The sequence below is a fragment of the Acinetobacter pengchengensis genome, from assembly GCF_982235305.1.
Genome location: NZ_CEVATJ010000001.1, coordinates 2,710,565 through 2,767,731 on the forward strand (window position 1 = coordinate 2,710,565; position 57,167 = coordinate 2,767,731).

The window sequence follows — 57,167 nt, forward strand, 5'->3', positions numbered from 1 at the left end:
TCAATCACGGCAGTGACTTCTTTACCATTGCGCGCGGCTTCTGCCAGTACCTGCACAATTTCAGAATCTGGGCCACTGCGATACAGCGTTTGCTTAATCGCCAACACATTTGGGTCTTTCGCCGCTTCTTTGAGTAAATTAATCACGGGCTGAAAAGAGTCAAATGGATGATGCAGTAACACATCCTGCTTTTTCAAAATCTCAAACATCGGCTTTTGCTTGCGAAATATTTTAGGAATCACAGGTGCAAAAGGGGCATATTTCAATTCAGGTCGGTCAAAACTACTGGTCAGACGCGACAGATTAATCGGCCCGCTAATCCGATATAGCTGCTGTTCATCTAAATCAAACTCGCTGAGCAAATAATCAATAATATCTTGCGGGCAATCATCTTCAATTTCTAAACGTACTGCACGCCCAAAACGACGTGAGGATAGTTCATCTTTTAAGGCGACTGCCAAATCATCAACATCTTCGGCCAAAATCAGGTCGGCATTGCGGGTCACCCGAAACGCATAGCAACCTGTGGCTTTCATGCCTGGGAATAGATCATTGATATGTTGTTGAATAATCGCAGTCAGGAAAATGTGTTCTGTTGCACTGCCTGCCACTTCTTTTGGCAAATTGATTAAACGTGGCAAGGAGCGTGGCGCAGGCACAATCGCCATTTCAATTTCACGGCCAAAGGCATCTTTGCCTTGTAAGCTGACAATAAAATTCAGACTTTTATTGACCAAACGTGGAAATGGATGCGATGGGTCAAGGCTGATTGGCGTTAAAACAGGCTGTACCTGACGGGCAAAATAATCGGCAATCCACGCTTTATGTTTATCCAAAATGTCATGATATTGAATAAAGTGAATTCCTAAACTTTGCAGCTGCGGCAAAATGGCATAGTTTAAGGTGTCGTATTGCTGCTTCACCGCCTGATGCACTTTATCAGACAGTTCTGCCAAGACCTGTTCGGTCGGAATGGCATCTGGGGTACGGGTAATGGCATTCAAATCGAGCTGCTTCATTAGCCCAGCGACTCGAATCTCAAAAAACTCATCTAAATTACGTGAAAAAATAATTAAAAAGTTCAACCGTTCTAAAATAGGTAAATCAGGGTCTAATGCTTGCGCCAAAACCCGACGGTTAAACTCAATTAAGGAAAGTTCACGATTAAAATAAGTATCAGATGAATGCTGAATGTGTTCCATATCTTCTCTATGCTGCTTTGGGACAGTCTGCTTATTTCGCCTCTGTGCAGGCATGGTAGGTAGAGATTATGACAATCATGTTACAACCACAGTTAGTTGCAGAATATTTCGTTAGGATAAGGTCAATCTAAAAATTTGATTTTGTATGTTTTATCTTACATTCAATACATTTTTATAGCAAAACAGCACTTTTAGTGACTTCTTTTATCTTAAACCATGTATCTGACATTAATTTAAAATATCTGCACTTTGAATCCGCTGCACACCATGTGCCAGCATTTGTTGCCATGCTTGTTCTAAAGAGCCATTTAAATCAATCGCTTTGGTGGCATCTTCAATCACGTAGGTACTAAAACCCAACTCACAGGCATCTATCGCTGTCCAAGCCACACAAAAGTCGGTAGCTATGCCCACAATATAAACTGTATCAATTTCACGGGCTTTTAAATAGGCCGCCAAACCTGTGGTGGTTTTGCGGTCTGCTTCCATAAAGGCAGAATAACTGTCTATTTGCTCATGGAAACCTTTGCGAATAATCAATTGTGCTTTAGACAAATCTAGGTCTGGGTGTAATTCGGCATCGAGTGTGCCCTGTACACAATGTACAGGCCACAACACTTGCTCGCCATAACTGAGTTGAATTTGCTCATAGTCCTGTTTGCCTGCATGATTGGCAGCAAAGGACACATGCGTTGCAGGATGCCAGTCTTGGGTGATCACAATGTTCTGAAACACACGCCCCAGCGCATTAATGCAGGGAATAATTTGATCAGCATCAGCAACCGCCAAATTACCTCCAGGACAAAAACCATTTTGCACATCGACCACAATTAAGGCACTATTCAGCTGCTGCATGCTGTTTCCTTTCCCATCCTAAATGCTGCTCTCAGCATAGCTGAAATTTAAGTCTGAGTGGTTTCACTTTGATAAAAATAAAAAGAACCATTTTCAGCACAATGTTGATAGCTCTGTAGCTGCAACAATAAATGCCTTACAAAACGTGGATAGATTTTGGCTTTGCGTGCAGTGGCAGCATGAAAATAAAAATAAGGCAGTGGATGCCGAGTTAAATAAGTGACCAAATGCTGTCGGGTTAAACGCATCACCTGAAAGGCATCAATACCTGCGTTGACATCTTCATAAGTGGCTTGATCGGCAAATGCCAACCATGCGTTTTGTTTTGGAGAAGTTCTTGCTGCACGAAAACGGCGTTTCAATTCTAAAACAAATTCATATTCAATCAGATACAGCGAAAATTGTTGTTGATTCAACTGAAATTCTGCAATTAATTTTTTCTGCTTCAAATAATGCTCTTATCTTTACTGTTTTTTAGGTCTTATTATACCCTGCTTGCGTCATTGCCACCCAATAAATTAAGCAGCTTTGCGACAGTACTTGTCACACTTCATTCAAGTATTTTTGCTAAAAAATCAGCGATCAACATACAAAAAAAATAGCCTGCAGATGCAGGCTATTTGGTCTTTCAACTGTTCTCATCTTTTAAACAGTTGGAATACGACGTAGCAATAACCCACATCATCAAGGGAATCACAATAAATGGCAATAAACCACCCAAATAAATTGCGCAGCAAAATAGACTTCTTGCGTTAGTCAAATTTTAAGCAGTCAAAAGCTATATTTTATAAGGTTTTAGCCAATTCAAAAATTAGATAAAACTATACTTTCGCAAGAGGTCTAATATAGCGAAAAAAATAATTCAGCTGCGTTTCTATCATTTTTTAAAAACACTACTATTTAGCTAGAAATTCTCACTATTTAAGAAGCCTGCATGATGTAGAGTAGACTTAAAAAGATATTAATCCTGGAAAGAAAAAATAAAAATATTCCAATTAAAACAATTAGATATAATCAACACAAGCTCTGAATTGAGCGTTTTTTATATAAACATTCCGTATTCAGCATTGTATTTCAAACTTAAGGCTAATAAAGCGCTGATGACCGCTGCGCTATACGGGTGAAATTTTGGGCATCAAGGATGATGGTTATTATTTTAAAGAACAAGCATCTAATCCTAAAATATTAAATTAGACAAAGTTTATGATTGCTTTGACGAAAGCATATTGTTCTGACACACTGAATCAGTCATAATTTAGCTAAGCATTATTTAATCAATTTGATTGAATTTTGACCCAAATCAAAATACTGCAACCATCCACATCTACTTTTCTACACCTCTGTGGATGGAAAAATAGGATCTTTTAAAAAAATGACTCAGCAAGCACAGACCATTCAAGGCTCAATTGTCGCAATTGTCACCCCAATGTTAGAAGATGGCAGCGTAGATTGGAAAGGTCTCGAGAAGCTGGTTGAGTGGCACATAGAACAAGGCACCAACAGTATTGTTGCTGTGGGTACAACAGGTGAAGCATCGACCTTAAGTATGGAAGAGCACACCAAAGTGATCGCAGAAATTATTCGCGTCGCAAATAAGCGTATTCCTGTCATTGCTGGTACTGGTGCAAACTCAACGCATGAAGCCATCGAACTGACCAAAGAAGCACAACAATTGGGCGCAGATGCAGCCTTATTAGTGACGCCTTATTATAATAAGCCAACGCAGGAAGGTTTATACCAGCACTATAAAGCAATTGCAGAAGCAGTTGATTTACCTATCATTTTATATAATGTACCAGGTCGTACTGGTGTAGATATGTCAAATGAAACGGTCATCCGTCTCGCTGACATCCCCAATATTGTAGGCGTAAAAGACGCAACGGGCGATGTGCCACGTGGTCAGCAATTATTGGCTGGCTTGGCAGGCAAAAACATGGTGGTGTACTCAGGCGATGACGCTACGGCATATCAATTGATGCTGCACGGTGCAAAAGGCAATATTTCTGTAACTGCCAATGTTGCACCAAAAGCCATGAGCCAAGTTTGCGCGGCTGCAATCGCAGGTGATGCTGCAGGTGCAGAGCAACAAAACAGTGCGATTGCAAATTTACACAATATTCTATTTTGTGAATCGAACCCAATTCCTGTGAAATGGGCACTTCATGAAATGGGATTAATTGGTACAGGAATTCGCCTGCCATTAACTCCGCTTGCAGAACAATATCGTGCACCGTTACGCGAAGCCCTTCAGGCTGCGGGTGTCATTCAATAAAAGAGCTTAGTATGATGCAATTACGTTTTGGTTTTATCGCCGCACTTTCAGTATTGAGTTTGGCTGGTTGTAGTTCTCTTGCCATCAATAATGGTTCATTGGACTATAAAGACGCCGCTACTTTAGCACCACTTCAATATCCGGAAGGTTCTGTGGTTCGACCTGCAACACCGTTGTATCCTGCACCAAGCGTTGACCCTTTAGCAACAGCAAATGCACCTAAGCTTGAAAATGCACGTGGCAACCGTTTTGCGATGCCACGTCCTGAAGCCATGCAAGCCAGCAACAACACAGTTCAAGACAGTACGCAAATTGGACGTCCTCAACCTGTAGTTGACGGAAACCAAAATCCGTTGCTCAAAATTGATGGAAATTCTGCTACAATTTGGCAATACACACTTGCCACCCTCAGCAGTCTGAATTACAGCATTGTTGGTCAAAGTAAGAACCGTTACGAGGCAACCATTAAGGTCGATCAACAGATTTATGTCTTAAGATTGACCTCTGTCGGTTCGAGCAACAACCTAGCCGTGTTCAATGCCGATAACAGCTTTGCAGATCAAGAAAAAGCTGCAGATCTGTTGGCCCAGATTTACCAAAATTGGCCAGCCTAGCCGTACTAGGCATTTTTTTTGAAAAAGGTTCCCTCATGTTAAAACAAACCTTGCTCTATACTGGTAAAGCAAAATCTGTTTATACCACAGACAGTGCAGACCACCTGATTTTAGTCTTTCGTGATGATGCCTCTGCGTTCAATGGCGAAAAAATCGAACAACTAGATCGTAAAGGTAAGGTGAACAACCGTTTTAACGCCTTTATCATGGAAAAATTGGCTGAAGCGGGTATCGAAACTCACTTTGAAAAACTACTTACACCAAACGAAGTATTGGTGAAGAAGTTAGATATGATTCCTGTAGAGTGCGTCATTCGTAACTACGCTGCAGGTTCACTCTGCCGTCGTTTAGGTGTAGAAGAAGGTAAAGAACTAACTCCACCTACCTTTGAATTGTTCTTTAAAGACGATGCGCTTGGCGACCCAATGGTAAACGAATCTCAAGCGATTGCTTTAGGTTGGGCCAATGCTGAACAATTGGCAAAAATGAAAGAATTAACTTACCAAGTCAACGATGTATTAAAAGCATTGTTTGACGCAGGTAACATGATTTTGGTCGACTTCAAACTTGAGTTTGGTGTATTCCACGACCGTATTGTATTGGGTGATGAGTTCTCTCCAGACGGTTGCCGTTTATGGGACAAAGACACCAAGAAAAAACTCGACAAAGACCGTTTCCGTCAAGGTTTAGGCGGTGTGGTTGAAGCTTATGAAGAAGTTGCTGCACGTTTGGGCATCGACTTAGACAATATCTAATTCAAGCTTTTCAATTTTGAAAGCTGAATTGCAAAAACCGAGCAATCTTGCTCGGTTTTTTGTATTTTGCTGTAGACCAAGCAAGGTTTATACACTGAATCTTTGCAAAAAACCAAATCTTTGCCCCATCCACAATACCCAGTCTGTCCGCCTATTTTTAAATTTATCTGAATTTAAATTGTGTATTCTGCAATTCCGTGTATGCTTGTTGTCATACTAGAAAAATATGAAGTTCGTTTTAATCGTCTAAGTCCGTAGTTTTATTTTGTAATCCTTCGTTTGTTCAGATTTTAAGTCGCATCTTTTTCCCAGTAATTCCAAATCTTTTTTAGATTGCAACATATTAAAATTCAGCAGGATATTTCCCTATGTCAAATCCGACAATGAAAGGCACGGTAAAGTGGTTTAACGAAACTAAAGGCTTTGGTTTTATTCAACCAGAATCTGGTCCAGATGTGTTTGCGCATTTCAGCGAAATCGCACACTCAGGCTTCAAAACTTTACACGAAGGTCAGCAAGTTGAATTCAGCATTGCACAAGGTCAAAAAGGCCCGAATGCTGTAAACATCAAACCGCTCTAAGCTTTTGAATGCAGCACTCAAGGCTGCAAACAAATGTAAAAAAAGCTCAAGTTGATTCTTGAGCTTTTTTTATGCCAATATTTTGGGTAAATATCTTTGCATATATACCAAACGACTTAAGATTGAGTCTGCTGCCAACGGCGTTGTTGTAAACGCTCACCTTCTACTTCACGCTTATTGCGTGCCGACTCATACAATTTTGTGTCTTTCAGTTCAGGCGGTAAATAGTCTTGTAACACAAAATGTTCGGGGTAATTGTGTGGATACAAATAATCTACCCCATAACCTTGTTCTTTCATCAGTTTGGTCGGCGCATTACGCAAATGCAGTGGCACAGGCAAGTTGGCGGTTTTTTCAGCCAAATCCATGGCTTTATTAATTGCCAAATAAGTACTGTTACTTTTGGCACTGGTCGCCAAATATACTGCACATTGTCCTAAAATAATCCGCGCTTCAGGCATACCCAACACTTGTACCGAGCGGAAACATTCGCCTGCCAACAACAAGGCATTCGGGTTGGAGTTGCCAATATCTTCCGAAGCAGCAATCAGCATGCGACGCGCAATAAAAGTGGGATCTTCACCGCCTTTAAGCATACGCGCCATCCAGTACAATGCAGCATCGGGGTCACTGCCACGAATTGACTTAATAAAAGCTGACACCAAATCATAATGTTGCTCGCCCGACTTGTCATAACGGGCAATATTTTGTTGCGCAACCTTGACCACTATCGCGTTGGTGATGATACTTTCTACATCCGGTTCAAAGGTGCTCGCCACCAAATCTAGTAGGTTTAAAGCCTTGCGTGCATCGCCTGCAGCAAACTGAATCAGGGCATCAAATTCTTCAATCTGAATATAACGGTCTTTTAAGAACTGATCTTGCTGAATGGCTTGTATTAGCAAGGTCTGAATTGCATCGGCATCTAAAGCCTTTAAAGTATAGACCTGACAACGTGAGAGCAGTGCGCTATTGACTTCAAAAGATGGATTTTCAGTGGTCGCACCAATTAAGGTGATTTTGCCCTTTTCTACCGCATTTAATAAAGCATCTTGCTGTGACTTATTAAAACGATGAATTTCGTCAATAAACACCACTGGCGTGAGCAAATCGCCGCCTTCGCTAATAATTTCCCGCAGCTCTTTGACGCCAGTATTCAATGCAGAAAGGCTGATAAAGGGGCGATCTACCGCCTGCGCCAACAGCAAAGCAATGGTGGTTTTCCCCACCCCAGGTGGTCCCCAGAAAATAATCGAAGGCAAATGCCCCTGATCAATCATTTGGCGTAACGGCGCTTGCTCACCTAAAAGATGATCTTGACCAATAATTTGCGCTAAATCGCGTGGACGCAAACGCTCAGGCAGTGGAATATGACTCTCTGACATCTTGTTATTTCTATACTTGACTTCAACCTAGTCTACTATGATCTCAAGCTTTGGAGTATTTCTAATCGTACCGATTTATCACTAAAACACGATTCACGGTTTGTTCTACAATATGAATTAACGCACCCAACGCACCACATAATCTTCTATGTCTTCTTCTGCAACATCCAATTCTGAAATACAACGTCCTGCTGCAGATTTTTTGGCTTTAATCACACTTTGGCGTGAACCCGTATTCAAATAATGCCAAGATGGCAAATTTTTGCCCTGTTTTAAACGGCGATAGGCACAGCTTGGCGGCAACCAGTGAATTTTTTCGAGTTTTTCGGGGGTGAGTTGAATGCAATCGGGTACAAAGTCAAAGCGATTGGCATAATCTGAACAACGTGCTGTGTTACAATCCAGTAACTTGCATGCCACTTTGGTATAGGCCACTTCCTGCGTGTCTTCATCTTCTAGTTTGATCAAACAGCATAAACCGCAACCATCGCACAAGGCTTCCCATTCCGCAGCATTTAAGGCATTCAGCAGATAGTTTTTCCAAAATTCAGGTCGTAATTGATCAGACATAGCGCACAGAAAATAACAAAACTGCGTCATTATATCAGCCTTATTTCACCTTGTTGCTTTTGTTTGGTCTTTAAATGAATCAAACACTTAACTCAAACAACTGAACATTTAATACACAAAAACAAAACACTCTACTGTGTTCAGCTCCCTATACTCAATTCAGAAGCAATAAAAACACATGGAGAACAATTATGTTTCGTTGGGCTATAATCTTCGCAGTGATTGCGTTAATCGCGAGTTTACTTGGTTTTGGTGGTGTCGCTGGTTTATCCAAAGACTTTGCCATTATTTTATTGGTGATCGCTGTGATTTTGGCAATTGTTGGTTTCCTCTCTCGCGGAAAAATCTAGTGATCTCGTCTATAAATTTCTAAAAGCAGACATAAAAAAAGAAGGATTTATTCCTTCTTTTTTTATGTCTGCTATTAATGCAGTAAATGCCAATTTGCCCATTTTAAAAATATTTTCTCACATTTATAGGCAGGTTTTGCCCTGTTTTTAAAAATGCGTGCCATATTATTATGCTTTAATCATGGCATTGAAAACGATAAGGAATAAGACATGGCTTTAGCAATTAAAACTCGCGAAATTGAATATACAGCTGCAGACGGCAGCAAATTGATCGGTTATTTTGCTGCACCAGAAGCAGCTCAAGCTGTCGCGGGGGTGATTGTCGCACCTGAATGGTGGGGACGTAACGAATACACCGAACAACGCGCACGTGAATTGGCTGAACATGGTTTTGCAGCCTTAGCAATTGATATGTATGGCGATAAAAAAGTCACCACCACCGCAGCCCAAGCCAATGAGTGGATGATGCAAACTTTTGCAGATGCCGACACAATTGTGACTCGTGCGTCTGCAGCTTTGGACACTTTAGCAGCCCAACCTGAAGTAAATCGCGATAAACTTGCTGCAATTGGTTTCTGTTATGGCGGCAAAGTCGTACTGGATTTGGCTCGTTCTGGTGCAGCATTAAAAGCAGTGGTTACCTTCCACGCCAACCTCAGCCCGAAAGCCCCTGCACAACAAGGTCAGGTACAAGCCGAGATTTTGGTGTTGCATGGTGAGCTAGACAGCATGGTGACTTTAGACGACGTCGCAAGTTTCCGTGAAGAAATGCACGCGGCTCAAGTTGAGCATGAAGTGATTATTTTTGAAGATGCCAAACACGGTTTTAGTAACCCTCAAGCCGATGAACGTGCAAAAGCCAATGGAGTCGATTTAGGCTACAACGCATCGGCAGAGCAGCAAGGTTTAGCGGCAATGTACGAAGTGTTGAATCGTCGTTTAACAGATTAATCTGCTGTTCCCATTACGCAACATATACTCAACGCAAGCCAAGAAAATTTTAAAGAAGAGGATATAACAATGACTGAGCAATGCCCTTATTGCAATTTTGATGATTATGATGTTTTGGCAAAAAATGAATTTGGGGTAATTTTGCCTGAACCGAATGCCCTATCTAAAGGACATTGCGTAATTATTCCAATACGTCATGTGGGTTCTTTTTTTGAAGTCACCGACAAAGAGCGTAAAAGCCTGATGTCTTTATTAGAGTTGGCGCGCAATGAGTTGCAATTGCGTCATCAACCTGCAGGTTTCCATGTTGGTTTTAATGATGGCGATGTATTTGATGCAAAATCTGAGCATTTACACATCCACATTATTCCACGCTATGCAGGTCAGACCTTAAAGCTAGATAACCGTTGGGGCATGAGCGGTCAAATTTAAACCACCACTCGTTTTATCCCAAACTAAGTGAAACCAAACCGAAAGAAGAAGATGCAAGCTCATCTTCTTTTTTTTATGCACCTCATTCCCGTGCCAGTTTGGCTATACTGAGCAGCTATTTTACATATTGGGTTCGCATGACTGCTTTTTCTTTTTCCGATGCTCTCCTCACGTGGTTTGATCAACACGGACGCCATGACCTACCGTGGCAAGTCGCCGATGATCCCTATGCAGTGTGGGTGTCTGAAATTATGCTGCAACAAACTCAGGTCAAAACCGTATTGCAATATTTTGAGCGTTTTTTGCAGCGCTTTCCGACAGTGCAAGATTTAGGACGCGCCACTTGGGATGAAGTTGCACCGTATTGGGCAGGTTTAGGCTATTACGCCCGCGCCCGTAACTTGCATAAAGCAGCCGCAATTGTGGCACAGCAAGGGCATTTCCCAAGCACCTTGGAACAATGGATGGCCTTGCCTGGCATTGGTCGCTCTACAGGCGGTGCTATGATGTCACTGGGTTTACGTCAATACGGCGTCATTATGGATGGCAATGTAAAGCGCGTATTGGCACGCTTTTTTGCTATTGAAGATGATTTATCCAAACCTGTGCATGAACGTGCCATGTGGCAACTGGCAGAGCAGCTTTGCCCTGTCACACGTAACCATGACTACACCCAAGCCATAATGGATTTAGGCGCCACCATTTGTACCCCGAAAAAACCCTTGTGCCTTTATTGTCCTATGCAGCAACACTGCAAAGCCCATCAACAAGGTTTAGAACAAGAGCTGCCGTTTAAAAAACCGAAAAAAGCCGTGCCTGTAAAATCTGCACAGGTGTTGGTGTTGCAATGTGCTGAACAATGGCTCTGGCAACAGCGTCCCAATACCGGACTGTGGGGCGGGCTATGGTGTTTGCCTGTAATTGAAGATAGATTGGCTTTTGAGCAGTTGTGTCAAAGTTTAGGTCTTAAACACGTGCAGCAACGTGCACAAATTTCTCACAGTTTTACCCATTTCACCTGGCAGCTCGAAGCCATTTGTTTTCAGGTCGATGCCGATCTGCAAGAACACCTCGCAATTGAACTGAATGCAGAGTGGTATAGTCCAGAACAAGCCAGTGATTTAGGAATTCCCACTGCCATGAAAAAATTGATCTCGGCAATCAATCTGTGACATAGTCAAGCATCGTGATGAATGAAATTTTTGCTTTCACTGCCATTACAAGGATGTCTTATGTTTCGATGGATTGCTGTCTTAAGCCTGTCACTCTTCACCTTATTGATAGCAGCCTGTAGTTCTGCACCAAAACGTCCCAGTACCCCACTCCCGCCTGCCTTGGTGCAAAAACTCAATCAAATGAGTTTAAAAACCCGCCTGCCCATTCCTGTGCAGGGCATTAAAGCACATCAGTTGAATAACACTTGGGGTGCATCTCGCAGTAGCGGACGTTTGCATGAAGGCATCGACATCATTGCCCCGAAAGGCAGCAAAGTGTATAGCGCCACAGAAGGTTTAATTGCCGACTTACGCGATAATCGCTTAGGTGGTAAAGTAATTTGGATATTAGGGCCTGCAGGCACTTGGCATTATTATGCACACTTAGATGGGCACAAACGCGGTTTAAACGTGGGCGATTATGTCAAAGCTGGAACGCATATTGGCTATGTCGGTAATACAGGCAACGCCCGGCACACTGCTGCACATTTGCATTACGGACTTTATTTAAATGGTAAAGGACGCGGCGCGGTCAATCCTTATCCTTATTTACGTTAATTTTGTTAGGAACATTTCATGTCTGAAGCCTTGATAAATCGATTGGTGGAATTTGCAGAATCTGGCAATCAACAAAAAATTGTGTTGACAGGACAAGTCCACCAAGGCTGGGTCATGGAAATTACTGAAGATGCCCTGCTCATCAGCACAGGTTATTCAGATAAAGTCGGTAAAGACAACTGGATTTCCTTTCACGATCTGCAACAGGCAGAACTATATTACTGGGATAACCAAAACAACCAATGGGCAGCTTTTCAGCTTTAAGTCCTTCCCATTTATATCTATTCAGCTATCTATTCAACAAGGAGCATGACCCATGACGATACAACGCTGTGGTTGGTGTTCCGATGATCCACTCTATATGGCCTATCATGATTTAGAGTGGGGACAAGCTGTATTTACCGAAGCGCATTTATTTGAAATGCTTTGCCTAGAAGGACAACAAGCAGGTTTGTCTTGGATTACTGTTCTGAAAAAACGTGAAGCGTATCGTCAGCATTTTTTCCAATACAGCATTACTGAAATTGCAGCCCTCAGTGATGACGATATCGCACTTAAATTACAAGATGCTGGATTGATTCGACATCGAGGTAAATTACAAGCGATTCGTGACAACGCACGTGCATGGCAAAAATTAAAAGATGCCGATATAAACGTCGTAACATGGCTTTGGGATTTTGTTGCACAGCAGCCTATTAGGAATGATGTACCTGACTATCGTATTGCACCTTCACAAACCGACGCTAGTGTTGCCATGTCCAAAGCCCTAAAGAAAAATGGTTTTAAATTTGTGGGGCCGACCACCTGCTATGCTTTTATGCAAGCTGTAGGCATGGTCGATGATCATGAAAATCACTGTGACTTTAAAAAAACATCTCAACTTTAGTATTCAATCACTCAACCAATCAATGCAACATCACCAATCAATACAGTCAGCCAATGACAAGGACGGTGCAATATGAGTAATACCATTCGAGCGTATGCCGCAATGCAGGCAGGTGAAGCCCTGCAAGCCTATCAATTTGATGCGGGTGAATTACAGGCGCATCAGGTAGAGGTCAAAGTCGAATATTGTGGCTTATGCCATTCAGATCTTTCAGTCATTCAAAATGACTGGCATTCCTCTGTGTATCCTGTGGTGGCAGGGCATGAAATTATTGGCACGATTACTCAATTAGGCAGTGAAGCCAAAGGCTTAACCGTAGGACAACGGGTAGGCATTGGCTGGACTGCAGACAGTTGCCAACACTGCGATGCCTGTATTGCAGGCGAACAAGTGCTGTGCAGCAATGGCACAACTGCAACTATTGTGGGACATGCAGGTGGTTTTGCCGATAAAGTCCGTGCAGGTTGGCAATGGGTAATTCCATTACCCGATGAGGTCGATCCTGTCAGTGCAGGGCCTTTACTCTGTGGTGGAATTACCGTATTTGATCCGATCTTGAAACATCAAATTCAGGCAGTACATCATGTTGCTGTGATTGGTATTGGCGGTTTGGGGCATATCGCCATCAAATTATTAAAAGCATGGGGCTGTGAAATTACAGCGTTGAGCTCCAATCCAGACAAAACTGCAGAATTACTGGCTATGGGTGCAGACCATGTCGTGAACAGCCGTGATGCTGCTGCCCTAAAAACCCAGCGTGGCAAGTTTGACCTGATTTTAAGTACGGTAAACGTAAGCTTGGACTGGAATGCTTATTTAAGTACGCTTGCTCCGCATGGCACTATTCACATGCTGGGTGTGACGCTCGAACCTATGCAAATTAAGGCGGGCAGCTTAATTGGCGGTGCAAAATCGGTTACAGGCTCATCGACAGGTTCACCTGCAGCGCTGCGTCAATTATTACAATTTGCTGCACGCAAACAGATCGCCCCACAGGTAGAAGTTTTTCCGATGTCACAGATCAATCAGGCGATTGAACATTTGCATCAGGGCAAGGCACGCTATCGGGTGGTGTTAAAGGCCGACTTTGACTGATTTTTAAGTTAAATCTTGCCCAACTGAACGGTCTTACTCATCTCAGCTGGGCAAAATTTATGTATGAAAAATGTTTTAGATATTCAGTCTGTTATAGAATAAACTGCGCAAGCAGCATATATTAAAAAATTGAATCGACACAGGTTAAAAAGCCACGTGTCAAACTAGAAAAGTCTTTGAAAAAGTCTGCTAAGATGAATGCTGCTTTTTTAACTATAAAATGAATTTGAGAAAACCTATGAGTAAAGCCTTACCCATCGCTGTTGCTGTAATTTTAGGCGGTGCTGCTCTTGTTCCTGTTTATTATGCCTCTCAAAACCCAGCAGTGGCGACTTCTAAAGCATCGGCAAATGCTTCTGCGGTTGAAAAAATCAGCTATGCTTTGGGTTATGAAGTGGCACATCAAACCCCACCAGAGCTAGACATCAACAGCTTTGTAACAGGTGTTCGTGAAGGTCATGCGCGTAAACAACCTGCCTACACCGAAGAAGAATTACAAAAAGCCTATGAGCAATTCCAGCAAGAGTTACAACAAAAACAAGCTACTCAAGCGCAAGCTACACAAACAGCCAGTGATTCATTCCTAACTGAAAATGGCAAAAAAGCAGGCGTACAAACCACAGCTTCTGGCTTGCAATATCAAGTGATTAAAGAAGGCACAGGTAAACAGGCAACAGCAAGCTCTGTGGTCAAAGTGCACTACACGGGTAAACTGGTCGATGGCAAAGTATTTGACAGCTCAGTACAACGTGGTGAGCCAATTGAATTCCCTCTGAATCAAGTCATTCCGGGCTGGACTGAAGGTTTACAGCTGATGAAAGAAGGTGGTAAAGCCACGCTGTATATTCCATCGAAACTAGGCTACGGCGAACAAGGTGTACCAGGCATGATTCCTGCCAATAGCACCTTAATTTTTGATGTTGAACTGATTGAAGTGAAATAACAACATCACCCTTTCAGGAGAGCTTGGCTCTCCTGTATGGTCTTAGGACGGAAAGAATGAAAAAACACCTTACCCTTGTGTGTATCGCACTGCTCAGCAGTGGCAGTTTTGCCAAAACAGTAACCAATAAAAGTCCTGTTGCAGATCAGGTCGGTTATAGCTTTGGTTATTTAATGGGGCGCAGCAATGCAGAAACCTTAAAAGATGTTGATATTGAAGCCTTCATTGCTGGCTTAAAAATGGCAACACGAAACCAAGCTGCTAGTTTAAGTGATGAAGAAATGTCACGGGTACTGACACAATTCAAAAAGCAAGCCGAAGCCAAACAACTGATTGAGCTTAAAAAAGTAGCCGATAGCAATGCCAAAATTGGGCAAGCCTTTTTAAACACAAATGCCAAAAAGGCAGGTGTCCAAGTCACCAAATCTGGCCTGCAATATCAAGTCTTACAAGCAGGTTCGGGCAAATCCCCCAAAGCCACCTCTACCGTTAAAGTCCATTATGAAGGTCGTTTAATTGATGGTACAGTATTTGACAGTTCTATCGCTCGCGATCAAGCGGCAGAATTTCAGGTCAGTCAAGTCATTCAAGGTTGGACTGAAGGTTTACAACTCATGAAAGTTGGTGCCAAATATCGCTTCTTTATTCCTGCTGCCTTGGCCTATGGTCAAATTGGTTCAGGCGATGCGATTGAACCGAACAGCACGCTTATTTTTGATGTAGAACTTTTAGAGATTGTAAAATAATCCAAAGCCGTATCACCAAACAAAAAAATACCGCAATTTAAATTGCGGTATTTTTTCTGATCAAGTCTTATGGTTTTAAATGATGTGGTCTAAAACCCGTTGCCAACAATCCAACCCCATAGGCCACTACACCCACCACACACAGCGCAGTGACTTCTGCCACACGCATCCATTGTGATACATCACCGTTATACCAAGTTAAGGCATACCACAACGCAGCAATCATCACAGCATTCGCCACTGCAAACTGCAAGATGAGTTTTTTCCAGTGCGCACCAAAACGGAAAATCTTGCGTTGATGCAAATAGAAATACAACATGCCTGCATTCACCAAAGCCGAACCTGATGATGCCAATGCCAATGCCATATGTTCAGCTTGCCAGTCAATCAGTTTAAAGAAGCCAATAAAGACCACGTTTAAAATCGCATTGGCTGCCACGGCCATTAAACCCACACGTACTGGTGTTTTGGTGTCTTGCTGTGCATAAAAACCTGGTGCAAAGACTTTAATCAGCATGAATGAAATGACCCCTGCACTCATACATTGCAAGGCTAAAGCGGTCATTTGCGTATCTTGAAAGCTAAACTGGCCACGCTCAAACAGTGCCTGAATAATAGGGGTTGACAACATAAACAGTGCAATACTGGCAGGGACACCCACCAAAATAATCACCCGTGCTGCCCAATCCATCATGCCACGGAATTTATCCATATTCTGTTCTGCATGACGCGCAGACAATGACGGTAAAATAACTGTACCTATCGCGACACCAATTAAGCCCAAAGGTAGCTCGGTCATACGTTCTGCACTATACAACCACGACACCGAACCATCCTGCATAAAAGAAGCCCAAATGGTGTTGAGTAACAGGTTAATTTGCGTGACCGATACCCCAAACAAAGCAGGCAGCATCAGCTTCATAATCCGATCCACCCCTTCATGCTTGAAATCAACTTTAGGGGGAATCAGCAGTTTTTTACGCCATAATTCTGGAATTTGAATCGCAAGTTGTAAAGCACCCGCAATAATCACCGCCCACCCCAGTGCCATAATCGGCTCTGCCATGTATGGTGTGAGCCATAATGCGCCTGCAATCATCACCACATTCAGCAATACAGGCGCAAAGGCTGGCGTGGTAAATGAGCCATAGCTGTTTAAAATACTACTGGCAAATGCCGTCAGCGACATAAACAATAAATAAGGAATGGTCAGTCGGAACATATCGGTGGCTAAAGCAAACTTTTCAGGGTCGCTATGGAAACCCGGTGCATAGATATACATCACCGCAGGCGCAGCCACCATGGCTGCAAAGGTTAACCCTGTCATTACCGTCATTAAACAGCCAAAAACCCGACTAATTAAAATTTGCACTTCGGCATGGGTGCGGCTGGTTTTATATTCGGTCAATACAGGAATAAAAGCCTGCGAAAAAGCCCCTTCGGCAAACAATCGCCTGAAAAAGTTGGGGATGCGAAACGCTACCACAAAGGTATCGAAATCTTTACCTGCACCAAACACATTCAGCAATACCACATCACGGACTAATCCTAGTACCCGTGACAGCATGGTCATTGCACTGACAATAAAGGTCGATCGCCAAAGCGCCATCGTTACCACCCAATCAAAAATTTAGTCGCTATTGTAATCAAAGCATCAACAAAGTTTTGTTATTGATTGATCAATTTTTCCTGTGATGTCGAAGCTTTAAGTTGAGATAACTGTTCACGAAAATACTGCCAGTCAAAATACGGTCCCGGATCAGTTTTACGTCCTGGTGCAATATCAGAATGTCCTGCAATATGCTGTTGAATACTCGGATAGGTCTGTTGCAAACAGTGTACCACCCTCACCAAACTCTGATATTGCGCTGTTTCAAAAGGCAAGTCATCACTGCCTTCTAACTCTATCCCAATCGAATAGTCATTACATTCAGGCTGTGCCAAATAACTAGAACGCCCCGCATGCCAAGCCCGATCTGCAAAATTGACAAATTGCAGCACCTCACCAGTTCTTAAAATCAGCAAATGTGCCGAAACCTGCATGCCCTGAATGGTCTGAAAATAAGGATGCTGTGACCAATCCAATTGGTTCTGAAAAAATTGCTCAATATAACCGCCACCAAATTGTGACGGCGGCAAACTAATATTGTGAATGACCAGCAGTTGAATCTCTTGGTCTGTCGGACGGGCGTTGAAATTTGGAGATGGGACTTGTCTTGCCCCTTGTAATTGACCATCAACCACCTGAAACGACGGCATATGTTGCATAAGGCAATCCCCAAACCATTAGAATAGAAAAATAGAACATAAATTTCAGTTTAATGCCAACACGTGACAATGAACATCTTAAATTAAACCCGAATGTGGCTAAAAAACACATCCTGACGCAGAACAGTGTTAATATAACGCGCAATTTTCATGGGTAAGATCGACACGGAAAATCTTATGAGCATCTCTCCAGCTTTGCTTGAACAATCCATCCAAATCAATATTCAGCAAGCCTTGCAAGAAGATATTGGCGATGGTGATATTACCGCACTATTGACCCCTGAAGATGAGCAAGCCACTGCTACGATTATTAGCCGTGAAGACATGATTTTGGCAGGTCAACCGTGGGTCAATGCCTTGATCCAAGCATACGATGCCAATGTGCAAGTCAACTGGTTAAAAAATGATGGCGACCGTGTTGCTGCCAATGAAGCCTTTTTGAAATTGTCAGGTTCTGCACGCAGCCTGTTAACGGTAGAACGCCCTGCGCTGAATTTTGTGCAAACCCTGTCTGCGGTTGCCACCAAAACAGCGGCTTATGTGCAACAACTCGAAGGCTTAAACACCAAACTGCTAGATACCCGTAAAACCTTACCGGGTTTACGCATTGCACAAAAATATGCTGTCGCGGTGGGTGGTGGACAAAACCATCGTTTAGGTTTGTTTGATGCCTTTTTGATTAAAGAAAATCACATTATGGCAGCAGGTGGTATTACTCAGGCGATTGTTAAAGCACATGCCATTGCTCCGGGCAAACCTGTAGAAGTGGAAGTGGAAACTTGGGATGAACTGAATCAAGCCCTTGAAGCCAAAGCTGATATTGTGATGTTAGATAACTTTAGCCAGCAACAGATGATTGAGGCGGTCAAGCATGTAGCAGGACGTTGCAAACTTGAAGCGTCAGGCAACATCACCATCGAAAATTTACGTGAAGTGGCCAGCACAGGCGTAGATTACATTTCGATGGGTGTTTTAACCAAAGACGTCAAAGCTGTGGATTTATCAATGCGCTTTAATGCGTAAACGATTGCTTTTAAATTAAAGGGTGTAATCTACGCCCTTAATTTTTTCCAAAAATTGATTTTGAGGAGGCAGATGAGCCTCCTTTTTTATGCCTCAATTTTGAATTTAATCATCGTCCTTGTTGTCGTTGTCGTTGTCGTTGTCGTTGTCGTTGTCGTTGTCGTTGTCGTTGTCGTTGTCGTTGTCGTTGTCGTTGTCGTTGTCGTTGTCGTTGTCGTTGTCGTTGTCAGAAGCTTGACCGAGTACACTACGATTGTCTTCATTTTCACGCTCAGTACGTGAATCACATGCAGTTAAAAACAACATCATGGCAGACATTAAAATAATCAATAGTTTCATGCTTTCCTCCTCTTTTCATTCAGGCTCTTTTCATAGAGTTTTCCATCTTAAAAGAACGCATCCTACAATATTGTAGCTTTTTGCTTCACACCTCCCATTGCTTCACACCTCCTATCGCAATCCACGCATTATCCATAAAAAAACGCATCCGAAGATGCGTTTTGAACAGTGCTGCAATCTTAGAAAACTTGGCTTACCAGCCCAAAGCCTGCTGCTGTTTTTTCACCAATTCCTGAATACCTTTTTCTGCCATTTCTAACATGGCATTGCACTGCACGCGAGTAAACGGTTTGTCTTCTGCAGTGCCTTGAATTTCAATAAATTCACCTGCTTGGGTCATGACTACGTTTAAATCGGTCTGGCAGTTTGAATCTTCTTCATAGCATAAATCCAGTAATACCTCATCTTGGTACATGCCTACAGAAATTGCAGCCACCAAACCTTTTAATGGGTCATGCTTAATTTTTTTCTTTTCTAGCAACACATTCATGGCATCAATCAACGCCACTGCTGCACCTGTAATGGCTGCCGTACGGGTACCACCATCGGCCTGAATCACATCGCAGTCAATAGTAATGGTGTTTTCACCCAGTTTTTTCAAATCAACCATAGCACGTAAGCTACGACCAATTAAGCGCTGAATTTCCTGTGTACGCCCGCTTTGTTTACCACGTGCCGCCTCACGGTCACTACGGGTATGGGTTGAACGTGGCAACATGCCATATTCTGCAGTTACCCAGCCTTGTCCCTGCCCTTTTAAAAAACGCGGTACAGAGTTATCAATACTTGCGGTACACAAAACTTTGGTATGACCAAACTCTACCAACACTGAACCTTCAGCATAGCGAGTATAGTTACGGGTAATTTTTACCTCACGTAATTGATCTAAAGCTCGTTGGTCAATACGCATAATGTGTCCTTATTTTTGGCTCAAATAAATTGCCCGCAAGTATAACAGATGCCACAGCGCAGGTCGCTTATCTAAAGCTTGTCGTGTTCTGTTTCGGTAAATTTTAGCTGTATTTTTACAAGCTGGCTTCATTCATCTTTTAGTATTATCCTGAAACACAGGTTTTTGTTAGACTGCGCGGCACTGGCAGAATCAGGAAATACAATGTCGATTCGGGAAGAACGAAAACAACAAAGTCGTCAGGCAATTATGGATGCAGTGCTTCAACTCAGCAGCGCAGGGCGTGCATTTAGCAGCATCAGCTTAAGAGAAATTTCACGACAGATTGGACTCGTGCCCACCGCGTTTTATCGGCATTTTCAAGATATGGATGCTTTAGCACTCGATTTGGTCGATCAAGTTGCCCTACACATTAAAGGGATTTTACATCAATTGGGGCAAGGCTATTTATACCAACCCGATGCACAGACCGAAACGGCACTGACCCTGTTTTTTAAATCGGTCGATCAACGCCCACAACAATGGATTTTTTTAATTTCCGAACGCTGGGGCGGTTCTGCTGTTTTACGTCAAGCCATTGCCCGTGAAATTGATTTTTTAATTGAAGATTTAGCTAATGATTTACAGCGAGTCGAAAGCGTACAACATTTTCAACATGCCGAAGACTTGCACATTCTGGCCAATATTTTAATTAATTTATCGTTAAATTGGGCAATGAGCTGGATCAGTTTGGGACAGCAATTTGAAGCAGAAAAATTGCAGCAACAACAGCAACACTTCACACAACAAAGCATTACTCAAGTCCATTTGCTATTTCGTGGTATTTGCCACTGGCAGCGTCCGCAGCCTATTTAAAGTTATCTGCTAAACACTTTAGCCATAAAAAACCGCAATGATCTTTCAATCATTGCGGTTTTAGATACAAGGTGATTTCACCACAGCATCGTAGTTTTATTTCTTAGCTTTACGCTCTTGATCAACCAAGTAGTTCACTACTTGAATCACTTTGCCGTTATTGCCCTGCACAATGTATTTACCATTTACCACCACGGCAGGTACACCCGTCAACTGGTACTGACGCGCCAATTGCTTGGCTTGTGATATTTTAGAGGTGATCGCAAACGAGTTAAACATGCTGTTAAATTTCGCTTCAGGCACGCCATATTTTACAAAGAATTTGGCTTGAGACTGTTGGTCAAAAATTTGCTGACCTTTGTCATGAATCGCATGGAATAGTGGTAAGTGAGTTTTCTTACGTACGCCCAATGCTTCAGACACATAATAACCACGTGCATTCATTTCCCAAACAGGATTCATGGCTGCAGGGGTACGCACAAAATTCACATCTTTAGGCAATTTGCGTAACCATGCTTGCATATATGGTTCTAAAGTAAAGCAGTGGCCACAGCCGTACCAAAAGAACTCACGTACTTCAATTTTACCTGGGACATCGACCTTACCTGGGTTAGCCACAACGCTATAATCTTTACCTGCAACAAAATTTGCCGCCATTGCACTGCCAGAAATAGTAAAGATGGCCGTTGCCAAACCACCTAAAAGGAATTTTTTCATTGCGTTTATAGTCCTCTAAATCATTCTGTTTAGTTTATGGCAACACTATAAATCAAATATGCCGATTTTGTTTTCCTTCTGTGAACTTTTTTACAGCTTTTATCGCTTTTTTTAGAATTAACGCTACACTAGGGTTTATACATATTTTTACCATCATCACGATTAAATTGAGGTGACACCTATGTCGCAACTGAATGTTGATCCACAAGAAATTGCCAAATTTGAAGCATTTGCAGCCATATGGTGGGATCAGCATTCCGAGTTCCGCCCTCTGCACATGATTAATCCACTACGCTTAAACTGGATTGATGAACATGCAGGCGGCTTGGCGGGCAAAAAAGTACTAGATGTCGGCTGCGGTGGTGGTATTTTGGCTGAAAGCATGGCGCGTCGCGGTGCCAATGTACTCGGCATTGATATGGGCGAAGCACCTTTAAATGTGGCACGTCTGCATGCAGAACAAGAAGGCGTCAATAATATTGAATATCGCCAAATTCCTGTTGAACAACTGGCTAATGAGCAAGCTGGTCAATACGACGTGGTGACTTGCATGGAAATGTTAGAGCACGTACCCGACCCTGCCTCAATTATTCAAGCCTGTCAAAAACTGGTCAAGCCAGGTGGTCATGTATTCTTCTCCACCATTAACCGCAACCCTAAATCATACCTATTTGCCATTATTGGGGCAGAATACGTGCTGCGCATGCTGGCCAAAGGCACACACGATTATCATAAATTTATTAAACCATCTGAATTGGCACATGACATTCGCCAAGCAGGCTTAAAACTAAAAGATATGACGGGCTTACACTACAACCCGCTCACCAAGCGCTATTGGTTAGCACCAAATGTGGATGTGAACTACATGGTCTACACGGTCAATGAGGCAACGGAATGAAGGCGGTTTTATTTGACCTCGATGGTACCTTAATTGATACCGCTGCAGATTTTATTCGCATCATTCAAGATATGTGCCGCGACAAAGGCTGTGAAATAGTGGCAGCAGACGCCATTCGCACACAGGTATCTGAAGGTGCACGGGCAATGGTCAAACTGGTCTACCCAGAACTTGAGGTAGATGATCCTGTATTTCTTGCGCATCGACAACGCTTTTTAGACCTCTACGGCGCAGATATCGCTGTCGAAACCGATCTGTTCGAGGGCATGTATTCCCTGCTTGAAGCGTTGGAACAGCGTCAAATTCCGTGGGGCATTGTGACCAATAAACCGCGCTGGCTCAGCGAAGCGCTGCTCAAAGCACTGAATTTAACTGAGCGCTGTGCAGTTTTAGTCTGCCCTGAAGATGTTCGCCGTACCAAACCTGACCCAGAACCTATGTATTTGGCGGCCAAACAGATTGAAATTGCCCCAGAACACTGTATTTATGTAGGTGACCATCCACGCGATATAGATGCAGGTCGTAACGCCAACATGTACACTATTTTGGCCGCTTACGGTTATTTACCGTTACAACACAAAGATGACTTAACAGCATGGCAAGCAGATTGTATAGTGGATTCAGTGACTGAATTACATACGGTTTTGAACAAATTGGTGCTTCAAGCTACCACGCAAAACAGTATTGCCAATGCTTAAATCATCCTGCAAAGCGATGACATGAAACTCAGCCCACAAGCTATAAGAAATCAACAGGAGGGATGCCCATGAAATATTCAGAATATCAACCTCGTCCCGATCTTCTCAAAGACCGTATTATCCTCATTACTGGTGCGGGAGATGGTATTGGACGAGCGGCCGCCCTCAGTTATGCGCTACACGGAGCAACCGTGGTGCTGCATGGTCGTACCTTAAATAAACTTGAAGTCATTTATGATGAAATCGAAAGTTTAGGCGCACCGCAACCTGCTATTTTGCCGCTACAGCTTTCGAGTGCTTCACCACGAGATTATGAATTACTGGTCGATACCCTAGACAAACAATTCGGACGTTTAGATGGTATTTTGCATAATGCGGGCATTTTAGGTGAACGGACTGAGTTAGCGAATTACCCTGCCGATGTTTGGGATGATGTCATGGCCGTGAATTTACGTGCGCCATTTGTACTCACTCAGGAATTATTGCCGCTTTTGGCAAAATCGGAACATGCTTCAGTCGTGTTTGCCAGTTCAGGTGTAGGTCGTGAAGCACGTGAACGCTGGGGTGCTTATTCGGTATCTAAAATTGCAATTGAAGCAGTGAGTCAATTATTTGCCAAAGAAAAGGTGCATCCGAATATTCGCTACAACTGCATTAACCCAGGCGCGACCCGTACTGCTATGCGCGCCAAAGCCTATCCAAATGAAGATCCAAAAACTTTACCTACACCCGATGCCATCATGCCGGCCTATTTATATTTAATGGGCGATGACAGCTTGCACATGAATGGTCAAAGTATTGATGCACAGGATTAGTCCTGTCGTTTGATTCTAAAAAGGAAGGGCTTGCTTCCTTTTTTATGGACTTAACACCTAGCATATTGCCAATTTTTACGTATTAATTTGCCGTAAAATGGCTAAGCACAAGCATCTTCTAGTATATACCCTGCCTATTTTGGCAGTACAAAGCCTGATTGCTATGCTTCCACATCTCAATTCAACCTCAACGATGCAGAGAGCAACATGACTGAATTAAACAACATCACCGTGACACCCCTTGAAGATGGTATGGTGTCTTTACTGATTGATGGTCAGCCTATTTCTGAAAAATATGGCATGAAGTTTGAAGCCAGCATCGTAGATGACATTCAGGCACTCGATAACGGTCAGAAAATCAAACTGTTTGATCAGTTTGTTTTTTCACATACCGATCTTAATTTTGAACATGCTTACCACTATGTCACAGGCATTGAAAAATTGGACGATGCCTACAAAGTGGTTAAAAACTTTGTTTATCGTATTAAAATTGAAGGGCAACCTGAAATTGAACACGTGATTACCAAACAAGGAGCACCAATGGGTACTGAAGATGTACGCGAATTTATCCATGCACATATTCATAAATCACTGACCGACTACACCGATTTAAACTACGCCTATTAAGCAAAAATCACGGCAACGGCGGCATTAATCGTTTTTCTGGATTGCTTTTATAAAATTAAACGGTTTTACAAATTAACATACATCAACTATGCTTGATGCATCTCCACAACACGCATTAGGTAAATTGTGATGACTGATATTCAACGTAAAACTGCTGTGATTCAAAGTATTGAAAGCTTGCAATTAGGTCAGCATTTAATTGTGGCTTTGAATGATCGTGAAACAGCCGAATGTGTTGCCATCGCTGTGCAATCCTTACAAGGCTTAACTGAACATTGGAACTAAAGCAGACCATAGCAGTACGCTGCTATGGTGATGCCTCATCCTTTCCTTAGCACAACAACAATCATCTAGCCTATTTTGCTGAGCGATACCTGCTAAATTTCGTATTTTGTCGCTTAATAGAATCAATACCATGCCGCATCCTGCAGAGTGTATTTAAAAAATTCATGTGCTTTCTTCACAGTTTCTCTGCATTTAACGGTTAAAGTATGAACTGTGATATCAAGACGAGAGAATGAGGGGTTTAAATGAAAAAGATTTTGACAGTTCTGGCAATGTCTTTCAGTGCTTTACTAAGCAGCAATTTTGCAACTGCCGCCCCTCAATTTGATCGCGACTCAGCTGACCATCCTCGTCACCAAGCACACAATAAACGTGAATTTCGTGCCGATGCAGAAGAACGCATGCAAGATAAACGTCGTATGCGTGAAGAACGTGGTGTGAAACGTTTACAACAACATAAATGGCAACCGGGTTATGTCATGCCGCAGCATTATCGTGGCAATGGTTATAAAGTCGATTATCAGGAACATAATTTGCCCCGCCCTGAACGCAAACAGCAATGGTATAAAATCAACCAAGACTACATTTTGGTCGATGTCGAAAACCACCATATTTTGCGTATCGCAGGTTTGTAGACCTCCTGTTACGCGTACACAATGTCTAAATACATAGCCCAAAGTCCACTTTGGGCTTTTTTTATAGAGTGATGTCCCACACTCATCACATTGCTGTGAAATATCCCGCTCGAACTCTCCTTGTTTTCTCCATAAAATTCACAATTCACCTCAATTTCCACCATCGTTTATCTTGAGTATTTGATTAATTTGGACACATCTACCCCATATTTAAAACTGAAGGTAAGTCCCATGAAAAAATTACTCAGCACCTTAGCACTGTCTTTAAGCGCAATCATGGCAACATCGGCTATGGCAGCACCCGACCACCGTTATGATGATCGTCGTCATCAAGCAAGTGTTGGCTACAAACATCAGGACAAGCATTGGGACAATCCACGTCATCCTACACAGTGGGAACAAAAGCGTTATGATCAAAAACGTGTAAATCCAAGTCGTGACTGGCGTGTAGGTCAAAACCTGCCACGTGGATATGACGCGAACCGCTACAAAGTCAGTGATCGTGAAGCACATCGTTTACCTAACACAGGCCGCTATCAGCAGTGGTATAAAGTCAACGGTGACTATGTACTGATTAATGAGCGTACCCAGCGTATTATTCGTATTATTGGCTAAAACCGTTCAGCCTGAGCTGAAAAATAACATATCTCCACAACACCTGAAGTACCATTCAGGTGTTTTTTTATATTTAGACTTCCGCTACAGAATTTTTTGATTAGAATCAAAGACAGCACCATCCACCATTACAGCAGGCCAACGAATGACTCCGACTGAAAACCCGCACAGCACAACCTTGCAATATGTGCATTGGTTTAGACATTCTGCGCCTTATATCAATGCTCACCGCAATAAAACCTTTGTGATTATGTTCGATGGCGAAGCAGTTTTGCATGAAAACTTTCAGCACATTATTCATGATATTGCTCTGCTGCACTCGCTTGGTATTCGACTTATTCTGGTACATGGTGCGCGTCCACAAATTAATCAAAACTTAAAATTCAGCCAAATTGATACGCCATTTCACATGCAACGTCGTGTCACCACTCGTGAGTCTTTATCTTGTGTCATGAATGCTGTTGGTTCAATTCGCTTGCAAATTGAAGCTTTATTGTCGATGGGGCTAGCGAACTCCCCTATGTACGGTGCACGGATTGATGTGGTGTCAGGCAATTTTATTACCGCCAAACCGTATGGTATTCGTGATGGGATCGATTTTCAACTAACAGGTGAAGTCCGTACGGTAGATGCCGACGCTATTCAACGCCATTTAGAAAATCATAATATTGTGTTACTCGGCCCGACAGGTTATTCCACCACGGGTGAAGTATTTAACTTGTTAGCCGAAGAAGTGGCGACTAAAACTGCCATTCAATTAAAAGCCGACAAACTGATTTTCTTAGGCGCGCAGCACGGCTTACAAAATGCCGAAGGTCAATTACAACGTGAAGTTCATCCTCAACATTTAAATCCATATATTGAAGATGCTCAGCGACATCATCCTGAACTGGCTTTACATTTAAATGCAGCCCAAGATGCCTCATTAAACGGCGTACATCGGGTACATCTCATTTCTTATGCCTACGATGGCGCTTTACTCGAAGAACTTTTTACCCGCGATGGCTCAGGCACAATGGTGAGTGATGCGCACTATGAAGAAGTCCGCATGGCTAATATTCAGGATGTGGGCGGTCTGATTCGGCTATTACGCCCTTTAGAAGAAGATGGTGTATTGGTGTATCGCTCACGTGAACGTCTGGAAAATGAAATTGGACAATTTGCAGTGATTGAACGTGACGGCATGATTCTCGCCTGTGCTGCCCTGTACCCAATTCCGACCACAGGTCATGAACTCAAGTCTGCCGAAATTGCCTGTGTCGCGGTACATCCTGCTTATCGTAAATCCAACCGTGGTCGCCAAATTTTGGATTATTTAGAGGATAAAGCCAAAGCCATGGGCATTCAGCAGTTGTTTATTTTGACCACCCGCACCGCACACTGGTTTTTAGAACAGGGGTTTGCACCTGCCAGTGTCGACGATTTACCCGATGCACGTCAGGCTTTATATAACTATCAACGCAACTCAATTGTATGTAAAAAACAGCTCTAAGTAAGATTTACTGGCACATTGAATGACACAGCACAATCAAAACCTTAAGATGTTTCACGTGGAACATGCTGTGAATTAAATCAAATCATCACGACAGTGTAAAGATGATCAAAATTGGCAGCACCCACACCACTGTTTAGTTTTTTTAAATAAAATTGATGCAAGGTAGGAGGAAACTTTACTTTTGTCATTTATATAAGAAATCTGAAAAGCTTATCCATTCAATCAGAAAATACAAAAACAAGATACTCCCCCTCTCTAATCATACTTTTCACGGATTTAATAGCTAAACTACAGAATAAACTCAAAATATTTTAAAAATACATCTTTAAAAGATGCACAAGCCTGATGATTTGCCGTACAATAAATGATTCCCTTTTTTCATTGTTTTAAAATTACGAATGGAACAAAAAAAGAGTACACAAAAACGCCATCAGCTTCTCAATGCTGCACTCGACGTATTTTCGTTATACGGATTTAGCGGCGCGAGTTTGGACGAAATCGCACAAATTGCAGAGATGCATAAATCGAATATTTTCTATTATTATGAAAATAAAGAAGCCTTATATGTTGAAGTGCTGACTACGGTATTGCAAAAATGGCTAGCACCTTTACAAATGCTCGAAGCTGAACTCGAACCTGATGAAGCAATTACCAATTATTTGCTGCAAAAAATTGAGGTTTCACGTACTCAACCGAAAGCATCACGTCTATTTGCATTAGAAGTGATTCAAGGTGCACCACATATTCAGGAAATTTTAAAAGGCCCTCTGAAAAAACTGGTCAAACGCAAAGCTAAAGTCATTACCATGTGGCAAGAGCAAGGCAAACTGTCTAAGCAGATTGATCCTGAATTGCTCATTTTGAATATTTGGGCGATTACCCAAAACTATGCTGACTTTGCAACGCAAATGGAAATGGTAACAGGGAAAACCCTACGCAACCGCAGCATGTTGCAACGTGTCTTGCAACATACAGTTCATATGATGCTTTACGGTATTATGCCGCGTCAGAACGAAGTGGATGCACCACAAGCCGCTGTGGTCACTGCCACACCTGAACAAGAATCACAAGACTAATTACGCAGCACTCAATAGACGCGTACTTTAACCTCAAGACCCTAGTTATGACTAGGGTCTTGGCGTTTTCGGCATACAATATTATTTAAGCCCCTGATACAAAGACAATAATTTTTGTGCACCCAATAACAAGTTTTCTTCCCAATCTAAATGCGCTGTATCATTGGCACCATCGGTAATATATTTAACTGACAATATGCGTACTCGTAATTTTTTACAGACTTTGGCAATCGCATAGCCTTCCATATCGACCAACTGACACGGTACTTTAGGTGTACCCGTTTCAAAGCTATCCCCCGTGCCACAAATGCCACTCGGCAAATGCTCAAAATAGCGTTCCAAATGAATTTCAGCAGGATGCATGGTGTCAAATGGGGTAAAACCGACAGCGAAACCCAGTGGAGAGACATCCATGTCACGTTGTACGAATTGAGAGACTTCAACCAACTCGTGCTTATCAAAATACGTACTGCCTGCTGTACCTAAATTAATCAGGGTTTTACAGCCTGTTTTTTGAATCACTTCAAAGGCTTTAAACGCAGCATTGACCTTACCAATACCACTGTAATGCACCTGAATCCCTGCCTGCTCAAACAATCCTTTAGACTCATTCGGCAAAGCCATGATCAATGCGACATCCGACATAAAATACTCAATTAACAGACTTCATGCGTGCCATTAGAAAACAAATTGATCCGAAAGAAAAGCGCCTCTGGTCTCTGCTCAAACAACCTACATAAGATCAGATGGCGCTTTAAACTGAAAGGATTTCAGAGCTCATTTATACTGCTGTTCTAAATAGGTTTTTAAGCACGGTGAAAAGAACAAATGACCTTGATAAAAACCCTGTGCCGTCTTGGTTGCGACCAAACTCCATAACAACATCAGTATGGCTGCAAAAGCATAGCCAACGGCATACAGGAAGGCCAAATTGAGTTGTTGGGCTAGAGTTAAGATTGCCAGTGTATATACGCCCAATGGGAAGGTCAGTCCCCACCAACCCAAATTAAATGGTAAGTCCTGTTTGGCATGGTGCAAAGTCGTCAGTACCGCAATCCCCAACCACCACAGCCCAAAACCCAGCAGAATTAAACTGGCCAAAATTCCCGCCTGCTGAAATAACTGACCCAGTTGTACTAAGCCCAAACTCGCCATCAGCGTCGGTGCCTGATGCCCCAAAACCAATAACGCCAAAGCAGCAGTGCCTATCGGCCCCAAAGCCAACCAACTGCTGACCGCCAACTCTTTTTCAGGCAATTTATGTAAGACCAAACGCAACATTAAAATCGTTAAAATTGCAAAGGCGGGTAATACTGAAACACCCCACAACACATAACTACCCAATAAAATCGCAACGGCGTGAGTATCAGCTGCCAAATGCCCCAGTAATAAACCACCACTGCTGGCTGCAACTTCACAGGCCACGATCGGCAATAACCACACCGCGGTCATCTGCTGTAAAGCATGCTCCTGATGTCGATACATGGCAAAAGGAACTGCCCACGCCACCAAGAGCGCTAAGACCACATCGGCATACCAGAGCGTTTGCGCAATCTGTACAGCTGTGTCGCCATAAATAGGCTGACCATACTTTAAAAAGCCATTGAGGATGGTGGCCAGCGCCATCGGAATCGTCCCTAAAAATAGGCTCATGCTTGGATGTTGAAAAATCTGTTTGGCTTCGTGCAGATAAAATGCCCAACGTAAGCCATATAGCACACTAAAAAGTACGAACAATAAAATATTGAAATACCACAGCCCTGTGCCGAGTTGCCATGTGAGTGCCTTTATCATCGGAAACTCTGATACAATTAACGCCACAACACCTGTTCCCATACTGACAGTGAACCAGTTGGGGGTGAATTGACGAATGATATTGTGGCGCTGTCCAAGTTGTGTAAATGGTTTTTGCATGAGTTCGGCCTCATTTAAAATCTACATTTATACTAATCAAATCTATAAATAAGAAAAATTGATTAATTTATATTAAATAAATAAGTAAAATTGATATAAGTATACTTTGCACTAAATTTTTCGTTGTCAAAAAACAACCACAAGACGAATGCCCAAGAATATGGCAATATATAAGCCGTTCTTAATTCCAAGCACTTGATTTGCCCATGAAGCTGCTCCGTCTAAATGCTTTGCCTTCAAATACCCAATTAGAAAAAACCGCTGTCACCATCGGTAATTTTGACGGGGTGCATTTGGGTCATCAAGCCATGATTCATCAGCTCAAAGCCGTTGCAAAACAACAAAATCTAAAAACTGTGGTGATGATTTTTGAGCCTCAACCACTTGAATTCTTTAAAGGTTATGATGCTCCACCGCGTATTTCATCATTGCGGGAAAAAGTCGAATATCTGACCGAATTGGGGGTCGACTACATTGCAGTTGCGAAATTTGACAGTCATTTCCGTAGTTTAACTGCCGAAGCCTTTGCAAAACTTTTAAAAAACACCCTGAATGCCTCGCATTTGGTCTTGGGTGATGACTTCCATTTTGGTAAAAATCGCCAAGGCAATAGTGAGTTTTTGCGCAACTATGGCTTTCAGGTCACCAATTTAAACACCATTGAACTAAATGGTGAGCGTGTTAGCTCAACTCGTATTCGTCAAACTTTACAAGCTGGTGATTTGGCACTCGCAGCCAAACTGCTTGGACGCCCATATAGCATTACAGGGCGCGTCCAATATGGCGATCAAATTGGTCGCACACTTGATTTTCCAACCATTAATGTACGCTTAAACCGCCATAAACCCTGCTTAAATGGCATTTATGGCGTTGAAGTGGTCTGTGAAACCACCGCTTTAAGCGAAAAAGTCAAACACGATCATCCTCACAAAACGGGTGTTGCAGGCTACAGCCCGAACAGTCTGTTTGGTGCAGGGCATGTAGGTACGCGCCCAGCCATTCAACAAGTACAGCCCGAATGGCGATTAGAAGTACATTTCCCCAATGTTTCTGCTAATCTGTATGGCTTATTAATGCGGGTCACATTTTTAAACTATTTACATAGCGAAAAAAATTACCCTTCGCTTGAAGCACTCAAAGCGGGAATTGATGATGATGTTGAAAAACTTCTTGAATTTCGACAAGATCATCCAAATTTCCCTTTTTAATTTACCCTAAATATTTAATGTAAAACGCGTCAGTCCATGGGCTGATTCAACTGGAAGACAACTTGCATGAGCGATAAGCAAACTCCTGAAAATGCAGTGGATTATAAAGCCACGCTAAACCTCCCAGGTACTGAATTTGCAATGAAAGCAAATCTCGCAGTACGTGAAGCGAAATGGTTAGAAGAGTGGTATGCCGACAACATTTATCAGCAGATTCGTGCATCGCGTATTGGCAAGAAAAAATATGTGCTTCACGATGGCCCTCCGTATGCCAATGGTCAAATTCACTTGGGTCACGCGGTCAATAAAGTCCTGAAAGACATTATTATTAAAAGCCGTGTCATGGATGGTTTTGACGCACCCTACGTTCCAGGTTGGGACTGTCACGGTTTACCGATTGAACTTAAAGTAGAAGAAAAAGTAGGTAAGGTGGGCGTAAAAGTCGATGCTTCGGCTTTTCGTAAAGCCTGCCGCGAATATGCTTACACCCAAGTCGAATTACAGAAAAAAGACTTCGTGCGTATGGGCGTATTTGGTGATTGGGACAACCCTTACCTCACCATGAACTTCAAGCAAGAAGCCGACATCGTGCGTTCATTGGGTGCAATTGCCAAAGCAGGTCATATTGAACCAGGTCTTAAACCTGTAAACTGGTGTTTAGACTGTGGTTCTGCTTTGGCAGAAGCCGAAGTTGAATATGAAGATAAAAAATCCGATGCAATTGATGTCGGTTTTGCTGTGGTCGATTTAGCCGATTTATCTGCACGCTTGGGTGTGCAAATGAATGATGCTACTGACATTGTAATTTGGACGACCACACCGTGGACTTTGCCTGCGAACCAAGCCGTTGCATTGCATGCCGAAATTAAATACCAATTGGTGAAAGCACGTGCTGATGACAAAGCACCACAAAACTTTATTTTGGCCAAAGAATTGGTACAGTCAGCGACTGAACGCTATGGTTTTGGCAGCTATGAAGTGCTAGCTGATTTTACAGGTGACAAACTCGAAAACCTGATCTTGCAACATCCACTGATTCAAACACGCCAAGTGCCTGTAATTTTAGGTGAACACGTGACCGCAACAAGCGGTACAGGTGCAGTACATACCGCACCTGGACACGGTGTGGACGACTATAAAGTTGGCTTACAATACAACCTAAAAGTTGACAATCCTGTCGGTGGTAATGGCGTATATTTACCGACAGCACCAATCTTTGCAGGCGAACACATCTACAAAGCCAATCCACAAATTATTGCGACTTTGGCAGAAAACAATAAGCTTTGGGCACATCACCCAATCAAACACAGCTATCCACACTGCTGGCGCCATAAAACTCCAATTATTTTCCGTGCGACACCACAATGGTTTATCAGCATGGATGCCAAAGGTTTACGTCAAGGCGCACTGAATGCGATTGAAAATGACATCAGCTTCGTACCAGATTGGGGTAAAAACCGTATCCAAGCGATGATTGAAGGTCGTCCAGACTGGTGTATATCACGTCAACGTACATGGGGGGTACCAATTCCATTCTTCGTGCATAAAGACACCAATGAATTGCACCCTCGCACCCCTGAATTGATTGAAGACGTTGCAAAACTGATCGAACAAGAAGGGATTGATGGTTGGTATAACCGTGAAGCTAAAGACTTCATTGGTGATGATGCCGAGCACTACAATGCAGTGCGCGATACCTTAGACGTTTGGTTCGACTCAGGTACGACTCATTATGCAGTTCTACGTGAGCGTGAAGAGTTGCAAGACCCAGCCGATTTATATCTTGAAGGTTCAGACCAACACCGTGGTTGGTTCCAATCTTCATTACTCACCTCGATTGCAATCAATGAGCGCGCACCATACAAAGGCTTGTTAACACACGGCTTTGTGGTCGATGAAAAAGGTCGCAAAATGTCGAAATCGTTGGGTAACATCATTACCCCACAAGACATTATTAAAGACATGGGTGCAGACGGTTTACGCTTTTGGATTGCATCTGCAGATTATCGCTATGAAATGACGGCAGGTAAGGAAATCTTTAGCCGTGCATCAGACGGTTATCGTCGTATCCGTAATACCTTGCGTTTCTTGTTGGCCAACTTAAATGGTTTTAAACCATCGACAGATGCGCTTCCTGTAGATCAATTGATTGCACTAGATCAATACATCCTACAACGTGCCGCAGAAGTACAAAAAACCATTCAGCAAGCCTATGAAGATATGAACTTCCATATCGTAACCAGTGCGCTGACTAACTTCTGTATTAACGATTTGGGTGGCTTCTACCTCGACATCATCAAAGACCGTCAGTACACCACCAAAGCGGACTCGCAAGCACGTCATTCTGCACAAACCGCTTTGTATCACTTGGTTCAGGCTTTTGTTCGTTGGATTGCACCAATCTTAAGCTTTACGGCACAAGAAGCATGGCCGCTCATTCCTGAGCAATCAGAAAAATATGTTTTCACAGCAGAATGGTATGACATTCCAGTGGCTTCTGAAGCCAACATCCTGGCAGAAGCGGAATGGCAAACCCTGATAGCAGTTAAATCTGCTGTCAATAAGTTCATCGAAGCTGCGCGTACCGCCAAAATAGTCGGTTCCAACCTGTCTGCCAAAGTTGAACTTTGGGCCAATGACGAACTCAAAGCCGTATTGGATAAACTAGGCGATGAGCTACGTTTTGTCCTGATTACTTCACAAGTGATTGTAAATGACTTTGATGCTGCACAAGGTGAAGCCTCTGATTTAGATGGCTTGAACGTGAAAGTTTCTGCAGCAGATGGCGAAAAATGCGTACGTTGCTGGCATGTACTTCCTGATGTGAATACACATTCTGTACATCCAGGCTTATGCTCACGTTGTATTATCAACCTTCCAACAGGTCAAGGCGAAGAGAGAAAATATGCCTAATTCACAACACAAAAAGGGCTTATTCCAGTTTTATCCGCACAATTTATGGTGGATTGGCTTGTCCATTGTCGCGATTATTCTGGATCAATGGACCAAATGGATTGCAGTATCGCATCTGAATTACGCAGATCCTGTGCCTGTATTGCCCTTTTTGAATTGGACTTTACTGCATAACTATGGCGCTGCCTTTAGTTTCTTGTCCGATGCAGGTGGATGGCAACGTTATTTCTTTACCTCATTGGCAGGTTTAGTGTCTGTAATTTTTGTATTTTGGCTGATGCGTATGCCAAAAAATGTCATCGTACTGCCTTTGGCGATTGCCTTGATTTTAGGCGGTGCGATTGGGAATTTAATTGATCGGGTCAGCCTTGGCTACGTGGTCGATTTTATTCACGTGTACTACAACAACAGCCACTTCCCTGCCTTTAATATTGCAGACAGTGCCATCACGCTTGGCACCATTCTGCTGTTAATTGATACCTTTTTCCTAGAAAAACACCGAATTGAACGAGCGCAGGCGCAACATGACTGAAATTATTAATCCAAATGATGAAACTCGTATTGAAGATGGCTCAAAAGTCGAGTTGCACTTTTCTGTCGCCATTGAAAATGGTGTAGAAATTGACAACACCCGTAGCCGCGCTGAACCTGTGAGTTTGGTCATGGGTGATGGCAGCCTATTACCTGGTTTTGAAAAGTCATTATTTGGTTTACGTGCAGGTGACCGCCGTACCGTGAGTCTTCCACCTGAAGAAGCATTTGGTCCATGGAATTCTGAAAACGTACAAACTTTTGATACGGTTAAATTTGAGCAACGTCCAGTTGAAGGACACATGATTGAGTTTGAAGATAAAGCCAAACAAAGCCTCTATGGCGTGGTGAAATCGGTCAATGATGATGTGACCGAAGTAGACTTTAACCATCCTTTAGCAGGTAAAAATATTACCTTTGAAGTTGAAATTTTTAGAGTCACCCCTGCAGGACAACAAGGTATTAAATTGATGTAATCAATTTGCATACTAGCTGCATCTTTCTGCTGTTCAAATCCCCCAAGTACAAGAAAATGGACTTGGGGTTTTTTATTGAATAAGACAATTATTAAATACAATCAATCATTCAAAACTCAATAAGTCCAGTTTATTGATATTCGTTTTACCGATATCTCGTTGTACGTTTTAGCTTACATGCATTGCAGAAAATTGATGCTAGGCAAAAATCACCTTTCATTTTATATTTAACACATACAGAAACAGGATGTTTCAAAAAGCAAGAATAACAATAATAAATAATATAACGGCAGGACGCTGAAAGGTATAACAGGAGTAATACCTAAACATAAATCTGAAAAAGCCCCGACATGATGTTGGGGCTTTTTTCTATCTGTTTCTTGTCCCACTCTGAAATAAGTTTCGACCTGAAGAAACTTATTTTATGGAGCCACCAATTTAAGCAATCTGGCAGATTGACCATCTTCAATCACCCAAATATTGCCGTCCTGTGCTTGGAGTACACCACGAATCCGCCGCCCCATCGCGATACGCTGTAACTCCCGAACGGGCTGTGCTTGCGTATCCACCACAATAATTGCTTTTGAAGATAACCCACCAAGAATGGCTTTATGCTTCCAGTGTGGAAATACATCTCCCGTATAAAACATCAAACTTGAGGGAGAGATGACAGGCGTCCAATCCAGAACAGGGGCTGTAAATTCAGGACGAGTCGCATGGTCTGGAATGGGCAACCCATTATAATGATCACCATTCGATACCAGCGGATAGCCATAGTTTTCGCCCTTAGCAATTAAATTCAACTCATCACCGCCTTTAGGTCCCATTTCTGCGACCCAAAGCTGCCCTGCGGGATCAAATGCCATGCCTAATGGGTTGCGATGCCCCAAACTCCAGACTTGTTTGGCAATCTCTCCATGTGTTTGAAATGGGTTATCTAAAGGAGTTGTACCATCCGCATTTAAACGCAAAATTTTGCCTAAATTAGATTTTAAATCCTGAGCAGGTTCAAACTTTTGTCGCTCACCAGAACTTATCCATAATTTGCCATCTGCGCCAAACTTTATACGATGCGCATAATGTCCCTGTCCCGATACTTTAGGTACTTGCTGCCAAGTTCTTTGAATTTGAGCAAGTTTTGGCGTGGGTTTAGCATCTAATAAAAGCTTACCCCGAATCACGACTGCACCGTAACCACCAGTACCCGCTTCGGCATAACTTAAATAAATCTGCTGATTCTGTTTAAATTCAGGATCTAAAATGACATCACCCAAACCACCTTGTCCGCCATAAGCCACTTCAGGGATAGCTTGAACATCTAAGCTTTGACCTGTTTTTGGATTAAAAAGTTTTAATTTCCCCGCTTTTTCTGTAATTAATAGACGTCCATCTGGTAACTCTGCCAATGCCCACGGCTCATTAAAATCTGCAATTGGCTGTACTTGATAGCGTTGTAAATTTTGTGCAGAAGTTGATTTTGACTCTAAAGTAGCCGAGTTCTGTTTCGGCTGAACTTGTGCATTACACCCTGTGATTAAACCCAATGTAACTAGACCTATAAATCCATAGTGTTGCCGATTCATCTTGAGCATCCTGATTGCTCCTTTATTCGTTCAATCTTTGCTTGTGCTAATCAAGACATCATAACCAATGAAACTCACCCTGAGCATAATAGAAATGTATCGCTACACACTTTCTTAATTGAGTCTTCTACACAGTGAATAAGCAAAAAATTAAGGAGCGATGCTCCTTAATTTCAAAGTCCCACAATATTAACGATCAATTAACTATAAGATCGACTGGTTTTTTTGACCACACTTGGCTCACTCACCACCTGTGATGTACTTTGTAAACGAATCATTGCCACTGCAATTGCACCAATCACCGCAGGAATCGCCACCGCCAAAAAGTTCATTTTATGCGGTAAATTCATACCCAAAAGTACGCCAATAATAATAGGGCCTACAATCGCACCGACACGCCCCACTGCAGAAGCACAACCGATACCTGTAGAACGAATCGTGAGTGGATAATACTGTGCAACAAAGCTATACAGTAAAATACTGCTGCCAATGGCAGAAGCACCCGCTAAGCCGACCAATAAATAAATTACAGGCTGTGGTGAATTGAAGCCTAGACCCACTAGAGAGAATGCACCCAATAAAAACATGCCAATAATCACAGGTTTTAAGTGGAAACGGTCTGCTAAAATACCGCCACTGATAGTTCCGATCACTGCGCCAATATTCATGGCCATCAAGAACATTAAACTATTACCCAATGAATAACCTGCCGCCATCATCAGTTTTGGCAACCAACTGCCTAAAGCATAAACCATCAACAAACACATAAAGAAGCAGCACCAAAACAGCAAGGTACTCATGCCACGGTTATTTTTAAATAAGGCTGAAATCGAAGCATCTGCGGTTTGTACTTCATTTAATACAAATTGTGTTTGAGGACTAATATGTTCTTGTGGGCTAATTTGCTGGACGATATGTCGCGCTTTTTCATGTTGCTGTTTTTTCACCAAAAAGGTTAAAGATTCTGGTAAGAAAAACCACAACAAAGGCAAAATAAGTAACGGTAATCCCGCAATATAGAACATCACTTCCCAGCCAAAGCTAGGCGTCAACCATGCACCAAGTAAGGCAGCCATAATGCCACCCACGGCATAGCCGCTGAACATGGTAGTGACTAAGGTACTACGCATTTTTTGTGGTGCATATTCAGAGGTTAAGGCCACAAGGTTAGGCAATACCCCGCCGATCCCTAAACCTGCAATAAAACGTAAAATACCAAACTCTGTTGGGTTAGATGCGAAGCCACCCCAAAAAGTAAAGCCACTAAATAACGTCACACAAATTAAGATGACATTTTTACGGCCAATTTTGTCTGCCAACATGCCAAACAACATGGCGCCAAACATCATACCTGCCAGTGCCGTACTCGCAAGCATACCTGCCTGTACAGCCGTCATATTCCATTCTTGCATCAGTAGTGGTAAAGCTACACCGTTAATCGCCAAATCATAACCGTCAAAAATAACGACAAATACGCACCAAAGTACAATTTTTAAATGAAAAGGTTTAAACTTTGCTTGATCCACTACAGCATTCACATTCATTGTTGTTGCTGTCATTTTTTCCTCACCTCCAATTGTGAGCTTTTTATTTTATAAAAAATGAATGATTATTCACTTTTGTATATAAAATGAATCAATATTCACTTTTTGTCTACAGCAAAAAATTAACTGTGGTTAATTTTCTTAAAAACCTAGACTAAAGTTGTAGATAAATTCGCCCAAATAAACTTGCTACAATTTATGATAATTTGATATATGCTGTATTTTTCACATAATTTATTATTGTAAATATTTGGTTTTAAAATTCTTTTAATATTATCTTTCCCCATAAAAAAACACCCTCAACGATTGTTGAGGGTGTTTGAATAATGAGCTGGCGATGACTTACTCTCACATGGGTAATCCCACACTACCATCAGCGCGAAGAGGTTTCACTTCTGAGTTCGGGAAGGGATCAGGTGGTTCACTCTTGCTATGGTCGCCAGCACAACTGTTATGGACTTGTTCGGGTCTTAGTTACATTGCTTTTGCTTGATGCTTTTGCATGTAATGCCTTACTTGGTTCCAAATGAGTTATTAACAGGTTGGCTATTGGGTCTGAAGTTTATTGTTTAGCGTTCACTAAATCAAGTTTTTGTTTGATCGTTAGATCAATATGAAATCGATTGATCCTCACTTCTTTCGAAGTTCGTACAACAACTGCTTGGGTGTTGTATAGTCAAGCCTCACGAGCAATTAGTATTGGTCAGCTTCACATATCGCTATGCTTCCACATCCAACCTATCAACGTCGTAGTCTTCAACGGCTCTTTAGGAGGCATAAAGCCTCGGGGAAATCTTATCTTGAGGTAGGCTTCCCGCTTAGATGCTTTCAGCGGTTATCCCTTCCGAACATAGCTACCCGGCGATGCGACTGGCGTCACAACCGGTACACCAGAGGTTCGTCCACTCTGGTCCTCTCGTACTAGGAGCAGATCCTCTCAAATTTCCAGCGCCCACGGTAGATAGGGACCGAACTGTCTCACGACGTTCTAAACCCAGCTCGCGTACCTCTTTAAATGGCGAACAGCCATACCCTTGGGACCTGCTTCAGCCCCAGGATGAGATGAGCCGACATCGAGGTGCCAAACACCGCCGTCGATATGAACTCTTGGGCGGTATCAGCCTGTTATCCCCAGAGTACCTTTTATCCGTTGAGCGATGGCCCTTCCATACAGAACCACCGGATCACTAAGACCTACTTTCGTACCTGCTCGACTTGTGGGTCTCGCAGTTAAGCGCGCTTTTGCCTTTATACTCTACGCGTGATTTCCGACCACGCTGAGCGCACCTTCGTACTCCTCCGTTACTCTTTAGGAGGAGACCGCCCCAGTCAAACTACCCACCAGACATGGTCCTCGTCCCGGATAACGGGACAGAGTTAGAACCTCAACATTACCAGGGTGGTATTTCAAGGACGGCTCCACTCGGACTAGCGTCCAAGTTTCAAAGCCTCCCACCTATCCTACACAAGTAAGGTCAAAGTTCAATGTCAAGCTGCAGTAAAGGTTCACGGGGTCTTTCCGTCTAGCCGCGGGTACACCGCATCTTCACGGCGAATTCGATTTCACTGAGCCTCTGCTGGAGACAGCGCCGCCATCATTATGCCATTCGTGCAGGTCGGAACTTACCCGACAAGGAATTTCGCTACCTTAGGACCGTTATAGTTACGGCCGCCGTTTACTGGGGCTTCGATCAAGAGCTTCGCTTACGCTAACCCCATCAATTAACCTTCCAGCACCGGGCAGGCATCACACCCTATACGTCCACTTTCGTGTTTGCAGAGTGCTATGTTTTTAATAAACAGTTGCAGCGGCCTGGTTTCTGAGGCTGTCGACAGCTCAAGGAGCAAGTCCTATCACCATCAACAGCGTACCTTCTCCCGAAGTTACGGTACCATTTTGCCTAGTTCCTTCAGCAGAGTTCTCTCAAGCGCTTTGGTCTACTCGACCTGACCACCTGTGTCGGTTTCGGGTACGATTCCAGTGTAACTGAAGCTTAGAGACTTTTCCTGGAAGCAGGGTATCAGCCACTTCACTGTACAAGTACAGCTTGATATCAGATCTCAGCATAGAGCACCCCGGATTTGCCTAAGATGCATGCCTACTTCCTTTCACCTGGACTACCAACGCCAGGCTGACTTAACCTTCTCCGTCCTCTCATCGCATTACACTGAAGTATTGGAATATTAACCAATTTCCCATCGACTACGCCTCTCGGCCTCGCCTTAGGGGTCGACTCACCCAGCCCCGATTAACGTTGGACTGGAACCCTTGGTCTTTCAGCGAACGGGTTTTTCACCCGTTTTGTCGTTACTCACGTCAGCATTCGCACTTCTGATACCTCCAGCAGACTTCTCAATCCACCTTCGTCGGCTTACAGAACGCTCCCCTACCACGTATACAATGTATACATCCGCAGCTTCGGCACATAGTTTTAGCCCCGTTACATCTTCCGCGCAGGCCGACTCGACTAGTGAGCTATTACGCTTTCTTTAAAGGGTGGCTGCTTCTAAGCCAACCTCCTAGCTGTCTATGCCTTCCCACATCGTTTCCCACTTAACTATGATTTTGGGGCCTTAGCTGGCGGTCTGGATTGTTTTCCTCTTGACTACGGACGTTAGCACCCGCAGTCTGTCTCCCGGATAGTACTCATTGGTATTCGGAGTTTGCATCGGTTTGGTAAGTCGGGATGACCCCCTAGCCGAAACAGTGCTCTACCCCCAATGGTATTCGTCCGAGGCGCTACCTAAATAGCTTTCGGGGAGAACCAGCTATCACCGAGTTTGATTAGCCTTTCACCCCTATCCACAAGTCATCCCCTGGCTTTTCAACGACAGTGGGTTCGGTCCTCCAGTTAGTGTTACCCAACCTTCAACCTGCTCATGGATAGATCACCCGGTTTCGGGTCTATACCCAGCAACTATACGCCCTATTAAGACTCGATTTCTCTACGGCTCCCCTATGCGGTTAACCTCGCTACTGAATATAAGTCGCTGACCCATTATACAAAAGGTACGCAGTCACCAAACAAGTTGGCTCCCACTGCTTGTATGCATGCGGTTTCAGGATCTATTTCACTCCCCTCACAGGGGTTCTTTTCGCCTTTCCCTCACGGTACTGGTTCACTATCGGTCAGTCAGGAGTATTTAGCCTTGGAGGATGGTCCCCCCATATTCAGACAAGGTTTCACGTGCCTCGCCCTACTCGTCATCATTATGTGTGCCCTTTCGTGTACAGGACTATCACCCACTATGGTTGCACTTCCCAGAGCATTCCACTAAAACACACATAACTTAATGGGCTTTTCCCCTTTCGCTCGCCGCTACTGAGGGAATCTCAATTGATTTCTTTTCCTAAGGGTACTGAGATGTTTCACTTCCCCTCGTTCGCTTCGTATGACTATGTATTCATCATACGATACCTACCTTAAGGTAGGTGGGTTTCCCCATTCAGACATCTCCGGATCAAAGGATATTTGCCGCCTCCCCGGAGCTTTTCGCAGGCTATCACGTCTTTCTTCGCCTCTGACTGCCAAGGCATCCACCACATGCACTTAATTACTTGACTATACAACCCCAAACAGTCGTTAATCCCTACAAGTAGGATTAAGACAATTAAATAAATAATCAATGATCTATTTAATCTACAGTTTGAAGTCCCGTGCTCTTAAGCACCGTACAGCTTCAATCTAAATTCATATACCAAAACGCTTGATTCAGTTAATCGCTAGTAACTCATTTCTTTCACTTCACGTCACAGCAATAAATCACTGTTAGTGTTATGTTAGTCATGAGTATGAACAATTTATTTCAGACTCAATTTTTGCCAATCTGTTAATGATTCACTGCATCCTCGTCGGACTGCAGTCAACTGTGATAAATCACAGAACTTAATAAACCATCAAATTTAATCTCTCGATTCTTTCGATCTTTTATTAAGTTCTGCAATCTTTAGCTTAAAGCTCCAGTATATGTGTGCCTGCGCACAGCATAGCTGTTTGCTTAAATTTCAAGGAAAAGCCTTAAAGCAGTGCTTTAAGTTTTCTAATCTTGAAATTTGGTGGAGACTAGGAGAGTCGAACTCCTGACCTCCTGCGTGCAAAGCAGGCGCTCTACCAACTAAGCTAAGTCCCCAGCTTATCATCTGTGATTCGATGTATCTTCAATTCCTGTAACTTGATTTATTCAATCTAGGTCAAAGTCATGGTGGGTCTGACAAGACTTGAACTTGTGACCCCACGCTTATCAAGCGTGTGCTCTAACCAACTGAGCTACAGACCCTGAGAAATAAAAGAAGAGATCGTTGATCTCTTCTTTTATTTCGCAAGACAAGCGCAGCGCGTAGTGCACGACTTATCCCTAAAATTAAAAAAGAGAAACAATACTTTTTCTATCTTTCATTCGATATATCTCGAAGAACAACTTGTTGTGGATTCTTACCAATCGTCAATCTTTCGTTAAGGAGGTGATCCAGCCGCAGGTTCCCCTACGGCTACCTTGTTACGACTTCACCCCAGTCATCGGCCACACCGTGGTAAGCGTCCTCCTTACGGTTAGACTACCTACTTCTGGTGCAACAAACTCCCATGGTGTGACGGGCGGTGTGTACAAGGCCCGGGAACGTATTCACCGCGGCATTCTGATCCGCGATTACTAGCGATTCCGACTTCACGCAGTCGAGTTGCAGACTGCGATCCGGACTACGATCGGCTTTTTGAGATTAGCATCACATCGCTGTGTAGCAACCCTTTGTACCGACCATTGTAGCACGTGTGTAGCCCTGGCCGTAAGGGCCATGATGACTTGACGTCGTCCCCGCCTTCCTCCAGTTTGTCACTGGCAGTATCCTTAAAGTTCCCATCCGAAATGCTGGCAAGTAAGGAAAAGGGTTGCGCTCGTTGCGGGACTTAACCCAACATCTCACGACACGAGCTGACGACAGCCATGCAGCACCTGTATGTAGATTCCCGAAGGCACCAATCCATCTCTGGAAAGTCTCTACTATGTCAAGGCCAGGTAAGGTTCTTCGCGTTGCATCGAATTAAACCACATGCTCCACCGCTTGTGCGGGCCCCCGTCAATTCATTTGAGTTTTAGTCTTGCGACCGTACTCCCCAGGCGGTCTACTTATCGCGTTAGCTGCGCCACTAAAGGATCAAATCCCCCAACGGCTAGTAGACATCGTTTACGGCATGGACTACCAGGGTATCTAATCCTGTTTGCTCCCCATGCTTTCGCACCTCAGTGTCAGTATTAGGCCAGATGGCTGCCTTCGCCATCGGTATTCCTCCAGATCTCTACGCATTTCACCGCTACACCTGGAATTCTACCATCCTCTCCCATACTCTAGCTAACCAGTATCGAATGCAATTCCCAAGTTAAGCTCGGGGATTTCACATTTGACTTAATTAACCACCTACGCGCGCTTTACGCCCAGTAAATCCGATTAACGCTCGCACCCTCTGTATTACCGCGGCTGCTGGCACAGAGTTAGCCGGTGCTTATTCTGTGGGTAACGTCCACTCTTCTTAGGTATTAACCAAGAGAGCCTCCTCCCCACTTAAAGTGCTTTACAACCAAAAGGCCTTCTTCACACACGCGGCATGGCTGGATCAGGGTTCCCCCCATTGTCCAATATTCCCCACTGCTGCCTCCCGTAGGAGTCTGGGCCGTGTCTCAGTCCCAGTGTGGCGGATCATCCTCTCAGACCCGCTACAGATCGTCGCCTTGGTAGGCCTTTACCCCACCAACTAGCTAATCCGACTTAGGCTCATCTATTAGCGCAAGGCCCGAAGGTCCCCTGCTTTCTCCCGTAGGACGTATGCGGTATTAGCATCCCTTTCGAAATGTTGTCCCCCACTAATAGGCAGATTCCTAAGCTTTACTCACCCGTCCGCCGCTAGCTCAGTTACCGAAGCAACCTCGCCCGCTCGACTTGCATGTGTTAAGCCTGCCGCCAGCGTTCAATCTGAGCCATGATCAAACTCTTCAGTTAAAATCATTTTGTCACTTTATTCGAAGTGACCAAATCTGGCTCATCAATTTTCTGACTTAAATTTCGCTCAAATAAACTTCGAGTAATTTAAACCAATCAATCAATGAAAATAATTTCGATCAATCAACCAGTAAAAATCCACACAAGTTGTTCTTCATAATCTCTTAATGATCTTATTTTCACTTCGTCAGTGAAAATATAACGCAAAACTTTCTCTGCAACTTAACCCTGTGAGCTAAGTTCGTAGGCTGTTTCGCGTCGGGATGGGTGCATTATAGGGCAATTTCCTACACGTGCAAGTGCTTTTAACTACTTGTTTTCACGAGTGTTGGATTTTTACGCACCATTTTGGTTCAAAAACACACAAAACTCATAGTAACCCTATAATTTTAAATTAAAAATATGTTTTTCATATTTTTGTAATCTAAATTCGCTTATTTTGTTGGAGCAGCCTCTTTCACTTTCACACTGAGTATTTTTACCGCTTGTTTCGGTACATTCTGGTGCATACCATAGTTTCCAGTGGGTACTTTCACAATCTTATCGACAACATCCATCCCTTTGATGACTTGTCCAAATACCGCATAGCCTGCGTTACGTGGACTTCGATTTAAGAAATTGTTATCTACCACATTAATAAAAAATTGGCTGCTAGCAGAATCAGGATGATTCATACGTGCCATCGCTAAGGTACCACGGGTATTTTTCAAACCATTACTTGATTCATTACGAATGGTCGCTTTGGTTGGCTTTTCTTGCATATTGGCATCTATACCACCGCCTTGCACCATAAAGCCCGGAATGACACGATGGAAAATCGTACCATTATAGAAGTTTGACTTAGCATAGTTTTCAAATTTCTTTGCAGAAATTGGGGCTTTGTCATTAAACAACTCGATTTCAATGTTGCCCATACTGGTTGTCATTTCTACCACGGTGTTGGCTGCCATGGTATTGAAGCTGATAAGCATTGCCGACATGGTGAACATACTTTGTTTTAACATTTGCTGACCAATCCATCAGTGTTGTATTTGCATTGCTCTATATTAATTAGATTATGTGAATAAATCAGTGGTTATTTTTTATCATGCTGGAAAACTTATGTATAAAAATAATTCAGATCAGATCCGACTGTGTCCCACACCTTGGCAACTGCAAGGTGAAGCCTATATTTTAGATTGTTGGCTCAATCCAGAATTTTTACAACAGGCATTATTTTTGGCTTAGCACCTTCTTTTTTTAGGTCGTCCTATTCAAGTCATGTAGGGACGTTACACGCTAACCCTATTGGTACTGATGATGAGCTGCTGATTTTAGATCATCCTTTATTTACGTAGCGTCGTTTATCTACCATTGCTAAAAATATTCGTTCCATCTGAGTCTTCTGTGTAACACAGACTGCAGCTTTGGGGCATTCCGAAAGAACTGCAAGCTTTGATTGGGATATCAAGATCGGCAGATGAGTTGCAAAATACAACACTCAACCTTGCAATTCGCCATTCAACTTAAAAATGCTTTCCGCAACGTAGCTTTCAGATGAATACTCGTTACATCCCTACTGCACTTTTAATAACAATTTAGCAAATATGGCAAAGGAAATCCTATCAATTTAATTCTTCTTTTCGCGGCATATTAATCCCGTTCAAACACGCGTCCTAGCAATAGAATCCAGGTTTCTTTCCTGATTTAATCAGGCACGCTTCATCAACGGTTTTTTACATACCTGAATTGGAGCTGACTTTTACCGAAGCAAAAATCGCTGCTCTAGTTTCATTGTTCCACGTGAAACAGCTTAAAACAGACAATCCAAGATTTAGCTACGTGGTCGATCCCAGAATTTTCTAAAGTTTTTGCACATTTCAATGCTGATTTTTTTAGCGCGTCGCGACACAAAGGTCATGCTAATAAAACCATGAGTTTGATCTAAATATTCTACATATTTTACCGTGACAGCATTCTGACGTAATTTATGTGCATAAATTTCAGCTTCATCATGCAACACATCATGCCCTGCTGTGACCACAAAGGTAGGTGGCAGTTTTTTCAATTTGCCATAAGTTGGTGAAATGATTGGATCATCCAAAGCGACCTGATGCTGTGCGACATAGTGTTGGGTGACAAAATCAATATCTTGTCCCGTCAATACTAAACCATCTTTATAAGCAAAAAATGAAGGATGTCGGCTCTTAAAATCTAAGGCTGGATAAATTAAAAATTGTGCGTCAGGTGCATAAGCTGAATGAGCACTACGCTGAGCAACCACCGCGGCAATATTGCCGCCTGCGCTATCGCCTGCCACCGCTATACGATTTTTTAAAATTTTCATTTCGCGACGATGTTGATACGCCCATGCCAAAGCATCTTCACAGACTTGAATAATCTGCTGTGGGCTGGCTTCAGGCGCGAGAGGATACGCTACACTCAATACTTGCGCATTGGCGTGCACTGCCATCAAACGGCAGAATTCATCATGGCTGTCTAAACCACCCACCACAAATCCACCACCATGATAAAACACGATTAAAGGCAATTTTTTATGGGGTGCAGGATGATAATAACGCGCTGCGATATTGCCACTGGCCAAGTTTAAACGGATTTCTTCAACCCTTTTGACCGCAGTTGGAGTACTCAGAATTGATTGCATTTGTCGATCAAATGCTTGTCTGGACTGCACAGGGTCAGCACCAATAAAACCTATTTTCCCTTGCTTTAATTGTGCTGCCATCATGCATTTAATAAATGGATCAAGGTCTGGATAATGATATGGATAACCCAAGGCGTGAGCCAAAGTATGATGCACTCGACTTGGTAACTTATTTAATGCACGTGCAGCAGCACCTTGTCTTTTGTGCAATTTATTTTTGAGAGAAGAATTCAAAATTTGCATGCCTATTCCTTTTTATATATCTGCATGATTTACCTAATGCTTCATAATTTCTTCATGATCAACAGTAAAGTGACCATTTTGTTATACAAGTGCTTCAATCGTTATACACATTCAAATTACCTATACGCTACCCTGCTTTTATGACGCTGTCATTGACAGTTTAGCTGACCATTATGCATGTTTCTTGCAAATTTATAGATTGGCTCAGGAGGTGGAACATGGCTAAAAAACTGATATTACTCTCATGCGCTACTGCTTTTTTAGCCGTAGGCTGTGTCGCATTTCCTGAAGATGGTTACTACGATGGTCGCTATGATCCTCGTTATGAACGTCGCCATGATTATGATGATCGACGTTATGACTATGATCGTCAGCGTTGGGAATATCAACAGCGCCAACAACGGGTAGAATTAGAACGTCGCAAGCGCGAAATTGAGCGTCGTGAATGGGAACAAAACCGACAAAAGCAATTGCAACGGCAAAAACACGAGCAAGAACGCCAGCGTTTAGCTGAGCAACGTAAACGACTTTCGGAACAACAGCGCAAGCAGCTTGAACAAAAACGTAAACAGCGAGTTGAAGCTGAACGTAAAAAACGTGAGGAAGCACGTAAACGCTGGCAGGAAAATCGTAAAGACCGTGAACAAAGACGGGATCGTGATTAAGTCTTGCAGCTATGCTAAACAAATGAAGTAAAAAAAGGCTTATCTAGAGCTTGGATAAGCCAGAAAACACTTTTAACAATACACTAGAAACTACAGCAATATAGCATCTATGCACAAAGAATAAGCAGCGTATAAATTATTGTAAAAAAATAACTCTAAAATAATTTGTTTAGCTCTTACTTAACACGTCCTTAGCACGGCTATTCAATGAAAGCTAAAATAAAAATCCTGAGCTACAGGTCAATTCCCATATAAATCAAATGCTTTTTAGGCTTTAAATTCATTTTTTAGCACCAAAATGCCGCATCTTTTTGCTTTAAACTAGCCTTCACTTGCAACATTAAAGTGCAGCAAAATTGTTATTTTTAGTTAAATAGGACTTACGCACTATTATTTATAGATTTTCTGTGGCAGCAGATGATTCTTATCGAGAATAAATTCATCAATAAAGTTCTTGATAATTGGTTTAAATAATTTCTTCTGCCAACGATATACATTTTCAAAGATCCGCTCAAACTGGTTCTTTTGTATCTCAACATAGGCCATCAAGGCTGAGAAAATATGATTCAAAATCAGCTTGGATCGTCTTACTTGAAACTTTTCAATATGACAAACCTGTTTAATTACTCGATGATATTGTTCTATTTTCCAATGACTTGAATGTAATTCATAAAAACCATCAAAGGACAATAAATCATCTTCATCTTGATGCACAATATAAAACCTCTGCTGTTCTTTTAACTGAGTCTTAAATAATTGTACAAAGCCAAAATCTTTGAGCCAGACCACTTGACCCTGATGGAAATCTGGCAATAAACGCAGTTGAAACCATTGTCCTTTTTCTGGGGAAACCTTACGGTTACAGTCGATACCAAACATAAATCGAATACCATATTTTCTTATGGTTTTTAGATTTCCAGTCGATGAATACCAACTATCACCTGTAATAAATTGAATCTTTGCACCCCAACTGAGTACTTCACTTAACATATCCATAAAGTAATCATTCTTGGTTTTACTTTCAGATTTGTCATAAATTCGGAAATTAATTGGAATATTTTGACCATTTTGATCTGTCGCATACAAGGTAATGAGATTAATACCCTTGACGGATCGGTGGTGTTTGCCTGACCAAAAATAGCTAACTAAGTCCATATGTTGACTATATGGTTTATCTAAAACAGTATCATCAATACTGACTATAAGTTTATTATTATCAATATGTTGAATTGCTTCTTGATATAGGTCGTGAGGTGTGTAGTCTTCACGCTCTAGAAAGCGATTTACACTATCATGCGAGATATTATAAGTCTCGGCAAGTTGTGTGCAGCTAATAGAGTTCGGTTCTGTCATGAGAAAGCCCATATAAATGGGTAGAGTACAAGTTGCTGTAGAAGCATTTTTAATTCGTCTGATCACAGATACTTTATAAAGTATTTTAATACTTTTTTGAATCCGTCAATGCGTAAGTCCTATTAAAGTAAAAAGCAAATTAAAATTAATCTGCAAAGACGCTTGAATTTTATCTACCCTGCCCCGATTTCTTAACTAATTACGAACTTCTCGAACCATGGCAGTTCAGCAATAACGCAGTTTGCATTAGCACTGACGCCAAAGGACTGTACATGTTTAAAAACCCATTTAAACGGAGTAAATCAATGGCAACTGAGCAGAACGAACAAACTCAAGACCTTGAGCAAGCGCAAACGGAACAACAAACAGCGCAAGATACTGAGCAAGCAGAAGTTTCCGTTGAGTCTTTACAAGAACAACTGAGCAAACTTGAAGAAAATCTAAAATTGGAAAAAGCACGTACTGCCAATGCAGTTTACGAAGCTGAAAAAACCAAAGAGCGTTTAGAACGCGAAGCAGATACCGCTAAAAAGTTTGCTTTAGAAAAGTTTGCGAAAGAATTGTTAGATTCAGTAGACAACCTTGAACGTGCCATTGCCGCCAATGGTGATGAAAAAACGGCCTTGTCTGAAGGTGTGGAACTCACATTGAAATCACTACTGACCACTTTAGAAAAGTTTGGTGTAGTGGTGATTGATACAGCCAATGGTTTCAATGCAGACCTGCATCAAGCCGTAGGGATTGATCCAAATGCAAAAGCCAACGAAATTGGCAACGTATTACAAAAAGGCTACACCATACATGGTCGCTTACTCCGCCCTGCAATGGTGATGGTTGGCGCTTAAGCCTTATAAAATTGAGAGTTGAAAAAAAAATTTCATCTAAACAACTTGAAAAATTTTGATTGGCTCTCATATCGAATAACAAGTGAAAACATTACAAAAGAATTTTTGAGGAAACATCCAAATGGCTAAAATCATTGGTATTGACTTAGGTACTACTAACTCATGTGTAGCGGTACTTGAAGGCGACAAAGTTAAAGTAATTGAAAACGCAGAAGGTGCACGTACAACGCCATCTATTATTGCTTATAAAGATGGTGAAATTCTTGTAGGTCAATCTGCAAAGCGTCAGGCTGTAACTAACCCGAAAAATACATTATTCGCGATTAAGCGTTTAATCGGTCGTCGTTATGAAGACCAAGCGGTACAAAAAGATATCGGTCTTGTGCCTTACAAAATCATCAAAGCTGACAATGGTGATGCTTGGGTTGAAGTAAACGATAAAAAATTAGCTCCTCAACAAATCTCTGCTGAAATCTTGAAAAAGATGAAAAAAACTGCAGAAGATTATTTAGGTGAAACAGTAACAGAAGCAGTTATTACTGTTCCTGCTTACTTTAACGATGCACAGCGTCAAGCAACCAAAGATGCGGGTAAAATCGCTGGCTTAGACGTTAAACGTATCATTAACGAACCAACTGCTGCGGCACTTGCGTTCGGTATGGACAAAAAAGAAGGCGACCGTAAAGTTGCAGTTTACGACTTAGGTGGTGGTACTTTTGACGTATCCATCATTGAAATCGCAGACCTTGATGGCGACCAACAAATTGAAGTGTTATCAACCAATGGTGACACCTTCCTTGGTGGTGAAGACTTTGACAATGCCTTGATCGAATACTTAGTTGAAGAGTTCAAAAAAGAGCAAAACTTCAACTTGAAACAAGATCCATTGGCATTACAACGTCTGAAAGAAGCGGCTGAGAAAGCAAAAATTGAGCTTTCATCTTCAAATTCGACCGAAATCAACTTGCCATATATCACTGCAGACGCAACAGGTCCGAAACACTTGGTAATGAACGTGACTCGCGCGAAGCTTGAAGGTTTGGTTGCTGATTTAGTCGCTCGTACCATTGAGCCATGTAAAGTTGCCCTACAAGATGCGGGACTTTCGACTTCTGACATCTCTGACGTAATTTTGGTAGGTGGTCAATCACGTATGCCACTTGTACAACAAAAAGTACAAGAATTCTTTGGTAAAGAGCCACGTAAAGACGTAAACCCAGACGAAGCTGTAGCAATTGGTGCAGCAATTCAGGGTGCGGTATTGTCTGGTGACAAAACTGACGTATTGCTTTTGGACGTAACGCCATTAACGCTTGGTATTGAAACCATGGGCGGTGTATTGACGCCAATCATTGAGAAAAACACCACGATTCCTGCGAAGAAATCTCAAGTGTTCTCAACTGCGGCAGACAACCAACCTGCGGTAGACATTTCGGTGTACCAAGGTGAGCGTAAAATGGCTCAACAAAACAAATTGTTGGGTAACTTCCAATTAGGTGACATCCCGCCTGCGCCACGCGGTGTGCCACAAATTGAAGTTTCGTTCGACATTAACGCTGACGGTATCTTGAAAGTATCTGCAAAAGACAAGAGCACAGGCAAAGAACAATCAATTCAAATTAAAGCAAACTCTGGTTTGAGTGATGCTGAAATTGAAGCGATGATTAAAGATGCTGAAGCGAATGCTGAAGAAGACCGTAAGTTTGAAGAACTTGCAAAAGCACGTAACGAAGCGGATGCTTTAGTTTCTTCTGCTCAAAAAGCAGTCAAAGATCTTGGTGAACAAGTGACTGCTGATGAGAAAACTGCGATTGAAACTGCAGTCACTGAGCTTGAAGCGACAACCAAAGAAAATGATGTAGATGCAATCAAAGCGAAAACTGAAGCATTGCAAAACATCATCATGCCAATTACGCAACGTGCGTATGAAGCTGCACAAGGTCAAGGCGGTGCACAAGGTTTTGATCCGAATGCCTTTGGCGGTGACGCAGGTCAGCAAAAAGCCGATGATGGCGTTGTAGATGCTGAATTCACCGAAGTCAAAGATGACAAAAAATAATTTGTCGCTTTAACGCACATCAGAAACCGCGCTGCAAGCAATTGCAGCGCGGTTTTTCTTTTCAGTGCTCGTTACACTCACTTTAAGATTTAAATTAAAGAGAACATACAATTGCAAACTCAACCAAATACAGCAGATAAAATAATGCGCCAACCGCAAATTGATTGAGTTACTGCCCTATTTTCAGCTACAGTTAATCCAAAAGAGGATGTCGCTAGCAATGCGTTTGTTTCTGTTGGGTGCAATCATACTATTTTCTATCTTGATGATTTATCAAAATATTCAGCATCCGCATACACGGCACAATACTGCACTGGATCGTTTGCAACACCCTTTAGACAATCGCTTACGTTATCGTATTGGAGAAGTCGATCCGCGTTTTGGCTTAAGCCATGCCGATGTACTACAACTGAGTCAGGAAGCTACCCAAATCTGGACACAAGGGACGGGACAGGATTATTTTGTATATGATCCAAATGCCAAGCTCACCATTCACTTAATTTATGATCAACGTCAAGATGAATCCAATCAACGTCAGCAACAACTTACAGCCATTCAACAACGCCAACAACACTGGAACAATCAAAACCAAAACATTCAAGCACTCAAACAAGAAATTGAAGATAAAAATCAACAACTAGATGCAAAAAAATTGCTATTTGAACAACAACTTGAACAATACAATCAACAAGTACAGCAGATTAACCAAAGTGGTGGGCTGCATCCCTCGCAACGGGAAGTTTTTGCAGCCAAAAAACAAGAAATCCAGCAACACCTGTGGAGTTTAGAACACGAAATAGCGCAATTTAATCAACATATTCACCAGCTCAACCAACAAGTCGATGCGCTCAATCAACTCAATCAAGACATTGATGTATCCATCCAGCAATTTAATGCACGTTTTCAGCCACGTTTATTTGATAAAGGTAGCTTTGATGGTCAGGCTATTCGGATTTATGAGTTTCAATCTAAAGATGATTTACGCTTAACTTTGGCGCATGAATTCGGGCATGCTTTGGGTTTAGCACACCATAATGACCCTTATGCCTTAATGTATCCAATGCTAAAAGATCAGCAGTTACAGAATTTCCAACTGCGCCCTGCGGATCTCGATTTACTCCATGCACGGCATTAAGCAATTTGACAAACTGAAGTGACTAAAACACAAAACTCCCCTCACCCTGTACGATAGTTGCATATCCCTTACACGCGCAAAGGCAGCAAATTTACTCATTTCATGTTATTGTGAAGGCTCTGTATAACCCTGAACGATCTGTGGAGATTCATGTGAGTTACTACCATATCCTGATTGAAGTAAATGACCACATCAGCACGATTGAACAAAGCCGTGATATCGAAATTTTTGATATTGTTGAGCTTCAACCTTGTCTCCACTCTATTTTATTGCCGTATTTGAATGAGCAAGTAATTGAACTTGAAGATGAAAATATTGAATACAAAGATATTTTGCATCTTGAGGTTAGACAGACCTTATTACCAATTGAACACCTGATTGAAGAAGAACAGCGTTTGCTGCCAAGTGATACCGACATCACCATTTCAGCTTATGAAATTTTTAATAACAAAGAATTAAGCCAAGATGTCACAACTGTGATTTTTGATTTACTTGAAGCGGTGAAAATTGAACCTTAAACACCTGTTTTAAAACAGAAATTAAAAAGGTCTGCGTATTCGCAGACCTTTTTATGCAATCGCAACCACTTATTGCATCATTTGTTTGGCCGCTTCACTACGGAATGCTGTTAAAATTTGCTGCCCTGCCCGACCTGTTGCAGCTAAGCCGAGTCGAATCTGTTCTTGACGAATCGCTTGACGGGTTTTGTCGCCAATTAAGCCATCCACTTCACCAATGTCATAACCACGACTTAACAAAAAGCGTTGAATTTCACGACGTTCTGCACGAGATGTACCTGCGTCATCGGTTGGCCAAGCGGTGTGAAATGCAGACTGCCCCATTAAACGATCTGATAAATGCGCAATCGCTAAGGCATAACTTTCTGCTGCGTTATAGCTATAAATGGCATCGAAGTTTCTAAACACTAAGAATACAGGGCCATTCGCACCCGCAGGCGCCATCAAGCCTGCCTGACTACTATCCGATAAATTGCCCTGAATCAATGCCGAACCATCTGCACGGGTCAAGCCACGATTGACCCAACTGCTGAGAGATTTTTTATTGCGTCGCCCTTCACCACTCAAAGACATACCCGCAGGTACCTTGACTTCAAAGCCCCACGGCTGTCCTGTTTGCCAGCCGCGACGTTTTAAGAAGTTAGCGGTGGAAGCCAAAGCATCTGGAATACTAGACACCAAGTCACGGCGACCATCACCATCAAAATCGACCGCCAATTCATCATAGGTCGATGGCATAAACTGGGTATGCCCAAACGCTCCTGCCCATGAGCCTTTTAATTGTGATTCAGTGACATCGCCACGTTGTAATAAACGCATGGTGGTAAAAAACTCACCACGGAAATAACTTTGACGGCGTCCTTCACAGCTCAAGGTACCTAGCGCTTGTAATAATGGATATGATCCTGAAATCGCACCAAAGTTACTTTCTACACCCCAAACCGCCACTACGGTTTCTGCAGGTACGCCATAGGCTGCAGCAACACGATTAAGCACATCTCGGTGCTGTGCCAATTTCTGCTGCCCCGCCTGCACACGCTCATCATCCACTAAGCCTGAAAGATAATCCCAGATTGGCGTAGAAAATTCAGGTTGGTAATTTAAACGCTCAATGACGGAATAATCTGGACTGAGATTTTGAGTATAGCGATCATAACTGCTACCACTCACCCCTTTGTCAATGGCTTGGCTGCGTAAATTGGCCAAACAACTTTGAAAATGGTTTTGTGGTTGAAAATTTGCAGATGTACTGACCGCTGGTGTTACGGTGACAGATTTTCCATTGATAATCAGTTCTGCCTGAACCTGAGTAGCTGCCATTGCAGCAGTCGCAAAAATCATAGCGAAACGATGCATAATACCCTTTGATGTGTTTTGAATTTAAATCTTGGCTTTACCATAACACCTTCAGCCATAGAGATCAGATGAAAATCTGTAACTTTAAATTCATTTTTCAGTTTTAAATTCATTTCTGCTTTTTTAAATTCAAAACACTTATCCACAAGTGACATATTTTTTATTTTTAAATTCAAATTGCAGTCAAACGATAGGTTTATAAATTTAAAGTTTGAATTCAAATTAAGATGAGAAAAGTTATCCACAAAACTAGATATATATTGCATTTCCCGAAGTAATTGATTTGAATTTAAAAGCAGTTTTTTAAATTTAAAGACTACAACAACCAATATTTTTATTTAAATTCAAAACTAGACCTCTTGCGAAAGTATAGTTTTATCTAATTTTTGAATTGGCTAAAACCTTATAAAATATAGCTTTTGACTGCTTAAAATTTGACTAACGCAAGAAGTCTACTATTTACCCATTTTTAAATTCATTTGCCATATTTAAATTCAAAGTTACACCATAGCTTTAAATTTAAAAACCGCCATTTGAATTTAAAGTTTTGAATTCATTAAGTTGACAAAAATAACTAATCATGCGAAAAAAGTTTTTTTAGTTAACAGATGTTCACACATGCCTCGAATTGTTTCTGTACCACTTAGTTTAGAACAGCGAGAACGACTCATTTTTCTGGCCAAGCATGCAAAACATTGGCGTGAAAGACAACGTGCCCAAACTATTCTCTGGCTTTCTGAAGGTAAAAGTGTTGCGGAAGTTGCCACTCTACAAGAACGTATCCCAGAAACCATAAGGCTACAACGCCGACGTTGGGAATTGTATGAGTTTGAATCGATTAAAGAAGGTCATCGCTCAGGTCGGCCCAATACATTGATCTCAGACTATCAGGCGAAAATCCTAGATTGGGTCAATACAAGTCCACTCAATGCAGAACAAATCCGAGTCAAACTACATGAAGAATACGAAGTGTCCGTGTCTGTTGAAACCATTCGTAAGTTTTTACGTGATTCAGGTATGGTCTTCAAGCGTACCCGTCATAGCTTGAAAAAAAAGAGATCCGATTGCATTTGAACAAGCAACACAGCAGATTGAAAAATTACGAGAGCAAGCGGCACGTGGTGAAATTATATTAGGTTATGTTGATGAAACAGGGTTTTCATCTACACCTGATAACCGCTATGCGTGGACAAAGATAGCTGATGTTCATGCGGTTGATGCAATAAGATTAAAACGAGTTAATGTCATGGGGTGTTTGCTTTCAACGGGGAAACTGGTGACAAGTTGTTTACAAGAGTCAGTTACAAGCACTTGGTTTTATGCCTATTTAACTGGAATAGCTCAACAAGTAAAACAGACTTATAACCTTCCATTGGTTCTTATTGTTGATAATGCCTCGATTCATAGAAGTAAAAAGATGGCTGATTACAGAGAGCTACTTAAAAGTAACTTTTCGACGAATTTGTATTTTATTCCAGCTTATAGCCCTGAGTTAAATCGAATCGAGATGGTATGGAAGCAGA

General features: G+C 42.4%; 55 protein-coding genes, 2 tRNA genes and 3 rRNA genes (2 of these 60 running past the window's edge). 37 read left to right on the top strand and 23 right to left on the bottom strand.

What is annotated here, in order from left to right; translation table 11 throughout:
- The 3 genes from ppk1 to AC0T5Z_RS13150 form a co-directional block, all read right to left on the bottom strand.
- A protein-coding gene (gene ppk1 / locus AC0T5Z_RS13140) for a polyphosphate kinase 1 (RefSeq protein WP_435337023.1) crosses the window boundary here: on the bottom strand, positions 1-1,202 show its 5' portion. Its footprint begins 862 nt before the window's first position; 1,202 of the gene's 2,064 nt are visible here — the first part of the coding sequence; it begins with the start codon at positions 1,200-1,202; its stop codon lies beyond the left edge, outside the window.
- Between the two features lie 228 nt (positions 1,203-1,430).
- Positions 1,431-2,057 carry a bifunctional nicotinamidase/pyrazinamidase gene (pncA, locus tag AC0T5Z_RS13145; protein ID WP_435337022.1) on the bottom strand — a complete coding sequence of 209 codons (627 nt, stop codon included), beginning with the start codon at positions 2,055-2,057 and terminating at the stop codon, positions 1,431-1,433.
- 47 nt (positions 2,058-2,104) lie between these two features.
- On the bottom strand, positions 2,105-2,506 hold the full coding sequence (locus AC0T5Z_RS13150) for a hypothetical protein (protein WP_435337021.1): 402 nt from the start codon (positions 2,504-2,506) through the stop codon (positions 2,105-2,107).
- 923 nt (positions 2,507-3,429) lie between these two features.
- On the opposite strand from AC0T5Z_RS13150, the gene dapA reads away from it, so the two are divergent.
- From dapA to AC0T5Z_RS13170, 4 genes are all read left to right on the top strand, one after another.
- A complete protein-coding gene (gene dapA, locus AC0T5Z_RS13155) occupies positions 3,430-4,329 on the top strand; it encodes a 4-hydroxy-tetrahydrodipicolinate synthase (protein WP_096902484.1) in 900 nt (299 codons plus the stop codon).
- A gap of 14 nt (positions 4,330-4,343) precedes the next feature.
- Positions 4,344-4,943 (top strand): lipoprotein-34 precursor (NlpB), encoded by a 600-nt coding sequence (locus tag AC0T5Z_RS13160; protein ID WP_096902486.1) that lies wholly within the window; start codon positions 4,344-4,346, stop codon positions 4,941-4,943.
- A 35-nt stretch (positions 4,944-4,978) separates the two neighbouring features.
- A complete protein-coding gene (gene purC / locus AC0T5Z_RS13165; RefSeq protein WP_004974116.1) occupies positions 4,979-5,698 on the top strand; it encodes a phosphoribosylaminoimidazolesuccinocarboxamide synthase in 720 nt (239 codons plus the stop codon).
- Positions 5,699-6,066: 368 nt separating this feature from the next.
- Positions 6,067-6,279: a cold-shock protein gene (locus tag AC0T5Z_RS13170; protein ID WP_004974113.1), complete on the top strand. Its 213-nt coding sequence runs from the start codon at positions 6,067-6,069 to the stop codon at positions 6,277-6,279.
- 116 nt (positions 6,280-6,395) lie between these two features.
- On the opposite strand, the gene AC0T5Z_RS13175 is transcribed toward AC0T5Z_RS13170, so the two are convergent.
- Together AC0T5Z_RS13175 and AC0T5Z_RS13180 are read right to left on the bottom strand one after the other, a co-directional pair.
- Positions 6,396-7,664, bottom strand: coding sequence for a replication-associated recombination protein A (locus AC0T5Z_RS13175; RefSeq protein ID WP_096902483.1), 1,269 nt, complete (start codon positions 7,662-7,664; stop codon positions 6,396-6,398).
- 117 nt (positions 7,665-7,781) lie between these two features.
- Positions 7,782-8,234 (bottom strand): YcgN family cysteine cluster protein, encoded by a 453-nt coding sequence (locus AC0T5Z_RS13180; protein ID WP_435337407.1) that lies wholly within the window; start codon positions 8,232-8,234, stop codon positions 7,782-7,784.
- A gap of 191 nt (positions 8,235-8,425) precedes the next feature.
- Here AC0T5Z_RS13180 and AC0T5Z_RS13185 point away from each other — a divergent pair, with 191 nt between their 5' ends.
- From AC0T5Z_RS13185 to AC0T5Z_RS13230, 10 genes are all read left to right on the top strand, one after another.
- Positions 8,426-8,584 carry a DUF1328 domain-containing protein gene (locus AC0T5Z_RS13185; protein ID WP_004974108.1) on the top strand — a complete coding sequence of 53 codons (159 nt, stop codon included), beginning with the start codon at positions 8,426-8,428 and terminating at the stop codon, positions 8,582-8,584.
- 210 nt (positions 8,585-8,794) lie between these two features.
- Positions 8,795-9,535 (top strand): dienelactone hydrolase family protein, encoded by a 741-nt coding sequence (locus tag AC0T5Z_RS13190; protein ID WP_096902481.1) that lies wholly within the window; start codon positions 8,795-8,797, stop codon positions 9,533-9,535.
- Positions 9,536-9,604: 69 nt separating this feature from the next.
- A complete protein-coding gene (locus AC0T5Z_RS13195) occupies positions 9,605-9,967 on the top strand; it encodes an HIT family protein (protein ID WP_096902480.1) in 363 nt (120 codons plus the stop codon).
- Between the two features lie 137 nt (positions 9,968-10,104).
- Positions 10,105-11,139: an A/G-specific adenine glycosylase gene (gene mutY, locus AC0T5Z_RS13200; protein ID WP_096902485.1), complete on the top strand. Its 1,035-nt coding sequence runs from the start codon at positions 10,105-10,107 to the stop codon at positions 11,137-11,139.
- Positions 11,140-11,199: 60 nt separating this feature from the next.
- Positions 11,200-11,739 (top strand): M23 family metallopeptidase, encoded by a 540-nt coding sequence (locus AC0T5Z_RS13205; RefSeq protein WP_096902479.1) that lies wholly within the window; start codon positions 11,200-11,202, stop codon positions 11,737-11,739.
- A gap of 18 nt (positions 11,740-11,757) precedes the next feature.
- Positions 11,758-12,003, top strand: a complete 246-nt coding sequence (locus AC0T5Z_RS13210; RefSeq protein ID WP_096902478.1) for a hypothetical protein — start codon at positions 11,758-11,760, stop codon at positions 12,001-12,003.
- 52 nt (positions 12,004-12,055) lie between these two features.
- Positions 12,056-12,625, top strand: coding sequence for a DNA-3-methyladenine glycosylase I (locus AC0T5Z_RS13215; protein WP_291341495.1), 570 nt, complete (start codon positions 12,056-12,058; stop codon positions 12,623-12,625).
- Between the two features lie 72 nt (positions 12,626-12,697).
- Complete coding sequence (gene ahr, locus AC0T5Z_RS13220) at positions 12,698-13,720, top strand: NADPH-dependent aldehyde reductase Ahr (RefSeq protein WP_096902477.1); 1,023 nt, start codon at positions 12,698-12,700, stop codon at positions 13,718-13,720.
- A 238-nt stretch (positions 13,721-13,958) separates the two neighbouring features.
- Complete coding sequence (locus AC0T5Z_RS13225) at positions 13,959-14,663, top strand: FKBP-type peptidyl-prolyl cis-trans isomerase (RefSeq protein WP_096902476.1); 705 nt, start codon at positions 13,959-13,961, stop codon at positions 14,661-14,663.
- 56 nt (positions 14,664-14,719) lie between these two features.
- Positions 14,720-15,409 (top strand): FKBP-type peptidyl-prolyl cis-trans isomerase, encoded by a 690-nt coding sequence (locus AC0T5Z_RS13230; protein ID WP_096902475.1) that lies wholly within the window; start codon positions 14,720-14,722, stop codon positions 15,407-15,409.
- Between the two features lie 67 nt (positions 15,410-15,476).
- On the opposite strand, the gene murJ is transcribed toward AC0T5Z_RS13230, so the two are convergent.
- Both murJ and ampD read right to left on the bottom strand, forming a co-directional pair.
- Positions 15,477-17,027: a murein biosynthesis integral membrane protein MurJ gene (gene murJ, locus AC0T5Z_RS13235; protein WP_291341492.1), complete on the bottom strand. Its 1,551-nt coding sequence runs from the start codon at positions 17,025-17,027 to the stop codon at positions 15,477-15,479.
- 50 nt (positions 17,028-17,077) lie between these two features.
- On the bottom strand, positions 17,078-17,677 hold the full coding sequence (ampD, locus tag AC0T5Z_RS13240) for a 1,6-anhydro-N-acetylmuramyl-L-alanine amidase AmpD (protein ID WP_291341490.1): 600 nt from the start codon (positions 17,675-17,677) through the stop codon (positions 17,078-17,080).
- A gap of 177 nt (positions 17,678-17,854) precedes the next feature.
- Here ampD and nadC point away from each other — a divergent pair, with 177 nt between their 5' ends.
- Complete coding sequence (nadC, locus tag AC0T5Z_RS13245) at positions 17,855-18,700, top strand: carboxylating nicotinate-nucleotide diphosphorylase (RefSeq protein WP_435337408.1); 846 nt, start codon at positions 17,855-17,857, stop codon at positions 18,698-18,700.
- Between the two features lie 105 nt (positions 18,701-18,805).
- Here nadC and AC0T5Z_RS13250 read toward each other — a convergent pair whose 3' ends face one another.
- Both AC0T5Z_RS13250 and rph read right to left on the bottom strand, forming a co-directional pair.
- The gene (locus tag AC0T5Z_RS13250) at positions 18,806-19,039 is read right to left on the bottom strand and encodes a hypothetical protein (protein ID WP_179997043.1); all 234 of its coding nucleotides are present in this window, start codon (positions 19,037-19,039) and stop codon (positions 18,806-18,808) included.
- A 193-nt stretch (positions 19,040-19,232) separates the two neighbouring features.
- Positions 19,233-19,949 (bottom strand): ribonuclease PH, encoded by a 717-nt coding sequence (rph, locus tag AC0T5Z_RS13255; protein ID WP_096902471.1) that lies wholly within the window; start codon positions 19,947-19,949, stop codon positions 19,233-19,235.
- A 204-nt stretch (positions 19,950-20,153) separates the two neighbouring features.
- Between rph and AC0T5Z_RS13260 the strand changes: the two genes are divergently transcribed.
- Positions 20,154-20,804: a TetR family transcriptional regulator gene (locus AC0T5Z_RS13260; protein ID WP_435337409.1), complete on the top strand. Its 651-nt coding sequence runs from the start codon at positions 20,154-20,156 to the stop codon at positions 20,802-20,804.
- A 96-nt stretch (positions 20,805-20,900) separates the two neighbouring features.
- Here the strand turns inward: AC0T5Z_RS13260 and AC0T5Z_RS13265 are convergent, their stop codons facing one another.
- On the bottom strand, positions 20,901-21,521 hold the full coding sequence (locus AC0T5Z_RS13265) for a thiol:disulfide interchange protein DsbA/DsbL (RefSeq protein ID WP_096902469.1): 621 nt from the start codon (positions 21,519-21,521) through the stop codon (positions 20,901-20,903).
- A 181-nt stretch (positions 21,522-21,702) separates the two neighbouring features.
- On the opposite strand from AC0T5Z_RS13265, the gene ubiG reads away from it, so the two are divergent.
- From ubiG to AC0T5Z_RS13310, 9 genes are all read left to right on the top strand, one after another.
- Entirely contained in the window at positions 21,703-22,419 is a 717-nt protein-coding gene (gene ubiG, locus AC0T5Z_RS13270) for a bifunctional 2-polyprenyl-6-hydroxyphenol methylase/3-demethylubiquinol 3-O-methyltransferase UbiG (protein ID WP_435337410.1), read from the top strand.
- Positions 22,416-23,117: an HAD family hydrolase gene (locus tag AC0T5Z_RS13275; protein WP_291341478.1), complete on the top strand. Its 702-nt coding sequence runs from the start codon at positions 22,416-22,418 to the stop codon at positions 23,115-23,117. Before ubiG ends, AC0T5Z_RS13275 begins: the two co-directional genes overlap by 4 nt.
- 68 nt (positions 23,118-23,185) lie before the next feature.
- Positions 23,186-23,932: a YciK family oxidoreductase gene (locus tag AC0T5Z_RS13280; RefSeq protein WP_291341476.1), complete on the top strand. Its 747-nt coding sequence runs from the start codon at positions 23,186-23,188 to the stop codon at positions 23,930-23,932.
- Positions 23,933-24,139: 207 nt separating this feature from the next.
- Complete coding sequence (locus AC0T5Z_RS13285; RefSeq protein WP_096902465.1) at positions 24,140-24,559, top strand: hypothetical protein; 420 nt, start codon at positions 24,140-24,142, stop codon at positions 24,557-24,559.
- Positions 24,560-24,688: 129 nt separating this feature from the next.
- Positions 24,689-24,844 carry a hypothetical protein gene (locus tag AC0T5Z_RS13290; protein ID WP_171324973.1) on the top strand — a complete coding sequence of 52 codons (156 nt, stop codon included), beginning with the start codon at positions 24,689-24,691 and terminating at the stop codon, positions 24,842-24,844.
- A 245-nt stretch (positions 24,845-25,089) separates the two neighbouring features.
- Entirely contained in the window at positions 25,090-25,479 is a 390-nt protein-coding gene (locus AC0T5Z_RS13295) for an RcnB family protein (protein ID WP_096902464.1), read from the top strand.
- A gap of 231 nt (positions 25,480-25,710) precedes the next feature.
- Positions 25,711-26,094, top strand: a complete 384-nt coding sequence (locus tag AC0T5Z_RS13300) for an RcnB family protein (RefSeq protein WP_096902463.1) — start codon at positions 25,711-25,713, stop codon at positions 26,092-26,094.
- A gap of 145 nt (positions 26,095-26,239) precedes the next feature.
- Positions 26,240-27,586 carry an amino-acid N-acetyltransferase gene (argA, locus tag AC0T5Z_RS13305; protein WP_096902462.1) on the top strand — a complete coding sequence of 449 codons (1,347 nt, stop codon included), beginning with the start codon at positions 26,240-26,242 and terminating at the stop codon, positions 27,584-27,586.
- A 401-nt stretch (positions 27,587-27,987) separates the two neighbouring features.
- On the top strand, positions 27,988-28,665 hold the full coding sequence (locus tag AC0T5Z_RS13310) for a TetR/AcrR family transcriptional regulator (protein ID WP_096902461.1): 678 nt from the start codon (positions 27,988-27,990) through the stop codon (positions 28,663-28,665).
- Positions 28,666-28,746: 81 nt separating this feature from the next.
- Here AC0T5Z_RS13310 and AC0T5Z_RS13315 read toward each other — a convergent pair whose 3' ends face one another.
- A complete protein-coding gene (locus AC0T5Z_RS13315; protein WP_435337411.1) occupies positions 28,747-29,310 on the bottom strand; it encodes a 5'-methylthioadenosine/S-adenosylhomocysteine nucleosidase family protein in 564 nt (187 codons plus the stop codon).
- A gap of 132 nt (positions 29,311-29,442) precedes the next feature.
- Positions 29,443-30,579, bottom strand: a complete 1,137-nt coding sequence (locus AC0T5Z_RS13320) for a TDT family transporter (RefSeq protein ID WP_096902459.1) — start codon at positions 30,577-30,579, stop codon at positions 29,443-29,445.
- A 206-nt stretch (positions 30,580-30,785) separates the two neighbouring features.
- Between AC0T5Z_RS13320 and ribF the strand changes: the two genes are divergently transcribed.
- From ribF to AC0T5Z_RS13340, 4 genes are all read left to right on the top strand, one after another.
- Positions 30,786-31,787 carry a bifunctional riboflavin kinase/FAD synthetase gene (ribF, locus tag AC0T5Z_RS13325; protein WP_096902458.1) on the top strand — a complete coding sequence of 334 codons (1,002 nt, stop codon included), beginning with the start codon at positions 30,786-30,788 and terminating at the stop codon, positions 31,785-31,787.
- A 66-nt stretch (positions 31,788-31,853) separates the two neighbouring features.
- Positions 31,854-34,700, top strand: coding sequence for an isoleucine--tRNA ligase (ileS, locus tag AC0T5Z_RS13330; RefSeq protein WP_435337412.1), 2,847 nt, complete (start codon positions 31,854-31,856; stop codon positions 34,698-34,700).
- On the top strand, positions 34,693-35,232 hold the full coding sequence (gene lspA / locus AC0T5Z_RS13335) for a signal peptidase II (protein ID WP_096902456.1): 540 nt from the start codon (positions 34,693-34,695) through the stop codon (positions 35,230-35,232). Before ileS ends, lspA begins: the two co-directional genes overlap by 8 nt.
- Entirely contained in the window at positions 35,225-35,707 is a 483-nt protein-coding gene (locus tag AC0T5Z_RS13340) for an FKBP-type peptidyl-prolyl cis-trans isomerase (RefSeq protein ID WP_096902455.1), read from the top strand. Before lspA ends, AC0T5Z_RS13340 begins: the two co-directional genes overlap by 8 nt.
- Positions 35,708-36,129: 422 nt before the next feature.
- On the opposite strand, the gene AC0T5Z_RS13345 is transcribed toward AC0T5Z_RS13340, so the two are convergent.
- The 8 genes from AC0T5Z_RS13345 to AC0T5Z_RS13380 form a co-directional block, all read right to left on the bottom strand.
- Complete coding sequence (locus tag AC0T5Z_RS13345; RefSeq protein WP_435337413.1) at positions 36,130-37,299, bottom strand: PQQ-dependent sugar dehydrogenase; 1,170 nt, start codon at positions 37,297-37,299, stop codon at positions 36,130-36,132.
- A 191-nt stretch (positions 37,300-37,490) separates the two neighbouring features.
- Positions 37,491-38,849: an MFS transporter gene (locus AC0T5Z_RS13350; RefSeq protein WP_435337414.1), complete on the bottom strand. Its 1,359-nt coding sequence runs from the start codon at positions 38,847-38,849 to the stop codon at positions 37,491-37,493.
- A 314-nt stretch (positions 38,850-39,163) separates the two neighbouring features.
- Positions 39,164-39,278, bottom strand: a 5S ribosomal RNA gene (gene rrf, locus AC0T5Z_RS13355).
- Positions 39,279-39,506: 228 nt separating this feature from the next.
- Positions 39,507-42,399: ribosomal RNA gene (locus AC0T5Z_RS13360) — 23S ribosomal RNA — on the bottom strand.
- A gap of 490 nt (positions 42,400-42,889) precedes the next feature.
- Positions 42,890-42,965, bottom strand: a tRNA-Ala gene (locus AC0T5Z_RS13365).
- Positions 42,966-43,035: 70 nt separating this feature from the next.
- Positions 43,036-43,112, bottom strand: a tRNA-Ile gene (locus AC0T5Z_RS13370).
- Positions 43,113-43,289: 177 nt separating this feature from the next.
- Positions 43,290-44,826, bottom strand: a 16S ribosomal RNA gene (locus AC0T5Z_RS13375).
- Together the 16S, 23S and 5S rRNA genes with 2 tRNA genes alongside form the textbook arrangement of a ribosomal RNA operon.
- Before the next feature lie 434 nt (positions 44,827-45,260).
- Positions 45,261-45,830: a peptidylprolyl isomerase gene (locus AC0T5Z_RS13380; protein WP_096901982.1), complete on the bottom strand. Its 570-nt coding sequence runs from the start codon at positions 45,828-45,830 to the stop codon at positions 45,261-45,263.
- Positions 45,831-45,927: 97 nt separating this feature from the next.
- On the opposite strand from AC0T5Z_RS13380, the gene AC0T5Z_RS13385 reads away from it, so the two are divergent.
- Positions 45,928-46,053, top strand: a complete 126-nt coding sequence (locus AC0T5Z_RS13385; protein WP_277948951.1) for a hypothetical protein — start codon at positions 45,928-45,930, stop codon at positions 46,051-46,053.
- 586 nt (positions 46,054-46,639) lie between these two features.
- Here the strand turns inward: AC0T5Z_RS13385 and AC0T5Z_RS13390 are convergent.
- On the bottom strand, positions 46,640-47,713 hold the full coding sequence (locus tag AC0T5Z_RS13390) for an alpha/beta hydrolase (RefSeq protein WP_096901983.1): 1,074 nt from the start codon (positions 47,711-47,713) through the stop codon (positions 46,640-46,642).
- A 218-nt stretch (positions 47,714-47,931) separates the two neighbouring features.
- On the opposite strand from AC0T5Z_RS13390, the gene AC0T5Z_RS13395 reads away from it, so the two are divergent.
- Positions 47,932-48,378: a hypothetical protein gene (locus AC0T5Z_RS13395; RefSeq protein WP_435337824.1), complete on the top strand. Its 447-nt coding sequence runs from the start codon at positions 47,932-47,934 to the stop codon at positions 48,376-48,378.
- A 390-nt stretch (positions 48,379-48,768) separates the two neighbouring features.
- Here AC0T5Z_RS13395 and AC0T5Z_RS13400 read toward each other — a convergent pair whose 3' ends face one another.
- Complete coding sequence (locus AC0T5Z_RS13400; protein ID WP_473786284.1) at positions 48,769-49,797, bottom strand: IS701 family transposase; 1,029 nt, start codon at positions 49,795-49,797, stop codon at positions 48,769-48,771.
- A 206-nt stretch (positions 49,798-50,003) separates the two neighbouring features.
- Between AC0T5Z_RS13400 and grpE the strand changes: the two genes are divergently transcribed.
- The 4 genes from grpE to AC0T5Z_RS13420 all read left to right on the top strand — a co-directional run bounded on the left by grpE (position 50,004) and on the right by AC0T5Z_RS13420 (position 54,288).
- The gene (gene grpE, locus AC0T5Z_RS13405; protein WP_277948952.1) at positions 50,004-50,576 is read left to right on the top strand and encodes a nucleotide exchange factor GrpE; all 573 of its coding nucleotides are present in this window, start codon (positions 50,004-50,006) and stop codon (positions 50,574-50,576) included.
- A 121-nt stretch (positions 50,577-50,697) separates the two neighbouring features.
- Positions 50,698-52,635 (top strand): molecular chaperone DnaK, encoded by a 1,938-nt coding sequence (gene dnaK / locus AC0T5Z_RS13410; protein WP_096901986.1) that lies wholly within the window; start codon positions 50,698-50,700, stop codon positions 52,633-52,635.
- A gap of 220 nt (positions 52,636-52,855) precedes the next feature.
- Positions 52,856-53,770 (top strand): matrixin family metalloprotease, encoded by a 915-nt coding sequence (locus AC0T5Z_RS13415; protein ID WP_291336500.1) that lies wholly within the window; start codon positions 52,856-52,858, stop codon positions 53,768-53,770.
- A 140-nt stretch (positions 53,771-53,910) separates the two neighbouring features.
- On the top strand, positions 53,911-54,288 hold the full coding sequence (locus AC0T5Z_RS13420; protein ID WP_178319451.1) for a hypothetical protein: 378 nt from the start codon (positions 53,911-53,913) through the stop codon (positions 54,286-54,288).
- Between the two features lie 69 nt (positions 54,289-54,357).
- On the opposite strand, the gene AC0T5Z_RS13425 is transcribed toward AC0T5Z_RS13420, so the two are convergent.
- The gene (locus tag AC0T5Z_RS13425; RefSeq protein ID WP_291336497.1) at positions 54,358-55,644 is read right to left on the bottom strand and encodes a lytic murein transglycosylase; all 1,287 of its coding nucleotides are present in this window, start codon (positions 55,642-55,644) and stop codon (positions 54,358-54,360) included.
- A gap of 618 nt (positions 55,645-56,262) precedes the next feature.
- Here AC0T5Z_RS13425 and AC0T5Z_RS13430 point away from each other — a divergent pair.
- Complete coding sequence (locus AC0T5Z_RS13430) at positions 56,263-56,718, top strand: helix-turn-helix domain-containing protein (RefSeq protein ID WP_004973749.1); 456 nt, start codon at positions 56,263-56,265, stop codon at positions 56,716-56,718.
- Positions 56,719-56,734: 16 nt separating this feature from the next.
- Positions 56,735-57,167 carry the 5' portion of an IS630 family transposase gene (locus AC0T5Z_RS13435; protein WP_446893104.1) on the top strand. It continues 107 nt past the right edge of the window, so only the first 433 of its 540 coding nucleotides appear in the window; its start codon is at positions 56,735-56,737; its stop codon lies off the right edge, out of view.

What these genes read in the sequence shown, in the direction of transcription:
- pncA (WP_435337022.1), bottom strand. Translation starts at nt 2,057, where the DNA reads ATGCAGCAGCTGAATAGTGCCTTAATTGTGGTCGATGTGCAAAATGGT.
- dapA (WP_096902484.1), top strand. Translation starts at nt 3,430, where the DNA reads ATGACTCAGCAAGCACAGACCATTCAAGGCTCAATTGTCGCAATTGTC.
- AC0T5Z_RS13160 (WP_096902486.1), top strand. Translation starts at nt 4,344, where the DNA reads ATGCAATTACGTTTTGGTTTTATCGCCGCACTTTCAGTATTGAGTTTG.
- purC (WP_004974116.1), top strand. Translation starts at nt 4,979, where the DNA reads ATGTTAAAACAAACCTTGCTCTATACTGGTAAAGCAAAATCTGTTTAT.
- AC0T5Z_RS13170 (WP_004974113.1), top strand. Translation starts at nt 6,067, where the DNA reads ATGTCAAATCCGACAATGAAAGGCACGGTAAAGTGGTTTAACGAAACT.
- AC0T5Z_RS13175 (WP_096902483.1), bottom strand. Translation starts at nt 7,664, where the DNA reads ATGTCAGAGAGTCATATTCCACTGCCTGAGCGTTTGCGTCCACGCGAT.
- AC0T5Z_RS13180 (WP_435337407.1), bottom strand. Translation starts at nt 8,234, where the DNA reads ATGTCTGATCAATTACGACCTGAATTTTGGAAAAACTATCTGCTGAAT.
- AC0T5Z_RS13185 (WP_004974108.1), top strand. Translation starts at nt 8,426, where the DNA reads ATGTTTCGTTGGGCTATAATCTTCGCAGTGATTGCGTTAATCGCGAGT.
- AC0T5Z_RS13190 (WP_096902481.1), top strand. Translation starts at nt 8,795, where the DNA reads ATGGCTTTAGCAATTAAAACTCGCGAAATTGAATATACAGCTGCAGAC.
- AC0T5Z_RS13195 (WP_096902480.1), top strand. Translation starts at nt 9,605, where the DNA reads ATGACTGAGCAATGCCCTTATTGCAATTTTGATGATTATGATGTTTTG.
- mutY (WP_096902485.1), top strand. Translation starts at nt 10,105, where the DNA reads ATGACTGCTTTTTCTTTTTCCGATGCTCTCCTCACGTGGTTTGATCAA.
- AC0T5Z_RS13205 (WP_096902479.1), top strand. Translation starts at nt 11,200, where the DNA reads ATGTTTCGATGGATTGCTGTCTTAAGCCTGTCACTCTTCACCTTATTG.
- AC0T5Z_RS13210 (WP_096902478.1), top strand. Translation starts at nt 11,758, where the DNA reads ATGTCTGAAGCCTTGATAAATCGATTGGTGGAATTTGCAGAATCTGGC.
- AC0T5Z_RS13215 (WP_291341495.1), top strand. Translation starts at nt 12,056, where the DNA reads ATGACGATACAACGCTGTGGTTGGTGTTCCGATGATCCACTCTATATG.
- ahr (WP_096902477.1), top strand. Translation starts at nt 12,698, where the DNA reads ATGAGTAATACCATTCGAGCGTATGCCGCAATGCAGGCAGGTGAAGCC.
- AC0T5Z_RS13225 (WP_096902476.1), top strand. Translation starts at nt 13,959, where the DNA reads ATGAGTAAAGCCTTACCCATCGCTGTTGCTGTAATTTTAGGCGGTGCT.
- AC0T5Z_RS13230 (WP_096902475.1), top strand. Translation starts at nt 14,720, where the DNA reads ATGAAAAAACACCTTACCCTTGTGTGTATCGCACTGCTCAGCAGTGGC.
- ampD (WP_291341490.1), bottom strand. Translation starts at nt 17,677, where the DNA reads ATGCAACATATGCCGTCGTTTCAGGTGGTTGATGGTCAATTACAAGGG.
- nadC (WP_435337408.1), top strand. Translation starts at nt 17,855, where the DNA reads ATGAGCATCTCTCCAGCTTTGCTTGAACAATCCATCCAAATCAATATT.
- AC0T5Z_RS13250 (WP_179997043.1), bottom strand. Translation starts at nt 19,039, where the DNA reads ATGAAACTATTGATTATTTTAATGTCTGCCATGATGTTGTTTTTAACT.
- rph (WP_096902471.1), bottom strand. Translation starts at nt 19,949, where the DNA reads ATGCGTATTGACCAACGAGCTTTAGATCAATTACGTGAGGTAAAAATT.
- AC0T5Z_RS13260 (WP_435337409.1), top strand. Translation starts at nt 20,154, where the DNA reads ATGTCGATTCGGGAAGAACGAAAACAACAAAGTCGTCAGGCAATTATG.
- AC0T5Z_RS13265 (WP_096902469.1), bottom strand. Translation starts at nt 21,521, where the DNA reads ATGAAAAAATTCCTTTTAGGTGGTTTGGCAACGGCCATCTTTACTATT.
- ubiG (WP_435337410.1), top strand. Translation starts at nt 21,703, where the DNA reads ATGTCGCAACTGAATGTTGATCCACAAGAAATTGCCAAATTTGAAGCA.
- AC0T5Z_RS13275 (WP_291341478.1), top strand. Translation starts at nt 22,416, where the DNA reads ATGAAGGCGGTTTTATTTGACCTCGATGGTACCTTAATTGATACCGCT.
- AC0T5Z_RS13280 (WP_291341476.1), top strand. Translation starts at nt 23,186, where the DNA reads ATGAAATATTCAGAATATCAACCTCGTCCCGATCTTCTCAAAGACCGT.
- AC0T5Z_RS13285 (WP_096902465.1), top strand. Translation starts at nt 24,140, where the DNA reads ATGACTGAATTAAACAACATCACCGTGACACCCCTTGAAGATGGTATG.
- AC0T5Z_RS13290 (WP_171324973.1), top strand. Translation starts at nt 24,689, where the DNA reads ATGACTGATATTCAACGTAAAACTGCTGTGATTCAAAGTATTGAAAGC.
- AC0T5Z_RS13295 (WP_096902464.1), top strand. Translation starts at nt 25,090, where the DNA reads ATGAAAAAGATTTTGACAGTTCTGGCAATGTCTTTCAGTGCTTTACTA.
- AC0T5Z_RS13300 (WP_096902463.1), top strand. Translation starts at nt 25,711, where the DNA reads ATGAAAAAATTACTCAGCACCTTAGCACTGTCTTTAAGCGCAATCATG.
- argA (WP_096902462.1), top strand. Translation starts at nt 26,240, where the DNA reads ATGACTCCGACTGAAAACCCGCACAGCACAACCTTGCAATATGTGCAT.
- AC0T5Z_RS13310 (WP_096902461.1), top strand. Translation starts at nt 27,988, where the DNA reads ATGGAACAAAAAAAGAGTACACAAAAACGCCATCAGCTTCTCAATGCT.
- AC0T5Z_RS13315 (WP_435337411.1), bottom strand. Translation starts at nt 29,310, where the DNA reads ATGTCGGATGTCGCATTGATCATGGCTTTGCCGAATGAGTCTAAAGGA.
- AC0T5Z_RS13320 (WP_096902459.1), bottom strand. Translation starts at nt 30,579, where the DNA reads ATGCAAAAACCATTTACACAACTTGGACAGCGCCACAATATCATTCGT.
- ribF (WP_096902458.1), top strand. Translation starts at nt 30,786, where the DNA reads ATGAAGCTGCTCCGTCTAAATGCTTTGCCTTCAAATACCCAATTAGAA.
- ileS (WP_435337412.1), top strand. Translation starts at nt 31,854, where the DNA reads ATGAGCGATAAGCAAACTCCTGAAAATGCAGTGGATTATAAAGCCACG.
- lspA (WP_096902456.1), top strand. Translation starts at nt 34,693, where the DNA reads ATGCCTAATTCACAACACAAAAAGGGCTTATTCCAGTTTTATCCGCAC.
- AC0T5Z_RS13340 (WP_096902455.1), top strand. Translation starts at nt 35,225, where the DNA reads ATGACTGAAATTATTAATCCAAATGATGAAACTCGTATTGAAGATGGC.
- AC0T5Z_RS13345 (WP_435337413.1), bottom strand. Translation starts at nt 37,299, where the DNA reads ATGCTCAAGATGAATCGGCAACACTATGGATTTATAGGTCTAGTTACA.
- AC0T5Z_RS13350 (WP_435337414.1), bottom strand. Translation starts at nt 38,849, where the DNA reads ATGACAGCAACAACAATGAATGTGAATGCTGTAGTGGATCAAGCAAAG.
- AC0T5Z_RS13380 (WP_096901982.1), bottom strand. Translation starts at nt 45,830, where the DNA reads ATGTTAAAACAAAGTATGTTCACCATGTCGGCAATGCTTATCAGCTTC.
- AC0T5Z_RS13385 (WP_277948951.1), top strand. Translation starts at nt 45,928, where the DNA reads ATGTATAAAAATAATTCAGATCAGATCCGACTGTGTCCCACACCTTGG.
- AC0T5Z_RS13390 (WP_096901983.1), bottom strand. Translation starts at nt 47,713, where the DNA reads ATGCAAATTTTGAATTCTTCTCTCAAAAATAAATTGCACAAAAGACAA.
- AC0T5Z_RS13395 (WP_435337824.1), top strand. Translation starts at nt 47,932, where the DNA reads ATGGCTAAAAAACTGATATTACTCTCATGCGCTACTGCTTTTTTAGCC.
- grpE (WP_277948952.1), top strand. Translation starts at nt 50,004, where the DNA reads ATGTTTAAAAACCCATTTAAACGGAGTAAATCAATGGCAACTGAGCAG.
- dnaK (WP_096901986.1), top strand. Translation starts at nt 50,698, where the DNA reads ATGGCTAAAATCATTGGTATTGACTTAGGTACTACTAACTCATGTGTA.
- AC0T5Z_RS13415 (WP_291336500.1), top strand. Translation starts at nt 52,856, where the DNA reads ATGCGTTTGTTTCTGTTGGGTGCAATCATACTATTTTCTATCTTGATG.
- AC0T5Z_RS13425 (WP_291336497.1), bottom strand. Translation starts at nt 55,644, where the DNA reads ATGCATCGTTTCGCTATGATTTTTGCGACTGCTGCAATGGCAGCTACT.
- AC0T5Z_RS13430 (WP_004973749.1), top strand. Translation starts at nt 56,263, where the DNA reads ATGCCTCGAATTGTTTCTGTACCACTTAGTTTAGAACAGCGAGAACGA.